The organism is Paenibacillus sp. FSL H7-689, from assembly GCF_000517905.1.
In the GTDB taxonomy this organism is placed as follows: domain Bacteria; phylum Bacillota; class Bacilli; order Paenibacillales; family Paenibacillaceae; genus Paenibacillus; species Paenibacillus amylolyticus.
This window is the reverse complement of sequence record NZ_ASPU01000014.1, coordinates 57,672-114,754: the sequence shown is the minus strand read 5'-3', so window position 1 is coordinate 114,754 and position 57,083 is coordinate 57,672. Positions and strand designations below refer to the sequence as shown.

Here is a 57,083-nt window from a genome sequence, read left to right as displayed (position 1 = left end):
AACTACACGATTCAAGCATCACAGCGTACACCTGCACTTATTATATATTTAATTGATATTAGCGCCTCCATGAATATGGTTCTGGAAAATCGTCGACGGATTGATGTCGTCTATGATGCCTTATCTCTCGCGATCCGCCAAATGGTGTTTCGGTCTACCAAGGGAAATCGTCTGACACCTCGCTATCGTATAGCCATATTGGCTTACAGCGATGATGTATATGACTTGTTGAACGGAATCAAAGGAATTGACGAGATCGCTGCCGTTGGTTCTTTGCCTGACCTGACACCGAGACGGTTTTCAGATTCTGCGAAGGCTTTCCTGCAGGCGGAAAAGATTCTACAGGCCGAAATTCCGAATATGCAGGATTGTCCTGCGCCACTTGTATGCCACATGACCGACGGGGTGGCTACAGGTGAAGATCCCGAGCCGATTGCCAAAAGAATCATGGGCATGAGTGTGCCGGACGGCAATGTGTTGGTCGAGAATATTTTTATATCGGATCATCTGCTGGAAGGGCCAATTGCTGAACCTCGAAGATGGAAGGGAATCTCTTCGGAAACGAATCTACAGGATGAGCATGGAGAGAAGCTGCGGAATATGTCATCCGTTCTGCCCGAAAGTTATCGGGAAATGCTTGTTGAAGCTGATTATTTGCTTGCACCCGGTGCACTCATGATGCTGCCAGGTACATGTGCAGAATTGGTATCAATCGGGTTCCAGATGTCCGCTGCTACGCCTGTGAGATAGGAGGGGAATCATGAGAGCGATGCGTTTGGCAACATTGTCTGCTGGAGATAAGGGGGGCCATGCTGAGCAACGGCATGGCAACTTTCGCTATGTGAGTGTACAGACCGGGGAACAGCCGCTAACTCGCTATCAAGGCACATTCAAGTGCAGATATGGTTATGGCAGAGCGGCTGAGACGGTACATCAGGGAGATACCGGACAGGACTTTGCTGCGGTACGTATGAAAGGGAATATCTGCAATTTTGTTTTGTGTGATGGCGTAGGCATGAGTTACCTGGGCGATTTTGCAGCGCGTTTTCTAGGGAATGCTCTGTTGGATTGGTTGGAAACGACGCAACACACAACGGTAGAGGGTGTTGAGCGTCTTCTCCATGATCTTACCCTTCCCGCATCGGAGCAATTGGAGAAATTACAGCCACTGGAAAGTTCCCCTTTGTTGCTGCGTGAAGTGTTGATGGAAAAGCGAAGTCGGGGCAGTCAGGCCATGTATGTGTGTGGGCGGATCGAGCTCACGGGAGGCGGCCGCAAAAGCCGGGTATGGCTTGCATGGCAAGGAGATTCCCGTATTCGCCTGTGGCGTAATGGTCAGGAACAGTCTGAATTATTTCAGACTCACTGCAAGACAAATGAGCGTTGGTCTACACTTGAAGGACCAGTTGGTGGTAAGCCGCACATCTGCGAGATGAAAGGGTCCGCAGGAGATTCACTGCGTCTTCAGTTATATACGGATGGACTGAACGATCTGGATGCCATTCAAGCCTATGTCCCGGATGAACACATTCAGGTATTGCTGGATGCGACACATACCGGCGGTCTTGAAGATGATGCCGCTTTCATTGAGCTGGAATGGTGAGTGCGGGATATCAAGTTGTGGATCTATCCGGATGAAGCTGTGACAGCGGCGAAGATCAACTGTGAAAAAACTTGTTGGTGTTGATTTAAAAGACACTCTTTTTGGGTAATCTTGTGAAGAATTGGCTTTCACGATGAGTATGAACGTACATTCTTACATAATTGCTAAAATGAAGGAGTGGAATGGATAATGACACAACATAACGGCAAGTCACGGTTCCAAGGTAAGGTTGCGATTATTACCGGAGCAGGCTCCGGAATTGGGAAGGCCACTGCGGTCAAGCTGGCTAAAGAGGGTGCACATGTTGCATTGTTTGATCTGGTGAATGATCGGATCTCGGAAACGGAAGCAGAGATTAATGCGCTGCACCCCGGTGCGGCAAGAGCATTTGATGTAGACATTTCCGACCCGGCACGTGTGGAAAAGGCTGTACTGGAAACCGTTGAGTTATTCGGCGGTTTGGATATTGTTTTTGCCAATGCGGGCATTAACGGTGTATCGGCACCCATTGAGGAAATTCAGGTTGAAGATTGGCAACAGATTATTACGACCAACCTGAATGGTACGTTTTTCACGATTAAATATGCATTGCCTCACGTGAAAAAACGGGGTGGCGGCAGTATTATCATTACGAGTTCCATCAACGGCAATCAACGCTTCTCAAGCTTTGGCATGTCGGCGTACAGCACGTCCAAGGCAGGACAGGTTGCTTTTGCGAAGATGGCTGCGCTTGAGCTGGCGAAGTTCAAGATACGTGTAAACGTGATCTGCCCAGGAGCGATTGCGACAAATATCGATCAAAGTACGGTCAAAACGGATGATCTACAGCAGATCATTATTCCGATGGAGTTCCCGGAAGGACAGCAACCACTTGCGGACGGGCCGGGTCAACCGGAACATGTTGCCGATCTGGTAAGTTTCCTCGCATCGTCCGAATCCAGACATATTACCGGAGCAGAGATCGTCATTGACGGTGCCGAGTCATTGCTCAGCTAAGTGAGTATTCTGGATACATTTCTACTTAGGTGTGTCTTAGGGTGTGTCTGCGATAGTCGTTCCTCTGGAACGGCTTTTTTTGTTATAATGCTAACATTCGAATAGAGATACTGAAGAGCAGTAGGGTACATTCATTAGGAGCGATTATATGCATATAGAGTTACCGATACAAGAGATTATTCCTGAGTTAAGACAGTTATTTCGGGATCAAGATACAGGTGTGTTAATTGCAGAGCCAGGAGCGGGAAAAACGACGGTTGTACCGCTGGCTTTGCTGGAGGAGCCGTGGGTTGCGGGACGGAAAATCATTATGCTGGAACCCCGAAGGCTGGCCGCGCGTTCAGCGGCATCGAGACTGGCGGCTACGCTAGGGGAAAAGGCGGGTCAGACTGTAGGATATCGTGTACGCATGGATACCCGGGTGAGTCAGGCGACACGCATTGAAGTTGTGACGGAAGGGGTATTGACCCGGATGTTGCAGCAGGATCAGGGTCTTGAGGACACGGCAATGATTATATTTGATGAATTCCATGAGCGTCACTTACACGGAGACTTGGGCTTGGCTCTGGCATTGGAATCGCGAGCGATGTTACGTCCAGATCTGAAATTGCTGGTGATGTCGGCGACCCTTGATCCTGTTCCCGTCTGTGTATTGCTTGGCGAAGGTACAAAATCAATTCACTGTCCCGGACGCACGTTTCCGGTGGAAACTCGATATGTACCGAGACCAACAGCCATGCCACTGGAACAATTCACCGCTCAGACGGTGACGAGGGCATTAGCCGAACAGGAGGGGGACGTGCTTGTTTTTCTTCCTGGCGCAAGAGAGATACACCGTACAGAGCGGGAGTTATTAAACGCTTCTCTTCCTGGACATGTGAAAGTTCATTCCCTGTATGGCAGTATGCCGGTGGAACAACAGGATGAGGCCATACGGCCGGCGGCTGAGGGGTCGCGCAAAGTTGTGCTGTCCACTTCCATTGCGGAATCCAGTCTCACACTTGCTGGAGTTAAGATTGTGGTGGATGCAGGGCTAAGTCGTGCATCGGCATTCTCGACGCGTACGGGCATGAGCCGACTTGTCACCCTGCCGGTGTCCAAGGCGTCAGCCGATCAACGGCGGGGTCGTGCAGGGCGAATTGCCCCGGGGGTGTGTTACCGGCTATGGAGCGAAGAGGTTCACGGGGGACTGCCTGAGGCAGCTCGCCCGGAGATCACCTCCGCGGATCTTGCGCCGCTGGCGCTGGAGCTTGCGGTCTGGGGTGTCCAGTCCCCAGCAGAGCTGCAATGGCTGGACACCCCGCCTGACGCCGCCTACGGCCAGGCACAGGCGCTGCTGCGCCAGCTGGGCGGCCTGGACGACGCAGGCCGCATCACGCCCTTCGGGCGGCGGATGAACACGCTTGGCGTGCATCCGCGATTGGCCAGCATGCTGCTCCGCGCGGCGGAGCTTGGGCTGGCCAGCTACGCCAGCATGCTGGCGGCACTGCTGCAAGAGCCTGCCGGCCTCCGCAGCAGTGGCAGTGCAGGCGCGGGCACGGACCTCCGCCCGCGCGTAGAGGCGCTGCTGACCGCGGACAGCAGCGGTATGCCGCAAGCGGCAGCGGCTGTCGCAGACGGCGCGGCCGTGCGGCGCATGCTCCAGGAGAGCCGCCAGCTGCGCTCGGCGCTCGGCCCGGCGGCCGATCCGGTAAGGCCGGATGAGGACAGCTGCGGATTGCTGCTGTCCTTCGCCTATCCGGACCGGATCGGGCAACGCCGGGAGGACGGCCGCTATCTGCTGAGCAGCGGCCGCGGCGTACGGCTCGCAGCGACAGAATCGCTGAGCCGTGCAGCGTATCTGGTCGCAGCCGAGGCAGACGACCAGGGCGCAGATGCGCGCATCCTGCTGGCTGCGCCGTTGCAGGAGCAGACATTGGTGCAGGTAGGTCAGCACTTGCTGCACGATGAAGTGCAAGTCGCCTGGGATTCCAATACCCGCAGCGTGCGCGCACATAAGAGACTTCGGATTGGAGCCCTTGTGATTAAAGAGAGCAGTATTGCACAGCCACCTGAAGATCAGGTGCTGGAAGCACTGTTAAACGGGATACGGATGGAAGGGCTGGATTGTCTGCCCTGGACAAAAACGTCCAAACAACTTGCGGACAGGCTACGGTTCCTGCATCTCCATCTACCTGAGTGGCCTGACCTGATCGAAGATGATCTGACCGAAGAGTTGGCAGAACATCTTACCCCTTATCTGACAGGCATGCGATCGGCAGCCGACCTGAAGAGATTGTCAATGCAGGATGTATTACTGGGTGGATTGAGCTGGGCGCAACGACAACAACTGGACGATGAAGCGCCGACGCATATACAGGTGCCCAGTGGCTCACGTATTCCTGTGGACTACAGTCGTCCAGAGGACCCGGCGCTGGCAGTAAGATTACAGGAGATGTTTGGACAACAGGAGACACCGCGTATAGCGGGTGGGCGAGTCCCGTTGACCATCCACTTGTTATCGCCAGCTCAGCGACCTGTACAGGTTACACGAGACTTGGCCAATTTCTGGCGAGAGACGTACTTTGACGTCAAAAAAGATCTGAAAGGTCGTTATCCGAAGCACTACTGGCCGGATAATCCACTTGAAGCGGTCGCCACAAATCGAGCCAAACCACGGGGCAAATAGATGAATTATTTCGTTTTTCAAATATCAACGATTTGGTTCCCAAAGGGCGCGTATCAGGGTTAGACTCTGCTGAACAACAGTCAGTTTTGTAGCTGATCGAATCATTCTCTGTCTTAAAGAATCACCCTTTAACCAGGACGTGTCTCCAAACTCGCTAACGTGCATCTTCTACTATCTTTTCGCCCCATGTTACGTCACTTTGCCTTTTCGTCCCATGCTGCGTCACTTTCCCTTGACGTGCCCCGACACGCCTGCCGAAAACTTCCGGCATGGGACGAGAATTCGGCAAAATCTGCTTCTTTAGAGGTTGAAGGCACACCCCAGAGCGTATCTTCAAACCTGCCGAAGCCAAAGCGTAACTGCACGTGCCTAGGGAGCTGAACATGGAGCAGAACCATGGAGCGGAGCGCTAACGAACTTGTGACGTCTTATTCAGCGATTTGAAGCGCCCACAGTAACCTAAGGAATCTGAAACACGCTATATTTGAATAACCAGCCATTTACAACGGGTTTGTCAGGTGATTTTGGTAAATAACGTGTCTCATGTTCCTTACAAAATATAAGGAGGGCCCGAAGGCTAAATAAGACGTCCTCGGTTCCTTAGAAAATTGTCTGGGACAATCCGCCAGGTCAGCCAGCCTAGACTTCAAGATGTTTTGGACCCCACGTCCTTCAACGTAGAGCATGCCTGACAACAACGTATCACATACCTGGGTTTGAAAGCACACCCTGATGAGGAGTATAAAGGAATGAACCTCAGCAATTTTTTACTATCAACACATAGTATATTGACTTGCAAACGTTTAAAAGAATCTTAGGCGGGTAATAACATAGCGAACCACTCAATAATATGAGGAGGGATTCACTATGCAGAAGAAAATCGTAGGTGTGTTTAATACAGAACGTGAAGCATCGCAGGCTATCGAGGGTTTGAAAGCACAAGGATTCACTTCAGATGAAATCTCCGTTGTTACACAAGATCGGGATGAACTGAAGGCAATTCGGGAAGAGACAGGTACCAAAGCCCCTGAGGGCGTGGCTGCTGGTGCAGCAACAGGTGGTGTCCTTGGTGGCGTAGCCGGTCTGCTCGCAGGTATCGGTGCACTAGCCATACCCGGCATAGGACCGATTCTGGCCGCAGGCCCTATCGCGGCAGCATTTACCGGTGCAGCTGTGGGTGCAGGAGCTGGCGGATTGGTGGGTGGACTTGTGGGTCTTGGTATTCCGGAAGAGGACGCTAAACAGTATGAGGAGTATGTACAGAATGGTAAAATCCTGCTGCTCGTAGATTCTACGGATCGGGACTCCGATGTGTACGATGTGTTCAGTGGCAACAGCCAGCTTAACCGAGACAGAGCCGAAGCAGCTCATCGCGGAGATGTGCCAGCCGAACGCCCGGATCTGGATATGGAAGAACGCAGATTGGAAGCTCAAAACAAGGCAGCGCGATTCGGTAACAATACATTCCTGTAATCTTGCCGCGAATATAATCGATATGAAATAAAACCCAATGACTTATTATCTGCAAAATGGAATGACATATATGATCCACCAGATGGTCATTAGCCGGTTTCCTTAAGGGAAGCCGGCTTTTGTCCCTGTGTTGCATATGGGTGGATGTCAATAATGTCGGATGGTGTTTTTACCCAGTCAACCAGGGAATAACAATACATATAACAGTACAGCCAAAGCGAGTCCAATCACCAGTAGCATCATGGTAAGAAACCGGATTAATCCGGTCGATGCCTGAAACGTCTGTTCATTGATTTGTGTACGTTTCCGATGATACGCTGCTGCCGAATACACAATGATGGATATGCCGCCAATCAGAGAAGTGATACCCGTAATAATCGCCGCAATATGTGCAAGCCGGTCATACGCCGACGAATTGAAGCCAAATCCGGCAGCAAGAAAGCCGATGCCCGCCATGGCAATACCGGTGCGTACCCAGGCCAGAAAAGTTCGCTCGTTAGCCAGATGTTGTTGGACATACTTGGAATCGGTAGTGGTTACGTCTTTGTCTGTTAAAGAAATGTGAATCAACCCCGTTCATTAAATATACGGCTTCATTGTACTTTGTTTTTATCGCAAAACCAAGAAAGGATGGCTGAATGTATGCCTCGCAAAGAACGAATTACAGAAATAGAGAGCTTAAGGGGAATTGCCTTTGGAGCGGTGGTTCTTCAGCATTCCATCGCACATTACTCATTAGTCCCGGAAACGAGACTGGAGGATGGCGTGTTACTGGCCATACTGCTGATGCTCTCCAAATTTGCAGTTCCTTTATTCATATTCATAACAGGTATGGTGCTGTTTTATAACACGGGAGACAAGCTGAATTACGGCAAGTTTATGAGAAAAAGAGTAAACGACGTGATCGTGCCTTATCTGATCTGGTCACTCATTTATTTTACACTTGCACCGCGGGGCTGGACCGGATTTGGATGGAATGACATCCCGGACCTAGGCCTGAAGTTGCTTACGGGCAAAACGACTTCACACTTTTGGTACATCATTATGTTGATTCAGTTTTATCTGTTATTTCCGCTCTTTTTGCGAGCCATTCGTTATGTATATAACCGATATGAGGCCAAGGGGCGCTTGATCGCATTATTGATTTCTGGTGTGGTGTATCTTGTACTTGCGGATCAATTAAGAAACATCGCCAAGTTCATGGAACGGCTGAATATCCCGGTGCTGACAGATGCTTTTACAACGTATGCAGACCGTAATTTCCTCTATTTCTTTATTTATTTTGTACTTGGTGCAGCAGCGGGGTTATCCGTCCAGCACTGGAATGAATGGATTCATCGATTGCGCTGGATATACTGGACAGTGTTTATTGTTCTGGGTCTGCGGTTTACTTATTTATTAATGCTGGAGTTTCAAAAGCCGGAGGGAATCAAAATTACGTTCTACACAGTCAGCTTGATCCGCCCTGATATGGCACTCTTTCTGATCGCTTCCATTATGGTCATGTACCAGTTGGCAGGAAAACTTCATAACCTCATGGCTACACGATTGCTGGGATGGATTGGTGGTGTATCGTATGGCGGTTATCTGATGCATATGTTGATGCTGCGGTATAGCTACATTCCGGATGAGTTGTTTTACGTTGCTATGGGTTGGAACCCTGTCGTCCGAATGATCATCACCTGGTTGTTGGCTCTTACATTATCCTGTGTAGTGACATGGCTTATCTCGCGTGTAAGCTGGGGCAAATGGATTGTGGGAGCCGTACCGAAATCTGTCCGCAATAAATGAAAACATCAACATATGAAAAATTCACAATAGATCACCACAGCCGCACAGAAGTGTACGGGAGTACGAGAGTATACGAACACAAGATACAGAGCACAGGTATTACAGCTTTTATAGCTTTTGCACAGACTTTCTTGTCATTAAAATTCGATCTCACGACACCCTGAGCCCTGAAATAAACAACTTTTGAATCAATTTCATAACTCACTAAAAATGAGTTTCTGTAACTGGATATAGACAAATTGAACCGTTTCGATCTATATCCAGCCTTGATTGAAGCAGCTAAAAGTATTATGAAATTGATTCTTTTGAATAAAAATTAAAATTTCATTACCTGAAAAATTCACAACAGAAAACCTTTTTCCGTGCTTCCCCCAGGTTAACGCGTATTCACACGATTTCTTGCTCGCCCTCCTTGAAGATGGATAAAAGGGAGGCAAAGCGGAGAAAGATGGCAGAACCCGAACATAAGTTTTATAATACTAGATATATAGGTTCTGACAGGAGGGGAATGAACGTGGCTTTTATGATTGCACAGCGGGCATTTATCAAGCTGTATCTGATTACGATGGTTGAACAGCACAGGGGGTATGGTTACGAGATGCTGGAGGCGATGAAGCAGGAATTCAAAGACTACGGTTATGTACCACCCCAGAGCGAGGTATATCGGGCACTGCATGAATTGGTACAGCAAGGTGTTTTTTATCGCACGAAGAAGCTGAAGGGCAATGATCCAAAGGTCGATTTTCAGGAAATCGTTTTATATCATTTTACGGATGATGGTGCGGAAAAAGCTGAGTTATACAAGAAACAGGTCAAAACGGATCTGGATCGTTGTCTCGGCATGTTACACAAGGCAGAAGAGGACAATTACGGTACGAAAGGAAGATGAGCATGAACAGACAGTTACAGTGGGGTGTACTCGGTACGTCAACCATTGCCAAAAATGCAGTCATTCCGGCGATCCAGCAGTCTGAACGTGGTGAGGTGTTGGCAATTGCCAGCCGCAGCAAAGAAAAGGCAGAAACCCTTGCCGAAGAACTCGGCATTGCCAGATCGTATGGCAGTTATGAAGAGCTCATCGCTGATCCGGACATTGAAGCCGTCTATATTCCTTTGCCTAACCATATGCACAAAGAATGGACCATCAAAGCGGCACAGGCTGGCAAACACGTGTTGTGTGAGAAACCGGCTGCCTTGAATGCAGATGAATCGGCAGAAATGATCGAGGTATGTCATCAGCATGGTGTTCTTTTTGCAGAAGCGATTATGTATCGATATCATCCCAAGCACAGACGTGTGCAAGAGATTATAGCTAGTGGAGAGATTGGCATCGTCAGAGCCATCCATGGTAACTTTACCTGTAATACCGCTGATGACAAGGAAAATGTAAGGTTCAAAAGAGAGATGGGCGGCGGATCATTATTCGATCTTGGCGTGTATCCGATCTCGGCAGCCCGGATGTATCTGGGACAGGAACCGGAAGCGGTGACAGTTCACGCTCTATTCTCGGACGAGCATGATGGCGTGGATATGATGGCGTCGGGACTGGTAGAATTTCCGAATTCGGTAGCTTTAACTTTTGACTGTGGCATGTGGGCTTCAGGTCGAGCGGAGATGGAGATTCTCGGGACGGAAGGGCGGATTGAACTACCAAAAGTGTTTGGCTGGGAGAACAGTGATATTCCACCTCAGATTATTGTGCACACCGATTCGGTCAGCCGTGAGGAACGTGTATCCGTGTCGAATTCCTATGTGCTTCAGGTGGAGACGTTTGCAACGGCTGTGCTTGAAGGAGAGGCCTTACCTTTCAGTCCGGAAAATACCATTCAAAACATGCGCGTTATTGATGCGTGCCTGGAATCGGCTCGAACTCGTCAACGTGTGAAATTGATCGGTTAGATTAGGTCAGGTCAGTTTAAACATAGTAGTAAATGCAGACTCCATCTTCAGGGATGAGAGTCTTTTTTCTGTCTTAAAATGTTACCATTATAATATTTTACAAATTCAACGTCTTTATTTGATATTTCTACCAAAATGATGTGATATAAATAGTCATGAGATGACTTGTTTACTATAATCTAGCAGAACATACAACTAGACCGTTACAGCTTACAGTTATGCATATCGTGACAACGTTCATCTACTTTGAGGGATCGGGAGGCCGGATTGATGAAAAAATTGATATCCACCGCATTACTGGCATTGTTGTTAACGTTTGTTTTCCTCACAGGTTCACAGTTCACTCCAGTCGCACAGCAGAAGGCATCTGCTGCAACATGTACCATCATCAATACGTTTACAGGTGTAGCAAATTATTTGAGTGCAAATGGAACGTTGCCATGTAACTTTATTACCAAATCACAGGCAACAGGACTTGGCTGGGTAGCGTCAAAAGGAAACTTGGCTGTAGTTGCTCCTGGGAAAAGCATCGGTGGGGATACATTTGGCAATCGGGAGGGTCTGCTGCCTTCGGCCAGCGGACGTACATGGCGCGAAGCGGATATTAACTATACTTCCGGCTTCCGTAATTCGGATCGGATTGTGTACTCCAATGATGGACTCATCTACAAAACGACAGATCACTATGCATCATTTACACGTTTGAAATAGAGGAAGGAGCAGCCATGAATACCGTGATTCTGGATGGAGAAGACTTTGCGAGTAGCGCTGAACTTCATCAACAAATAAAGGACAAGCTGAAGCTACCGGATTTTTATGGCGGTAATCTTGATGCATTGTGGGATTGTCTGACGGGTACGATTGAACTTCCACTTGAGCTAAAATGGACCAACTACAAAATCAGCGAAGAACGACTGGGGAATGAAGCAGTCCGGGTACGTGATTTGATGTTGGAGGTACAGGCTGAACAGTCTGGATTTCAATTGCGTGTTGAGAAGTAGTCAGCCAATAAAGGCAGTTCAAATACAATATGTCCAGCCGAGCAGACCACTTGTGGTCTGTTTTTTTTGTATTATAGGAGGTTGTTCAAAAAGGTTGTCCCAAAAGTCTTTGTGTTGATTACGAATCATCTGAAAGAAGAACGAGATTTTACTTTTTTTCCTTGCCGTTAAAATTATTTTCACGGAGGTATTGATTTCTGCATAACTTACGTTAAAATAAAATTAACATGAAAAATATTTTAACGTTGAGGAGTGAAAAGGGATGAGCGATAACACAGTAGTTGGCAAGCAAGGTATGGGTGAGTTAATACGAATCAGACCGTACATGCAATTTATGCTTAGTAAAGTTGTATCCAGATTTGGTGATTCGATTGACTCGATTGCCTACAGTTGGATGGTATACATTCTAACCGGTTCGAAAGTGCTGATGGGTACGTTGCTGGCGGTAAATTTTTTGCCCAATATCCTTCTGGGTCTGTTCGCCGGGGCTTTGGTTGATCGCATGTCTCCCAAAAAAGTGATTGTGATTACGAATACGGGTCGCGGGTTGTTGGTGGGTATTACAGCTCTGCTGTTTGGATTGGGCCAACTTGAAGTCTGGCATCTGTTTGTCATTACAATTCTGATTTCTTTGCTGGAATGTTTCACTACTCCTGCGGAAGTGTCCAGTGTCCCCCGATTGCTTCCCCAATCGATGCTGCTTTCGGGTAATGCGATGTCCTCTTCCGCAACCAGAGTGGCCGAACTCGCAGGACTTGCAGTGGCTGGTGCCCTTATTGCTACAATAGGCATTGCCTGGACGATCTTGATTGATGCGGGGTTGTTTGCGTTAAGTGCTTTAATGATGAGCCGAGTAGGCTACCCTGAAGTCTCAACATCTGCTAACAATGAAGATGAAACATTAACTGAAATGAATTCTCTTTCATCCGACAAAAGTAGTATATTCTCCGAAATGGCGGAAGCTTTTCATTTTCTCCGTAAACATGCCTTATTGTTAATTGTCTCCATCCTGTTTGCCTTCGTTAATTTCTGCCTGATGCCGTTTAATGTTCTTCGTACACCCTATGTCATTGAAACGTTGCATGCTGGCGCTGGGGGATTAAGTCTGCTTAGTGGGCTGATGGTGGGAGGTATGTTGCTCAGTGGTGTATGGTTGACACAAAGGGGAGCGAATTATCGTAAAAGTGTGCTGGTCATCAGCGGTATTGTCATGTTGGGTCTCAGTTATGCGATGACGGCACTACCCGCTTATATGACTTCCTTCCAACTGCCGGTTGCAGCGGCCTTTTGTCTACTGATGGGTATGGGGATTCCGCTGGCTACAACACCGCTGGCCACCTATCTTATGGAAGTGACCCCTTCGGAGATGCTGGGTAGAGTTTATGCCCTTCAGAGTATGCTCGTCTTGAGTGTTGCACCACTTGGCAGTCTGGTTTCGGGAGCACTTGCAGATTGGATGACCATGCCTGTTCTTTTTATCGTTTTCGGTATTATGCTTGCCATGTCAGCAGGTATGCTGTTATTTAGCAAAAGTTTTCGAAGTGCCCTGTGAAGATATTCAGAAGTGATCATTAGCCAATTTTCTGTATCAAGTCATTTCTCGCTCGTTTTGACCGAAGTCCTGACGCAACGGTATAATAGAGATATCGATGGACAACAGGTACCCCGGAAATGAGGATACAGGGATGGAGCACAAGGTTCTTTCAACAATTGAAGAAATTAAAATCTACTCCGATCCGTATCGGATACAGATTATGAATATGTTTAACAAGCAGGGCAGACCATCCACTGTTAAAGAGATCGCCGACCAGATGGGTGAGGTGCCAGCCAAAGTTCACTATCATGTAAAAAAGCTGGAGAAAATTGGTCTGCTGACCATCGTTTCCACACGTGAGATTAATGGGATTATCGCAAAATACTACGAACCATTCACCGGAGAGATCCATCTCCGTCACGAAGATGAAGACAAGGAAAACTCTCCATTGAAACAGGTGTTTCGGTCCGAGACGCTCAAATTATTAAATGAAATGTTCGAACAGAGTCGTCAGCGATTCATGCATCAGGCGGAAAACGAAGATCGGATGTTTCTCTCGGACATCACGCTGTATGCAACCCGTGAGGAAGTAGAGCAGCTGTATAAAAACATCATAAAACTCTGTGAACCCTATACTACAAAAGAGAATCGACAAGGGGAACATGAGGTCTTTCAGTTATTCTCTGCTCTCTCTAAACCTATAGTGAAAATACCTGCTTCTAAGACAGATGCAAAAGAGAAAAAGAAAGCTACGTCCAGTATGGGTAAAGCAACTCCGAAAACGTCTCGATCTGTGTCTAAGCGGCAGGAATCTGCATCATCTGGTAGTGAGTCGGAAGAATAAATGGATGGAATACATGGGTTTAGCGTTATCGCAGGAAGCAAGTAACGGCAAATGTGAGAGACTGCTATGGAGAAAACTAGAAAAAGCCGCCCAATGGCGGCTTTTTAATGCGTGATAAGGAAGGCTAATGGTGGAGCGGTCTATGGAATCAATCAATTTTGACGCTTAACGTTTCGGTTCATAACAAAGTTACATGTTCTCATCGTAGCCCTTCACATCACGTTTAGCTGCGGTTGCGGGGGAGTTGGATGTACCATATTCTTCGACCGCTTCCCAGGCATCTGCGTTGTCGAACTTGCCGGCCCGCTGCTGTCTTCCTTCTCCAGCACCACTCGGAGGCATGGTCATTACCTCTTCTTCAACGGGCCGATCGTTGCTGATCTCCCGGTTAGGCGTGTCGTCAATACAGTAAGCGGTATAAGGGATAGCCTCAAGTCGTTCGAAGGGAATATCTTCTCCGCACGTTACACAGGTTCCATATGTACCTTGCTCCATACGTTCCAATGCGTCGTTCACTTGATTGAATTCGTCTGTTAATGTATCGTCAATCGCCAGATCACGGCTACGTTCAAATGTTTCCGTACCGGCATCTGCCGGATGATTATCATAGGAGGACAGCTCACCGGTTGAATCTTTCAGCGACTCGACTGGAGCACCGTCTTCCATGCTGGATTCAAAATGACGCTGCAAGTTTTCACGTTGCTCCAAAAGGGCGTTTTTCAGTATTTGATGTTGATCTTTAGTTAATGTACTCATAAGGACATGCTCCTTTCCCGTTGTGGGGTGTAGTGTGTCTTTACCCGAATTGGAAGAAAAGCAATCATTTTGGTGAGGAATAGGGCTGTATCGTTTTATATCTGACGGATTATGTGTTATAAAAAATAGAGAGAGAAATTGCCGTGTGTTCTTCCCAAGAAATAGAACTACGGCTTGGCTTATAATGGAGGTTGTCAATATGGATGAACATATGAAACGAAGATTGGATAAACAAAGACAATTGTTCAAACAATTGGGTGTGCAGCTAGATGCGTTATCGATTCATGAAAAACAATTTAATTATAAACTTCGTGGTTATGATCCGGATGAGGTAGATGCTTATCTTGATCTGGTCATCAAAGATTACGAACGTTTCTATGCCAATATTGCAGATCTGATGGACAAATGGCAAGAACAGCAGTTAACGATCCGCGATCTCAAGTCGTCCGCGAAACCGGTGGAAGATCCAACCAAGATTGATCGCAAACAACTGGATGATATTGTGAAACAACTGGAATACAGTGTGCGACAGCTCAAGATCAGAGCACGTCCCGAAAAGGATCTGTTCTCTGAATAACGTCAGCATGTCCTGGATTATATTAAATAAAGGTGGTTAATCATGAGTACTCATTTTTCGGTCAGTGTGCATTGTTTGTTGTTATTGTCACTCAGCGCGCCTGAACGAATCACGTCTGCACATATTGCAGGTAGCGTGAATACCAACCCTGTCGTCGTTAGACGTATTCTGGGCGGGCTGAAAAAGGCAGGATTGGTGAACTCCTCTCCTGGAACAAGAGGTTTTTACTTAGCGAAGCCATCAAGTGAAATCACATTAGCCATGATCTATCAGGCTGCCAAGGACGAAGGTCCATTGTTCCCGATTCACGGCAATTGTAACCCGGATTGTGAAGTGGGCTTGCATATAGACAGCTTGCTGACCAATCTGTATCAGGTTGCCGAGGCGAAGGTGGAGCAGTTCTTTGCATCCATTACACTCGAAGATATGGAACGTTCATGTACTCAGATGCAAGCTGTTCCATCGCAGACAGAATAGATTGTAATAAGACGAAGGAAAGGTGGGTTGTTATATGAAAATTGTAGTAATCTCCGACACACATTTATCACGTAAATCACGGAAGTTACCGACTAGGCTCCTGGATGTATTGCCGAGTGCCGATCTCATTCTTCATGCCGGTGACTGGTCGGATTGGAGTGTGTACCCATTGCTTAGTGAGTATGCACCAGTTGAAGGGGTAGCGGGTAATACAGACCCGTCCGAAATCGCTGAAAAACTGGGATATTCCCGTATTGTTGAAGTGGAAGGGCTTCGTCTGGGGCTAGTGCACGGTCATCTGGGATCAAAGGGTACGGAGCAGAATGCAATTCATACGTTTGCAGGCCAGCATGTGGATGCTGTGATCTATGGACACTCACATATCCCGGTGATGCATACCGTGGACAACACGCTGGTATTTAATCCCGGGTCGCCTACGGATCGGCGTTTTCAGAAACAATACTCATTTGGCATCATGACAATAGAACAGGGGAAAATACAGGCTGAACACGTTTTCTTTGATCGGGATTAGAGAGATATGCGCTGGTTGCAAGTTGGACGAGTGCAAGAACCAGAACCAGCTACTGAAGTCTCGAATGGATAACGGACAGGGAACCTTTTCCTTAAATTTCATCTTATATATATGATTATTGTACAAGGCATCTTTGAGCAGATTTAAAATCTGTTCCAGGGATGTCTTTTTTGATTTTTGATCACATCATTCTCTTGGAAGTTATCTCTGAATGGGGAATGTGCTCTGTTCGTTATCTGTCATTCATCTGTTGGCGTTTTCCCCTATGGTGACGTTCAGTGGAGTGATACAATGCCTTTACGACATGAAATGAATACGTTTACATAAGGAGATGGATCATGATGAAACTGTCTGTATTCACGGTGGCTACCCCTGATCTGAATGCAGAAGAACTGGCATCGGCTGCGGCAGCAGCGGGAATTGATGGAATTGAGTGGAGATTCCGTGGAATTCCTGAAGATGCTATGTCTGAAGAGCCTTCTTACTGGAGAAATAATCGATGCTCCGTAGATCCGAGCCGCTGGGAGGAACAGGTTCCTGCTTTTCGTAAAGCAGCGATAGGGCAAGGAAGGAAATCCACCGCACTTGTACCGTATCTGAATTGTGGAGATCTGCCTGCCACCGAGCAGGCGTTTCAGGCTGCGGCTGGATTGGGAGCATCTATGATGCGTGTAGGTGTTCCTGGATATGATCGCAAGACCAGTTATCCTGAGTTGTATCGTAAAGCCGTTGATTACCTGAGTGAAGTACAGGATTTGGCCAAACAGTACAACATCAAGGCGATTGTAGAGACACATCACCAGACGATTGCACCGACGGCATCGCTGGCCTATCGGCTTGTGCAATCGCTCGACCCGCAGCATGTTGGTGTATTGTACGATCCAGGCAATATGGTACATGAAGGATATGAGAATCATCGAATGGGACTTGAGTTGCTGGGCCCTTATCTGGCTCATGTACATGTAAAAAATGCCGGGTGGTTTGAAGCAGAAGGGAAAGATTCGCAAAAGGCTAATGTGACTGAGAAGAGCAGCGGAGTGGCTCTGAATACAGCCTGGAAATGTCACTGGACGCCGCTGACTGAAGGTATGGTTGATTGGGTACAGATGGTGCGGGATCTTCGTGCCGTCGGGTATGACGGATACTACGGAATAGAGGATTTTAGTGGTGCCTTGGAATCCAAGGCGATGTTACAGCATTTTGCAGACGTTTTCGCCGAAATTGAGCGTCGTGTGGACGAGGAGGAGCAGTCATGAGTATCGTACGAGTAGCGGTGATTGGTATAGGAAACATGGGAGCAGCACATGCCAGAACGTTGGTGGCTGGAGAAGTACCCGGTGCAGAGCTGGTCGCCGTATGTGATGTAAGAAGAGAGATGGAGAGCTGGGTATCCAGTCACCTTCCAGCAACGGTCACCTATTGGCAGGATGCTGAGCAGATGATGGCTTCGGGTACGATTGATGCAGTCATTATTGCAACGCCGCATTATGATCATCCGGAACAAGCCATTCAGGCTTTCCAGCATGGCTTGCATGTCATGATCGAGAAGCCGGCCGGTGTATATACGAAACAGGTACGCAAGATGAATGAAGCGGCCGCAGCCAGCGGTAAAGTCTTTTCCATGATGTACAACCAGCGGACCAATCCACTCTATATTAAACTGAGAGACTTGATTGCTTCAGGGGAACTGGGAGAGGTACGGCGTACCAACTGGATTATTACGAACTGGTATCGATCCCAAAGTTACTATGATTCCGGCGGCTGGCGGGCAACATGGGCAGGTGAAGGGGGCGGTGTACTGATTAACCAGGACCCGCATCAACTGGATCTGTGGCAGTGGACCATTGGCATGATGCCGGTGCGAATGCGTGCTTTCTGTTCGTTTGGCAAGTATCGGAACATTGAAGTGGAAGATGATGTAACAGCTTATGTGGAGTATGAAAATGGAGCAACGGGTGTCTTCGTAACGACTACTGGAGAAGCACCGGGTACCAATCGATTCGAGGTCAACGGAGACCGGGGTAAAATCGTGATCGAAGATGGAAAACTTACGTTCTGGCGACTTCGGGAATCTGAGCCTGAATTCAATCAGCGGTTTACCGGAGGTTTTGGACAGCCAGAATGCTGGAAATGCGAGATTCCGATTACAGGTGTGGAAACGGGTCACCCGGGTCTGATTCGTAACTGGGTTGATGCGATTCGTACAGGCGTACCACTTATTGCTCCCGGTGAGGATGGTATACACGGATTGACGTTATCGAACGCTATGTTGCTGTCCACCTGGACGGATAACTGGGTGGATCTGCCGATCGATGAGGATCTGTTCTATGAGCATCTGCAGGAACGCATTGCTGGATCAACGACGAAGAAAGACAAGGCATTCAGTGGCAGTCAACCTGCTGATTTGAGTCAGACGTTTAAATGAAGACGATTTGTTATGTAAGACGAGTTCATTGTAATCAACATTTTATAAAAAGGATGGGATGACATGGCTAAAGACGGGATGTTTTATGCACCAAAAAGTGTTACAAAAGAGGTCGTATGTGGTCCGGGTGAGTTCACGATTGCTGCTGTTGCGCTGGATCATGGACACATCTACGGCATGGTTGGGGCATTGTTGGAGGCTGGAGCTACTCTCAAGTGGGTGTATGATCCGGACCCGGCGAAGGTAGAGGCATTTAGGAAGCAGTTCCCACAGGCTCAAGTTGCTGGATCTGAAGCCGAAGTGCTTGCAGATGATGAGGTGTTATTGGTGGCAAGTGCAGCGATCACTTCAGATCGTGCGCCGCTTGGCATGAGAGTTCTGGCCGCAGGCAAGGATTATTTTACAGACAAAGCCCCATTTACCACGCTGGAGCAATTAAAGCTTGCACGAGAAGAAGTGAAGCGGACAGGCAAGAAGTATATGGTGTATTACAGTGAACGACTGCATGTAGAAAGTGCGATCTATGCGGGGCAACTCATTGAACAGGGGGCAATCGGCAAAGTAGTGCAAGTTATGGGTACAGGCCCGCATCGCTTAAATGCCGGAGGAAGACCCGACTGGTTCTTCAAGCATGAGCAGTATGGCGGCATTCTCTGTGATATCGGGAGTCATCAGATCGAACAATTTCTGACGTTTGCTTCATGTACGGACGCTGAGGTAGGGTTCAGTCGTGTGCATAACTTCAATCACCCACAGTTCCCGGAACTGGAAGACTTCGGCGAAGCTTCTCTGATCGGGGACAACGGAGCGTCCGGTTACTTCCGAGTGGACTGGTTCACACCGGATGGTCTGGGCACATGGGGGGATGGGCGTACAGTTATTCTTGGAACGGACGGTTATATCGAGCTGCGGAAGTATATCGACATCGCAAGGGAACCTCAGGGGGATCAGGTGTACCTGGTCAATCATGAAGGGGAGTACCGCTACAATGTAAAAGGCAAGGTAGGTTACCCGTTCTTCGGCCAACTCATTCGCGATTGTCTGGATCGCACCGAGACAGCCATGACACAGGAACATGCATTCAAAGCCGCAGAACTCTGTCTGATTGCACAACATAAAGCGATGAGCGAGCGCGTGGTGTGGAGTAGCGGAGCGAAGTAAATGTTTTGTGTGGAGGATCGCAAGGGGAGAAAAGTTTGATCACTGAAGGTTATCGGCGATTCTTCTATTGTTGAGTGAGGAAAGAGCAGCCCAGGTGTTAAACTGTATCCAACGTGTTAGTTATGGCTAACATATAGGACAGTTCACTCGGGCTGCTTTTTTGAGTACTTTCGTGACTTCGCAGATGGATTATTATGGGTTATATTATATGTAGTTCGGATATTCGTTAAAAAGAGAGGTGTTTACGAAGTTCGTATATATGATGTTAGATGAAGTTCCTGCGAAATAAGAAAAAGGAGGAAATAAAATGCACTGGATTATTTTTGATGATTATTTAAGAGATTCTATTAGATCAAGTACTTATGTAAGATTTCTCAGATGGTATGTTTGGGTTGTTTTTTCTTTCATACTAATGTTGGTGATAGGTTCAATATTTATTTCTATATTTTATAGTTATGAATGGGTTCAATGGTTAGCATATTTATTTGGAAGCGGTGGTGGGTTTTATTTTGGTTATGAATTAAGAAAGGTTGTAAGATCTCATGTTGGAACTTATGAAGATGTTTATGATCATAACATTATAACATTGAGACAAATCCTCACTACAAGGAATGTTCATAGTAGTGATAAAATAGATCTTTTAGTTTCACAAATTGATGAGGTATTACCACAGCTTAAGTCTAGTGAGAAGATTTTAAAATCGATATACACTATATCCACTATACTACTCATTCCAATAATGACAATATTAATTAAGTGGTTATTAGACACATATTCATCAGATGGTGTATTTATTGTGCTCCAGCTCGTGGCTATTGCAGTAATGGTCTTTAGTTTAAATTTTATGATTCAACCCCTAGTGGAACAAGTAATGGATCTATCGTATAGGAGAATGAAAAATCTCAAACAAATGATGCTTGATGTTAAACTAATTGACTTTGTTAGCTGAACAAGGATGACAGGAACATCATCTAACATTACATTCCTGCATCGTCCCATACGCTCCTCGGTCGCCAGAAGAATATTGTGAAACTGATTCATGCGACACATTCAACCGGCTAAGTCTAACGACTTGGCACTTAGTGCCTTAAGCCGCTTGAACATCAGGAATGAGCGGACGTTATAGGAAATCCATGCGAAGTTAATTCAGGAGGGACTAAAGAAGATGAACAAGAAACTATTAGAGCAGTTTGAACATTTCAATAAATTTGTAAAATCAATTGATGATGTGACTTGGCAAAAGTCGATTGCTCCTGGAAAGTGGACGGTGAAGGAAGTCGTGACCCATCTATGGAATTGGGATACATATACTTTAAATACAATGCTCCCACACATAAAAGACCAAGTGAAACTCCCAGGATTCGTCGATCATGATACCCATAACTTAAAAGCAATAGAGAAGGCTAAAGAATTTACAGACAGAGAAAGTATGATTAAAACCTTTATTGAAACTCGAACCCATTTAGTCAACCAATTCCGTGAGGTAGATCATTCAGAAATTCACTTTTTTATAGGCAATGATAAACGACCTTATACCTATGAAAGATATCTAAAAATATTCGTACACCATGATGAACATCATAAGAAACAAATCGAAAACCTATTAGCGTGATTCAGAGAAGACATGGACATCCTATAACATCATATTCACGCTGCGGACATTCGTCCTGGGTCCGGCATACGCCGGACACTCGACATGCGTCGAGTCGTGAATACAGGAACGTTATACGACAGAACTAAATGAAAAATCTATATCAAACATCATCAATTGAGAGAAGGTCATTTGATTGAATAGCTATGATGAATATTTAAAAGATTCTCTTTATAAAATTAGTACACTTCTTAATGATAGTAATAGTCGACCTATACTTTTTGTTGGTGCAGGGATCTCAAGAAGGTATATAAATTCTCCTAACTGGATTGGCTTGCTTGAGTATCTTATTGAGGCAAATCCTAATAAAAAATATCCCATTGGATACTACACTCAAGAAAAGATGGATAACCTGCCACAGGTTGGTTCTCTAATTGTTAACGAATATTATGACTATGCTTGGCAAAAATACTCAGAAAGTGTTTTTCCGAGAGAATTATATGGTACGAATTATTCAAGAAGTATCTTTTTAAAATATAGAATTGCTGAACATTTAACATCATTAGTCAAAGGATTTTCTACAGTAGGACATCAATATTGTGATGAATTAGAAGCTTTAATGAAAATCACTCCACATGCAGTTATAACCACAAATTACGATTTACTAATGGAAGAAATTTTCCCTAAGCATAACCCTATTATTGGACAACAAGTCATTAGAGCCAGAGAGTCTACAAACTATGGACACTTACTAAAGATACATGGCTGTGTGACACAACCGTCTGAAATTGTAGTGTCGAGCGAAGATTACAGTATATTTATGGAGAAACAGAAATACTTAATTGCTAAGTTATTAACATACTTCATGGAGTACCCAATAATTTTTTTAGGCTATGCTCTTGCAGACGAAAATGTGAAATCTATTCTCTCCGATGTTTCTGAAATTATCAGATCTGATGATGATGAGCCGGTAAGTAATATCTGGTTTATAGAATGGCAAGAAAATAATATACTAAGCCATTCGAAACCATCAACTGATAAAGTTGTTGATTTAGGAAATGGAAAAACAATAAGAATAAATTATTTGGTTGTTAACTCATTTACAGAGATTTTTAGAAGCTTGCAACAAAATATAAACGAACCAGTAGATATAATTAGAGAGTTAGAAAACAACATTTATAATATTGTTAAAAGTAAAACAGTTACTAACTTGGCAGTTGATAGAATCGATTTTAGGACAATTACTGATATTAATAAACTTGCTAATCAACTAGGTTTTAAGGCCATTGAAGATATGAAAGATATTGAAAAAATAAATGTAGCAGGCTTAGGGAATTTAACTAACCCAGAGCAGTTGCTCTTGCAGTACCCGTATTCTTTAAATGATGTAGCGATTGAAATGGGCTTAGAAAGATGGCAGTATTTAGACCCAATTATAAAGAGAATTGAAGGAGAAACAGGATACAAGATCAAACAAGAAACTAATAGATATCATGTTGATAGAGAACAGGGACGCGGAAGGGCTGCAAACCATCGCTATTCACAAGAAGCTGTCGAACTTTTTACTAAGGTTTTACAAAATCAAAGCTATGAAATTTTCGATACTATGGGGAATAGGATAGCTATGGTGGACAAAGAAGTCCAAGAAGAGAAAATAGAATCTTAATGTGGAAAATACAACAGGGAGCGATCACGTCGTATAAAATATATTCAATATATTCACACTGTGGGCATAAGTCCTCGATCCGGCATTTGCCAGCCATCCAGATACGCTGGCTCGGCTGGCTCGTGAATAAAGAGACGTTATACGACAGAATCAAAAACAATAGAAAAGAGGATCATATGATCCTCTAAATGCTAGAGTTTTGCAATTCACAAAAGAGTTGTAGAGCATCTTTGAAACCTTGTATGTAGATACTTCTTTCTAAGATGGATTGAAGAGAAATTTGAGCATCTTCGTAAAGAAAAACCGTATGTTGAAGATCGGGCAAAGCATCACGAAGTGTTTTAAAGTATTGATCTGCCTCAGAAGAAAGCTGAGTGTATTCCGCATGACAATCCAAAAGCTCAGTATAGAGTAATTCTAGACGTATTCTTATAAGTGGTTCTGTTAGCGATTCTAATGTATTAACCATATCCTATTCCTCCTTTGATTAACTCTATAGAGTTATTATATAACCTCAAAAAGTTAATTGCAAGGTGAATATTTGACTTTGTAGAGTTAAAACTTCGCTTTTCATTGATGATTACTAATATGAAAGATAAGATAGAGCTATGGAGGGGAAAAGATGAACGTAATCAAGTGTAATATACGAGAACTCATGGCAGAACATCGAATAGATGATATAACCGAATTGATGGTGAGATCAGGTCTAAGTCGTAACTCAATTAACAAGTTATACAGGGAGACTAATATAGAGACAACCAAATTAGAGACACTTTTCAAGTTGTGTGATACTTTTAATTGTAAGTTGTCTGATTTGATCGAATATGTACCAGAAGGAAACAAATAGTGAGAGCCGTTTCGAGAAACAATTCATTCGTTTAACATGATATTTTGGAGTCTTGGTCTGCGGGGAAAGATTTAAAAAAAGTATTAGGCAGACAACCTTGGAGGTGGTATACCCCCTCCAGGTAGACAGTGAAGCCGACTTAGCTTATAACCCCATGAAGCTAAGTCTGACGGCTTTGGAACATCACCTTAAAGTTCTATTAGTAGATTCAAGAATATTTTAGAAAATCAAGTCTAATGCTAAGGAGAAGCAATTATGAAGAAAAGTCCAATGACGATTATCTCAAGTCTACATAATGATTCTAAGCAAATAATTAGTAACTATTTGAAACTTCATTCTGAAAGCTCTTATAAACAATACCTTTCTTCAATAGCTGATATATTTTCTTCTACTCAGAAGGAAAATGTGCGGGATCTTACATTTAATGACTATTCACTGATCTATCAAAAATATATTAACGATGAACAGAAAACAACCCAAGATTTATACAAAGAATCCTTCTTTAAATATTTATATGCAAATGATCTTATAGAGCCTGATGGATTTAATGAAATTTGGTTGAAAGATGACTTGATAAGGCATTTTCTAAAGAAGATGAGTGATGTAGAAGGTTCTTCTAAAGATAAAAAATTCTCTTATGAGAATAGCCTATCTTTCAGTGAAATTCTAAAAATTGATAAATTATTAGATCAAGAGTTTACTAAATTCGATACTCTTCGAATGGCATTTGTGTGGTATTTACTATTTGAAACAGAATGTTCAGTTAGAGAAATACTAATGCTCACTAGTGACGACTACAGAGATGGGGAAATAGTTACTTATAAAAATACAAGGTATGTAGTTCCAGATAGATATAAAAACGTATTTGAACATCTTTCTGAAAAGCAATATAACGGTTTTAAAAACCTAAACAGCATAGTTTCGAAGCTTGGAATCCTTGCCGGAGTATCGGATCTAAAGCCAATAAGGATAAAAAATGCTAGAAAAGTGAATATGATAAAGTGCAGTGGATGTAATCAAAATATTACAAACCTATCCACTAACTGGAGTTCGGTTAATAACCGTATTATTTGTGTTAAATGTGCTGACTCATTAAAAAAAAAGCATAATAATATAGTGGAAGAAGCCATAGAGAAGAATGAAATTGAATTGGTTAGTGAAGAAAGTCTTCGTGCCTCATCAGTCATGTTCACTTTTGATGAGTTAAGAAGTAAAGTCACTCATGTTATAGATTATTTAAAACTACATGAATTCCAAATGCAGATAGGGAAACTTGGAGAAGCATATGTATTTGAACATGAGCTCCAAAAACTTAAAGAAACACCTTATTTCACTTTAGTCGATGATAGTAAAGCTGCTGACCCAAATAATGGGTATGATATTCTTTCATATGATGATGACGGAAACATAATCTTCATAGAAGTCAAAACAACAATAAAAGAAGGTAGTGATTTTTATATATCACAACATGAAGTGAATACGGCTAGAGAATGTCAAACTAGGGGGGGGAAATATTTAATTTATAGAGTGGGCAATATATTGGGGGAGAAGGAGCATATAACTTTAGAAATTATAAATAACATTTTGGATACTGCTCTCTATGAATTGGAGCCTTATAACTATAAGGTAAGAAAGAAAAATAATATTGAGTGCTAATTCGGAAGAAGGGATTCCGTCGTATAACATAATATTCAAGCAGCGGCTCCTAACGGAGCCTTGGTCTGCTGGAAGGATTCCGATGAGGGATTTCAGCAGACAACCCCTTCGGGGTTCATGAATACAGGAACGTTATACGCAACCCTTTAAGTCAACCAATTAATAACAAATAATAAATATAGGTGAAAGAATACATTTACAAAGTAGCAGTTGAAAACCAGGATGAACGGAATATTAGAAGGTGTACCATATAACAATAAATTTCCACATCGTTAGTTATGCTCCTTGGTCATCAAGAGGAATACTAGAGAAGCGGATTCATAATAAAGTGCAAACTAAAGAATATTTCTATTATGCGAAAGAGAGGATCAAATGAATTATCATTTTGGTTTTTCATGGAAGGGTCTGATAATCTTTCTATTGCCAATGATACCAAATATATTTTATTTTTTAATTCCTGTGTCAGATATATCAGGAAACAATGCAAATAGCCATTTGATTTTAGATGTTTTGGAGCACGGAAGTCAGGCGATATTTTTCTTTCTTCTGATATTTGTTGTAACAAAACAAGCATCTGAAATGCGATGCCCGTATATAATTGGTATGGCAATAATGTTGATTTTTTATTATGGGCTATGGATATTGTATTTTACAGGCAACGCAAACTCGATTATTTTTTTGGGGATGGCCGTTCTCCCGGTAGTATATTTTATATTAGCTGAGATTTGGCTTCAAAATTATCTGGCTATTATACCAACAGTACTTTTTGGTATTGTGCATGTCATTAATACATATTTGACTATTGCGAATTAAAGGGAGGACAACAATCCTCTTAAATTTTGATTGTGCGTTCAGCATGTATTCTATATCAAGGATTAAGTCCCGAATGGTGAGGTTAGAAGTAAGCCATAGCTTAAGGCAGGGGTGTCCAACGTTTCATTAAAGAACATCTAAAATAGAATTATTTTTCGGCAATTTCATGAAGTGGAGAACATTCAGATAACATAATATTCACGTTGCGGCTCCTGTGGAGCCTTGGTCTGCTAGATGGATTTCGGAGAGGCATCCCAGCAACCCTCTGGGGTTCATTAATTCTGAAACGTTATCTGACATAAAACTATTACATTTTAGGAGCAAATAATGAATATCACTTTCTCGAAATGGGTTCAATATTATCGAAGAAATAATCAAAACCTCAAATATATTCATTGGGATGACAACTATAAATTAACAACTAATGAAAGAGAAATAATCATTAAGTCAATTCAACAGTTTCAATTAGGAGAAAACTCTGAAGGTAAACATCTAATTAAACGTGCGCAAGAATATGTACATCAGACGCAAGATCAGGATTACTATGAAGCGCTTATAGAATTCATTAAAGAAGAACAGAGGCACGCTAGAGATCTAGGCAGATTTATGAAGGTACAGGGAATCCCACTCCTTCGTAGACATTGGGTGGACAATGTATTTAGAAGATTACGTCAATATGCGAGTCTAGAACAATCAGTCATTGTTCTATTAACTGCTGAGATCATTGCTAAGTTGTACTATAAAGCTTTGCAAAAATCTACAAAGTCAAAAGTATTAATAGATTTATGTAATCAGATTTTAAGTGATGAGGAGAAACATGTTCAGTTTCAATCCGAAACACTTCATAATTTTGCTCAAAATAGAAACGTTCTCTTTAACAGAATAGTTTATATCCTTCGTAGAATCCTTTTTGAAGGAACGCTAATTATAGTGTGGTATCAACATAAGCCTGTATTTAAAGCTGGGGGATATAAACTCAAAAGTTATTACTATGAATGCCGTCATGAGTTTAACTTAACAAAGAAGATGATAGCTAATTCACAGTAGAGGTTTACGTCAGATAACATTATATCCAAGCTTTGGGTCCTGACGCTCCTTCGTTCAGCCCGAAGGGAATTGGTAGGGAAGTGGAATCAGGCGGACACATCCGCATCGACTAACCGCATCGCGGTCGCCCCTAACGTGAATTAAGTCGGTGGGGCGTCGTGGATACAGTAACGTTATAGGAAATCAGCGTATAAAAATACAAAATAAATTATTCAAACTCTGAATAGGAGTGGAATCATGCTGGAAGCGGTTATTTTCGATATGGATGGTACACTATTTCAAACAAACAAAATCTTAGAGTTATCGTTAGAAGAAACGTTTTCTGTCTTGAGGTCTCGTAATGAATGGTCGAGTGAAACTCCAACTCAAAAATATCGTGAAATTATGGGAGTTCCTCTACCAGTAGTTTGGGAAACGTTATTGCCGAACCATTCAAATGAAATCAGACGAATTGTAGACGAAATCTTCTTGGAGAAGTTAATTGCAAATATTAATTATGGCAAAGGTGCGCTTTATCCGCATGTCAAAGAAGTTTTTGATTTTTTAAAACAGGAAGGCTGCTTAATTTTTATTGCAAGTAATGGACTAATTGAATACCTCAATGCTATCGTTAACTGTTACAAGTTAAATAATTGGGTGACAGAAACCTTTAGCATCCAGCAAATAGAGACTCAGAATAAGGATGACTTAGTTAGATATATCCTTATGAAATATCACTTCAACAACGCTGCTGTAGTTGGCGACAGGATCTCTGATATCAATGCAGCAAAAAACAATGGATTGAAGGCTTTTGGTTGTCGATTTGACTTTGCCCAAGAATGTGAGCTTAAACAAGCGGATTATATTATTGATGATTTACTTGAATTGAAAAAATATATTTAACATCATGGGAAGTGGAATATTTGTGTAAGTGTTTTGGAAGAAGACGCTGACATCCTATAACATCATATTCAAGCAGCGGCTCTTCACGGAGCCTTGGTCTGCAAGGATTTCGGAGAGGAATTTCGGCAGAACCCCTTTTGGGGTTTATGAATACAGGAACGTTATGTCCCTAAGAGCTTTAAAACATAATGACACTTTTTGGAGGTTAATTGATGGGAGCATGGGGAACTGGAATTTTCGAGAACGATGATGTATTAGATTGGAAGGCAGATTTACTTGATTCTGATGACATCGAATTAATTGAAGAGACGATTGAAGAAGTATTAGAAGAAGATTATATTGAGTCAGATTTAGCTTCCAATGCTTTAGGCGCAATTGAGATCCTTGTAGCATTACAAGGTAATCCTGGGAAAGAAATATTGAATAATCAAAGTAATACAGAGGATCTATATGACTGGATCGATAAACATAAAGGTAAAGGAAAAAAACTCATTTCAAAAGCTAAACGAGCAGTTAAGAAAATTAAGAAGGATTCAGAACTAAAAGAGCTATGGGAAGAATCAGAAGAATACCCAATCTGGTTAAATACAATAAATGACTTAGAAAATCGATTGTAAAGAAATTGATAGCTTTTCGAGAAGAGGGAACTTCACATAACAAAATATTCAAGCTGTGGCTCCGTTCGGCAGACAACCCCTTTGGGGTTCATGAATAAAGGAACGTTAGCACAAATCAGGGGAATGCTTAATTAAATTATAAAGATTAGATAAACTATTAGTTAAGGACGGGGATTTCAATGAGTAGCTTGTTACTAACCTCTTGTGGTTTTTATACTGAAGATATTAAAAATCAATTTCTGGAGTTTATTGATGGAGATATTTCTAAATTAAAAGTCTCAATTATTACAACAGCATCCCCTAGAAAAGAAACTAATAGATATGCACAAAGAGCAATGCAAGAGTTTAAGGACATGGGATTTCAGCATATCAATTTTGTAGATATAGAATTTGATGACCCGCAAATTCTCTTACATAGAGATGTTATATATATCAATGGTGGAAATCCATTTACATTATTGTATTACGCGAAGAAAAGTGGTGCTGATGAAGTTATTAAATCACTGGCCGCACAGAATGTAATTATAGTTGGAGTAAGTGCAGGAACGTTATTACTGGGGCCAAATATTAACATTGTCGATTTCTTTACTCCACAGATGAATACAATGGATTTAACGGATTTTAAGGCATTAGGTGTAACCGACAAGCTTATTTTTCCTCACTATGATAGAGAGGACATATTTAAAGATAGTACTAATAAAACAATTGAAGAGAGAATAGTAGAATTTGAATGCAATAAGAACTGTAAGGTGACAAGGCTTAAAGATGAAGAATATATCTCAATCTTAATGAACCAAGCACATTGAAAGTCGTAAATTCATTGAAAGTAGCTCGAAGAAGCTCATATTTTAGGAGGAGTCTATATGATATTAGAAAAAGTTATAAATAGAATTGCAATACAAAGTGAATATAAGGATTTGGTTGATAAGTATGTGGATCATATCCTTAACGAATTTAAAGATAAGATTCATAGCATTTATATGTGTGGCTCGATTCCCAAAGGAACGGCTCAACCTTTTAAGTCAGATGCAGACTTTACTATTGTATGTGCAAATCCCCAAGATATTGATTACGAAAGATTGTCAAATATCAAAGACAGGCTGTTGGAAGAATATCCATTCGTCACTAAGATGGATACGATCATTTGCTCGATTGATGATGTATTAAGTAGACCGAATGATTGGGGTTTTTGGATTAAGATCATTTGTGTTTGCATACATGGGAAGGACATTGGTGAAAAAGTACCCCCGATCAACATTTCTTCAGAATTCATTTTAGACTTAAATACAGATACCAAGGAGGAAGTAGATCGTGTACATCGATCACTTTCTAATGTTAGTGATCACGCAATGAAAACTAGATATATTAAAGGTTACTCTAAGAGATTAATTCGTGCATTATACTCTTTGGTTTTAGAAGATACAGGGGTATGGGAAGATGAAATCATTAAGATGAAGAATGCCATATTAAACTATTGTGAGATTAACGCCGCTTTAGTTGAGTATCTATATGCTTGTTACTTGGATAGCGATGTATCTGTTGAAGAGTTTCTGGAAACCGCAGATGAAGTATATAGCTATTTTGAGAACGCCTTAAATAAAATGGCTGCTTCCAGAAATTCAGTTGGCTAACAACATATTGACGCTCGTAGTCACTCTGAGAAGCGAGTGACCACATCCAGCCCCCTAAGCACGTCGGGACGTAGTCAATATAAAGCGTTATCTGAAACTTGCAAGATTGAAAGGAGAAAACATGATACTTGGGTTGTATGAAGCACATTTACCAGTGAGTAACTTACATCAATCAATCGAATTTTATTCTAAATTAGGATTAGAGCTGGCCTGGAGAGATGAAGATACAGCGTTCTTCTGGATTGAAAAAGAAAAGAGTTGGGTCGGTCTATGGCAAGGCGAAGAGTATCTCACTTCTTATCATCCATCATTAAGGCATATAGCATTTCGAGTGAGTTATGAAGATCTTAAAGACAGTGTGAAATGGCTTCAAACTATTGAAATAGAGCCTGTCCCATTTGGAAAAAGAGATTCAATAAATCCATTTGTAAGGCCTAATCAGGGAAATACTTCAGTCTACTTCAATGATCCAGATGGAAATAGTTTAGAATTAATGTGTTTTGTAAGTGTCCCTGAAAACTTAAAGAATATATCCAATAAATTATCAATCGAAGAATGGGAAGACCTTTTGAAGAGATGAGTTAAAGAACTTACTATTGGGATGTTTCAAAAGAAGTGCCGGAATCAGATAACATAATATCCACACATCGAAGATTCGTCTTCGGTCCGGCAGTCTCGGACACACCTGGCATACGTCAGGCGTCATGTATACGGGAATGTTATCGGAAATATTCGTAAATACTTTATTTTTTGGGGGCATCTCAAGGATGAGTGAAAAAACAATAATTATTGAAGATTACAACAATGAATGGCCTGAAATGTTTTCTGATCTGAAATCCATCATAGAACAAAGACTCGGGGATCTAGTACTTAGAATTGAGCACGTTGGTAGTACCGCAGTACCTGGACTAGCGGCAAAACCTATTTTAGATATTGATGTAGTAATTGATTCTATGGACTTGCTTCCAGATGTAATTCAAGGATTAGAAAGTTTAGGTTACTATCATGAAGGGAATTTGGGTGTTGAGAACAGAGAAGCTTTTGCAAGAAAAGATGCAAATGTTCCTTATAGTATAGTAAAAATACAGAAACCTGAACATCATTTATATGTTTGTAATAAAGAGAGCAAAGAGTTATTAAGACATATATCCTTCAGAGATGCATTAATTAGCAATCCCGAATTTGTAGTCGAATATGCCAATCTAAAGAAAGAACTTGCTATTAGATATAGAGAAAACCGTCAGTCTTATACGGATGGGAAGACCGAATTTGTAAATAAAGTACTTAATGAATATGGAAAGAACTTGTAGGTTGCTCAATGGGACTAAAACATCCGATAGCAAATTAACCACGCTGCGGGGCTAACGCCCCTTGGTCTGTTAGAGATATTTCGCGGGAGTCTTATCAGACAGACAACTCCTACGATGCTAGGTCTTCGACCCAGTCGCTGGTGCCCTTTAAGCTCTCGGGTTTGTGAATAAAACAACGTTATCGAAAATCTCACAAAGGATATGAAAACGTGAATACTAAAGATTTTAGAAAGCTAATTAGGGTGTATTTTGCTCCAAAACTACATGAGGTTGGGTTTATGGGAACCGATCATCATTTTGTTAAGACAACTGATAATCACTTTATTTACACTCTGGTGATTCAGGCAGATAAATCCGGTGGATCTTGTGTTATGGAGATGGGGGTGCATCTAGATTTTCTCCCTAATTCTATTGGTGAATCTGAGTCTTCAAATGAAATCACGACTATTTTTGCATCAAGGAATGAGTTATTATTCTCAATTCAATGATTTTCCTAGGATGATTACATCAATTTCATTAGTTGAGATAATAGCTGGATCTAAGAAAATTGAAGATTTTGGAGCTCCACTTGATTTAAGGTTGGCTTTGTTAATTGCACGAACACATAAATTTCAAGGTAATAATAGGGATGCGAAAGAATATGCTCAATGGGGACTAAATAATATTGGGAAAGCAACAGGACTCATTAAGGACTTTGAGGGCATAAGTTGAGGGAGTTTCTAACATCATATCCGTGCTTCGGCGCCTAAAAGCTCCTCGGTCTGCGAGAAGCAATCGGCAGGGAAGAGAATCAGCGACACATCCGTACGACTAACCGCATCGCGGCCGCTCCGATTGGTCGCTTAAGTTGGTGGAAGGGTCGTGGATACAGTAACGATATGCGCCATTAAAGGAGATAATTTATGAAAGGTAAGATCCTCTTATTATTTTTTATTACGATAGTGTTTTCATCTTGTCAAAATAGTAGTCAATTGACTACCTTGAACAGCGAAACTAAATCAAAAGAAATAACTGAAGGTCGATCAGATGCTTCTAACAATGAAGTGTTATCCATGAGCATTGGGAACTATGAATTGAAAGGAGAATTTTATGATGAAATGCTTCGAAATCCTATAGATCATGATTATGAAGTGGAATTTAATGAGGCTCAAAATTCAAAAGAGATTATTACAACAATGGGATGGGGGGCGTTGGAAAGCAAATATACAGAGATTTGGGATAAAGAGTTGAATCAAATATATAAAAAGCTTTGTTCTAAGTTGGATAGAGAACCAAGAGAAGCACTAATCGAATCGCAGAAAGAATGGTTACAATATCACTTAAAGGAAACAAAATTTGTAGAGAAGGCATTTATTAATAATGGTTACCTTGGATCAAAAGGTTCGGTAAGCCTAGGCACGGTTATACGGGAGAGAATTAGGGAAAGAACAATGCAATTATTTGAATATCGATATTTGCTAGATGGTGAAGTTGAGTTTTTATACCAAAGTAAAAAATAAAGTTGGAATCTGGATCAAAGGTTTTTAGGTGATGCCTCGAAGCAGTAACGGCACATAACAATGTATTCAAGCTGCGGGGATACCACGCCTTGGTCGCCTGCGAAGTTTCGATGAAATGAATCCATACGACACTTTAATTTTACTTAAGATAAGAGCTATCTAAGGGGAATCAAAGTCAGGAATGGACATACGTTAGGTGAAACCGCGAAGTGCATTGAAAAAAAAGGAGTTAGATGCAAACATGGAATTAAAACTTGTCCGAGTAAATCCTGAAGATAAAAGTATACTAATCAATTTATATGAATTGTACGAGTATGACTTCAGTAAATATACAGGTCGAGATATAGATAGAAACGGAAAATTCGAAGTAAACATAAATTATTATTGGGAAGGCGACGAAAGATGGAATCCATTTTTTATAGAAGTAGCAGGTAAACTCGTTGGTTTTATAGTAGTCCTTTTTGAGAATATGGATACTGATCCAGATCCGACGCATGTGATATACGATTTTATGGTTTTACAGAAATACAGAAGATCGGGCATAGGTCGTAAAGCAGCAATAGAAGCATTTAAGATGTACAAAGCGAATTGGAAGATTTCGCAAATGGAGAGCAATCTTCCGGCAAGGACATTTTGGAGAAGTGTAATAGAAAGTTTTAAAGGAACTAACTACACTGAACACTATGCACAAGATAGAAAAAAATATATACAAGAATTTAGTACAAGAAATTAGAAAAAGAGGGTCATATAACCCTCTATATACTAGAATTCTGCAATTCACTAAATAGTTGTAGGGCATCTTTGAAACCTTGTATGTAGATACTTCTTTCTAGGATGGATTGGAGTGAGATTTGTGCGTCTTCGTAAAGAAAAACTGTATGTTGAAGTTGATCGGGCAAAGCATCACGAAGTGTTTTAAAATATTCATCTGTCTCAGCAGAAAGCTGAGTGTACTCTCTATGACACTCCAGAAGCTTAGTATAGAGCAAATCTAAACGTATTCTTATCAGTGGTTCTGTTAATGATTCTACAGTATTAATCATATTTAGTTCCTCCTTTAATTAACTCTATAAAGTTATTATATGACCTCTTAGAGTTAATTGCAAGGTGAATATTTGACTTTGTAGAGTTAAAACTTCGCTTTCTGTTGATGATTGCTAATATGAAAGATAAGATAGAATTACGGAGGGGAAAAGATGAACATAATCAAGTGTAATATACGAGAACTCATGGCAGAACATCGAATAGATGATATAACAGAATTGATGGCAAAATCGGGCTTAAGCCGGAATTCGATCAATAAACTCTATAGGGAAACAAATATAGAAACAACAAAGCTGGAAACCTTATTCAAGCTATGCGATACATTTAATTGTAAATTATCTGATTTGATCGAATACGTACCAGGAGAAAAATAAATAGTGAAGGTCCGGAGCCTTGGTCTGTGGATAGATTTTGAGAAGGAATTTCAGCAGCCCCCCCTTTGGGTTCAAGAATACAGAAACGTTATCCAATACTCCCAATCAAAACAACAAGCATAGGAGCAATATTATGACAATTATTTTCAAAAAAATAAAAGACATTGATACACAGGCAATTCAAGAACTGTTTCATTCGGTGGACTGGAAATCAGGAGATTTCCCAGAAGATCTTAGACAAGCAATAAACAACTCGCATACGGTTATTACTGCATGGGATGATAACAAATTAGTTGGTTTAATAAATGCATTGTCTGACGGCGTGATGACAGTATATTTTCATTACATGTTAGTACACAAAGAATATCAATCATTAGGAATTGGAAAGAGAATGATGGAACAAATGCTTAGTCGATATTCTAATGTCAAAACAAAAGTACTTATATCCTATGATAGTGCAGAAAAATTCTATGGAATATTTGGATTTAAGCCAGAAGAAGGAACTAAAGCCATGTTTATTTCAGATATGGTATAGCATTGAAGTAAAGATTCCGATCAGATGAGAATTGATTATAGATGGATTTGTTTTTGAGAAGGTCGCTATATAAAGCTTCAATTCGGATATGAAGGGATACCAGATGATAAGTTATAAACCATTTCAAACATTATTGATTGACAGGGAGATTAAGAAGCAGGATTTATTAAAAATCACGGGGATCTCATCGGCAACGATGGCAAAACTCAATACGAATGAGTATGTATCGTTAGAAGTAATTGATAAATTATGTACGGCATTGGGATGCCAGCCTGGAGATCTATTGGAGCATATAGCAGATCAATGATGGGATGATAACATCTGCTGTTAACCAAAATTGAGATTCCGTCGTATGACATAAAGCAACGGCTCCTAACGGAGCCTTGGTCTGCTAAATGGATTTCGAATTGATATTTTGGCAGACACCTCCGAGAGTTTGTTGAACTGCATAAAAAAAGGAAGGTGATTAGAAATCACTGCAATAAATTAAAGAGGAGAAGCTAATTATGTCTAGACCTTTAAGAATTCATATTATAGGTTCAACTGGTAGCGGAAAAACATACCTTGGTCAAGTTTTGTCAGAGAAGTTAAATATAAAAATTCACGAACTAGATACAGTCATGTGGAGCAGTAGAGTGGAGTTTTCAGGAAAGAACCCTCCAGATGTGAGAGATAAATTACTACATAAAATAATTGATAATGATAGTTGGATTGTAGAGGGAGTATATTATAAATGGCTTTCTGATAGCTTTTCAAGAGCAGATGTAATTTATTACCTAGATACTAATGTATTGATTCGACATTTTAGAATTATCATGAGATTTGTTAAACAAAGAATAGGCGCCGAAAGATCTATATACAAGCAAACATTAAAAGGACTAATTGAAATGCTTATCTGGAATCATAAATTTAATAATACAAATCGGAAAGAGATCTGTAGCTTCTTGTCCCCTTATAAAGACAAAGTGATAATCTTAAAAACCAACAGGCAAATGATTAGTTTGCTCAATGAAGGCAGTGAAATACCATAACTCAGCATTCACACACCCAGCATACGCTGGGTCTTATATACAGAAAAGTATGTGAAATCGACGAAATTATTTAACGAGGGTGAACAATGAAGATAATAAGAGATAGGGAAGAACTTGAAGGAACTGGTTATATTGAAGTTTTACCCGGGAAGTACCTTGGACAATGTTGGAATGAAAACTCAATTTACTTTGATGAAGAAGTATTCGGCTATATAGAGAAATCAATAGAAAATATATTTTCTGGATATGATCATAATGCATTTAACGAAGTACATCGAAAAACGTGGGAGGTGATCCTTGAGGATTTGAAAACGTTTGCTAATCTCCTTGATGAGAAAGTAACAATGGAATTAATAAATGAACATGTGTATTTCTTCTTTGGCAGTTCTAAAGATGAGTTTCAACAAGATTTTCTCAATAGTGTTCAGAGACTTCGTGAATTAATTATAGAGTTTGTTGTATGGATTAAAAAGCAATTAACAACTCAAGATTATGTTTCAGTTCTAGGGATTTAGCTATTTCATTCGAGGAAGAGTGGTTATTTAAACCAACATAGGAGGAATTGGAATGAAGTTTATCGTTTCTGCAAGTGTAATCGTTCTCAATGAACATAATGAGATTTTACTCATGAAAGGTCGAAGAGGTTGGGAAATGCCTCAAGGTTGTGTTGAAGAAGGAGAGACTATTAGGCAGGCAGCAGTTCGAGAAGTGAAAGAGGAAACAGGGATTGACATTGAATTAATTAAATTTTGTGGTTTGTATCAGAACATAACTCGCGGCGTATGCAACAATATATTTACTGGAAAACCGATTGGTGGAGCTTTAACTACCAGTGATGAAAGTGAAGAGGTGGGCTACTTTACTTTAGAAGAAGCTCGACAAATGATAACATGGGGAAATTTCTATGACAGAATTCATAATGCATTAGATGAGAAAAGTCATCCTTTTTTGATTGAATTTTCAGAATAAGGACATCCATCAGATCCTAGTTTTCTAATCCAAATACAGATATGAGAGTAGTTTAATATAAGGAGCAGCCCGAGAACAAAGGTTGCTTCTTTTTTTGCTTTTACACTTCGCAAATGGAACATTGTGGGTTATATTGGATATGATTTGGTTCTATAGTAGAGAAATGGAGAGGTGGTCAACTTTGGATGAAAATGTACGCTTTCCAATAGGACACTTTGAGCCAAGTCTTAAATTCTCTAATGAGGACCGAATCCACATCATTGGTCGAATTCTCGGAATTACGAAAACCTTAAGAGAGATTACACAACATCTCAATGATGATCAACTTTGTATTCCTTATCGTGATGGCGGTTGGACGATTACACAGATTGTGCACCACCTTGCGGACAATGACATGAACGCTTATATCAGATTTAAGAGAGCGTTAACTGAAGAGGAACCGATGGCAAGCTCATATCGAGAGGATTTATGGGCATCATTACTTGATTACAGGAATACGCCCATCGAAGATTCAATTTTGCTGATGGAGATACTGCACAAGCGATTTCTCACTCTGTTGTATGGTTTACATCCCGATCAGTTTAGACGAAAACTCCGAACAGAAGTGTTAAGTACAATTTCATTGGATATTGCTCTACAAAGATTTGTATGGCACGGGCAGCATCATATTGCTCAAATTAAATCTTGTATAACATTACAAGGGCGGTAGGGTCTTATACATTTCAAGTGTGGGGGTAACATATGGGGAATGGAAGGATTCTGGGCATTGCATATAATGTAATTCCAGTGAAAAATTTAGAAGTGTCAGCCGCCTGGTTTGTAAAACATTTTGGATTTAACATTCGCCACCAACGCGAAGGATATTTGAGTTTATTTAGGGGTGATCGCCCAATTTTGGACTTGATTCAAAGCGACAATGAAACCCGAGCGACATTTGAAGTGCATCAGAAAAAGAGATGGGTCATTACATTTTTCAGCGATGACATTGGTTCTTTACATGACTACTTAACATCAGAGAATGTGAAAGTAGGGGCTATTAGTGATGAGGGACAGTATGGGAAGTTTTTTGTGTTAGAAGATCTGGACGGTAACTTATTTGATGTGTGGGAACACCATGACTGTGAATTGAATTTCTAATGAGGAGCCTTAGTCAGCAGCTATCAATTACATAGGATCTGTATGTAAACGGATTCAGAAATAGGTGAGTAACTACATTTGATATATAAAGTCAAATAGAAGTGAATCTAGATTAGGGGGATACGGATGTTGATTGAAGATGAAAAAGTATACCCTGATTGCGCAGTTGAAATTAGAATAGTAGACGTTGGCGGTTTAACAAAACCACAGCTTATACAGAAACTGGACCAACACTCTATTTTATTGAATAAATATGGAGAACAGTTGTTATATGATGATAGATTTATAGTTTCCAGTACAAAGCTAAGCTTGCAAACGGTTGAGTTGACCGTCAGACAACTTGGATTTTGGGATGGTGTTTCGACTTTTCAGCTCTTTCGAAGAGCAAATGATCTTGGGCTAGAATGTTGTCCGGTTGAGTTAGGACCTTATCTAAGAACGCAATATTTGGATCAGCCTGAGATATGTTCTACCAATATTTCAGAGGGTAACAAAGCTCCGTCCGGCTCCATTACGATAGCATCTGCAGCCCTTACCGAGGATAATGAATTTCCAAAAGGTTTTTATCTCAGACGAATAAACGATAAGTTATGGTTACGAGGATATCTTGCCGACCATTTGCATGTTTGGAGTCCTCATGATCGCTTTATCTTCTGTAGGGCTCAGCTTTCTATTGTATGAAGATCAGAAAGGTATTTTTGAAAACAAAGGAGTGAAAGAACAATGGATATCAAAAACAAAAGCGGAGATGTGCTTGGAAAAATTCAAATTGAATCCTTACGTAACGATAATGCGATTGACCGAATCGTCATTGACTTAAAGCCTGGTGAGGGGAAGGCAATATACACCGCAGATGTTATAGAGAACCAATTCACGCAACAGACCAATTATGCACCCATTCCATGGGAAGACGGTTTGGAACGATTGCAACGGCAATACTCTCCATGGCAGCCGAAATTTCCGATTGATTCAGATATAGATGCCATTCATGTATTTTATGGATTTGATAATTTAACTCCGCAAGAAATTGATGAAATGATTGAAGAAAGTAACAGGTCAGGCAGAAATGTAGTGATACGCGACTTGAAGCCCAATAAGAAGGTTGTGGGCATCAGCATCACATATCAAGAATACGGTGGTTATAAACTTAATATTTTCGGGACAACGAAAAGCCGGATCGCATTGCCTGATCATGGTGGTACTACGGTTAAACAAACAGCTATTCGTGGCGCCGAAGCATTTTATATTTTCGATAACGAAACTTCCCAATTGATATGGATCGAAGAGGATGTGCATGGGAAGGCGTTACAATACGAGATCATTGGCGGAAACATGTCAGAAGATTTTGTGAGGAAGATTGCGAAGTCAATGAACGGATAAATTTTATATTAATCTGAGTGAGGTGCAACAATGAGTTATAAAGCTATTCTCATAGACCAATTAAACGCCTGTTATCATGACAAGAGCTGGTTTATACCGCTTCATGATATTTTGACAGACCTCAATGCGGCGGAGGCCGCTTATGTAAAGAATGAGGGGGAGCATTCCATTTGGGCGATTGTCAATCATCTTATTTTCTGGAATGAGAAGTGGCTTGAGAGATATATTGCCGAACAGGTCAACGGGCAGAATTCAGTGAATAATGAGGATACATTCGACATTGATCTGTCTAACTTGAATGATGTGGAGTGGGGCAAGACATTACATAGACTAAAAACCGTCTTTAGTGATTGGAACAGGGCACTCGAAGATAGTGAAGAACATAAATTGACCCGTGAAATCCCTGCCTATTTCAACGCGCCATGGTGGGGAGTTGTATCAAATCTATGTATTCATAACGCCTATCATATTGGCCAGATCATGCTGCTCAAAAAATCAATGAAACACACGTAGTACACGCTATATTACATTTATGAAATTATACTTAAGCAAAGGAAGATGACTATCATGGAAAAAGGCAAAATTATATTTTTGAACGGTGTAACCAGCTCTGGTAAAACTTCAATTGTAGAGGCGATGCAATCATACGATGATCCGTTTTTCTATGTTGTGGCTAATGATTTATTTGAAAATACGATTGGTGATAAACATCTACAGACGGATTACTGGAAGTATCTGAGTGAAGCGATTGTAATGATGTATCATACGGCAAAAGTATTTTCAGACCATGGCAAGCATGTTCTGATCGATGGCATACTTGTGGAAAGACCAGAGCTCGCGCCGCATTATGAACAAGTCAAACAGATTTTTGAAGGGTCTCCACTGGATATTGTGGAACTGTACTGTCCTCTCGATATCTGTCGTCAGCGGAACATTGAACGTGGTGATCGAAGAGAAGAGCAATCGGATGAGCAGCATCAAATCATGGCTAAAAACATCAACTATAGCTACTCCATTGATACCAGTATGAACACACCGGAAGAATGTGCGGAGAAGATTATTGCAGCACTGTTCAAGAACCATCATGAACCATTGAAAAATATGTAAAAATTATATTACGAAGCTGTAGCGGAATCGATATCTAGTAATAACTTTGTCTGCTTTGGTCTGGAGGATTAAATGAGGATTTCAATGGAGTTACAAACAAGAAAAAGTATAGTTAATGATTTAAATTCAATGGGGATAAGGGAGGGTATGACGATAATCGTTCATTCCTCCTTCAAAGCAATAGGTAAGGTTATAGGCGGCCCGGTAAGTGTTATTTTAGCTCTGGAAGAAGCCGTTGGAACCAATGGAACCATTGTCATGCCCACTCAAACAGAACATCTTTGTGAACCTTCAGAGCATGACGCGAACCTGTCTTCAGAGGAAATTGAGTTTATCAAAGACAACATGCCTATTTATTATCCTGATTTAACACCAACCTCGTATATGGGCATCATTCCTGAGGTGTTTCGGAGGCAAGATGGTGTGTTTCGAAGCTCACATCCGCACATGTCTTTTGCTGCCTGGGGGAAAGAGGCCAAACGGATAATGGAAGATCACAACTTGCATTATGCATTAAATGAGAAATCTCCGTTAGGAAAAATCTATGATTTGAGTGGATACATTCTGTTACTTGGTGCGCCTACAAATAGTAACACCTCCTTGCACCTGGCCGAATATAAACAGCAGAATTCATTTGTTAAGCCAAAAGTCTGGGGAGTAAAAATGCTGGTGGATGGATTTGAGCAATGGACTACATACGATGATATTAACAATGAATCAGATGATTTTGAATTAATTTTTAATGAGTTTAAGATCCAGACTAACGCTGTTACCGAAGGAATGGTAGGGGAATCTGTGAGTTATCTGATACCCCAAAGAGAGATGATTGATTATGCTTTGGGATGGATGAATCGTAACCGAAGAGAACATATTGAGCAGTGAATCATTTCAAAAAAGATAGAAGGGGGAAATGTAATCATGACTAAAGAGATTGAACATTTGCTTCAAACTTTTGAAGAATGGGCGTTGTTTGTCAAGACGATGAATCATCTTGAAGAGAAGACCTGGAATTCCAGCATGGAAGAAGGGAAATGGACGATAAAATCAATCGTCACTCATATCATGTTATGGGACCGATATTTTTACAAGGAAGCGATTGAGAAGATTGCTCTGAAGCAGCCAGTTACGTTGAAACATATGAATTTTGAAGAGTTTAATCGCAAAGCTATTGAATTTGGTAACCGCACAGAGACGTCCGAAATCGTAAACAAGGCTATCACGTACCGCCATAAAATTATGAATGACATTCGAGGATTATCGGAGGAACAGCTTCATCAGACGTATTTGGACGCAGAGGGGAACGTATTTTATATTCCCCAATACCTTGAAGATTTTATATGGCATGACCAGCATCATATGGAACCGTTGAAGAAATATCTTGCCAACCTTGAAGCGTAAAGGATTTAGCAGGCAGGGGGTGACACGGAACACAACATGTTGCTTGCTTTGAATATAATATGTATCCCAAACCAGGGAGGGATTGTAGTGAGTAGTCATACGATTGAATTAACTCAGGAAAATCTGATCGGTTCATTTACCAATGAGGTAACCCCCATTTTGAGCGTGAAATCTGGTGATTCCATTCGTTTTCAGACGCTGGATGCGGGCTGGGGAACAGGTGTGAGTTATGTGGAACGCATGAAACCTTTTGATCGTCAAGGTGAAAAAGATGGAGGTCATGCCTTAATCGGTCCGATCTATATCGATGAGGCGAAGCAAGGACAGACGTTGGAGATTATTTTCAATGAGATCGTACCCGGGAGTTACGGGTTTACTTCCGCTGGCGGATATCCGAACTGGCAGAACCAGAAGTTACATCTAACAGAGGTTGAAGAACTGTCGCTGAACTGGACACTTGATCGCCGAACGATGAGTGGAAGCTGTGAAATAAAAGGAAAGTCCTTCACTGTATCTCTCTCGCCGTTTATGGGTGTAGTGGGCATGCCGCCAGAGTCAGGTGGAATTCATACGACTTGGCCGCCTCGCTATTGTGGAGGGAACATCGACTGCAAGGAACTGGTGCAGGGAAGTAAATTATATTTACCTATCCCCGTAGACGGGGGTTATCTCGCGATTGGTGATGGTCATGCACGGCAGGGAGACGGTGAAGTCAGCTGTCAGGCCATTGAATGTCCGATGAAAGTGGTGGATGTCACGCTTAATGTGATTGATGATATGATTTTGACCAATCCTCGTGCACATACGCCATCCGGCTGGATTACCTTCGGTTTTCATGAAGATCTGAATGAGGCTACGGTTGAAGCATTAGATGGGATGCTCAATCTGATGGGTGAGTTGTACGGACTAGAACGAGTGGAAGCGATTGCACTTGGAAGCGCGGTAATTGACCTGCGTATCACCCAAATTGTGAATGGCGTTAAGGGTGTACATGCTGTCCTTCCGCATGACGCTTTTAAGTGACTTAAGGACTGTTATACGTCGTATTAGTTGAACTCGGGGGTCGATAAAATGAAAGGCAGACCACAGATCGTTTTAGATATCGCAGGGGTTTTGTTAAGTAATATGTCGTTGACGTGCTGGAAAGATATGAGTGAGGAAACCAACCTATCGGCAGAATCTTTGAAAGTACATTTTGCAGGAATCAAACGAAAGCTCTGGACAGGAATGATGAGGGAAGAAGAGTTCTGTCAATCGTTGAAGGAGATGTATCCTGAATTATCAATAAGCCGAGCGAAGGACATCTTATACAATTCGATTGTTCCCTTACCAGCCGCTCAATACCTTGAGCGATGGAGTGAGTTCGCAGATCTCCATCTACTCAGCAATCATTGTAAGGAATGGATTGAGCCGAATCTGAGCCGTTTATTCTCATTTACCAAAAGTGTAACCATCTCTAATCAAGTGGGTTTATGCAAACCTGAGATTGAGATATACCAACGGGTCAAAACCCTCCTGGCAGCTGGAGAAGAGGTTCTATTTATAGATGATCAAGAGAAAAATTTACATTCTGCTAAACTACTTGGTTGGAGGACTTTACTGGCTGACGAAGAAGGAGATTGGGTTAATGAAGTTGAGTCATTGCTAATTTAGAATGTAATCCAGAAACCAATAAGTTCCGGATATTACATGCTGAACTCGTCAGTCAATGAAAGGAATAATAGAACAGCATGCATAACTGGCACACCGTGCATAACCGCTAAACTCCAAATTGCTTTAGATGATGATCTAAATGCTTGTATATGCCTTTACCCCATTGCTCGGCTGTTAATTTTCCGAAGAAGGGATGGGGGTGGCGGGAGAATTTTTCTGAAGCACCTTGTTGAAAGATATTAATCTGCTGCTCAAGCTTTTCTTTTTCTTCTATAAACTGTCGTTGATCATCAATAATGATTGTCGGGATCGTAGACATATTATGGGGCAAGGGCTTGTCATTATAAAACATTGGTTTTGCGAACCGTCCTATAAGTCTCCCAAGTAATCCTCTAGGTGGAAAAGCATTTCCTAAGGGGATATCATGAAATGCTGAACAGTGAGCCAGCATTTGAGAGACCTGCATCGTGCCCCATTCAGGGATGGATTTTTCACTAAGTTGAGCCATGCGCTCTGTAATTTCAGCAGCATTGATCGTATCAAATATACTTTTCACAAGAACACCTCAGTCCTCTAGGATATAAAATTTGAACTTAAACTATCATCATTCTCTTATTGAAAGGTTTATCCTCTTACTATCAAGAATAATAAGATATGGTAAGTTTAGTCAATGTATTATTGGAAAACCACAACTGAAATCGGAGGATGCGAACTTGGAAAATAAGGAAACGTTTAATCTCGTAGCAGATGAATATGAACGATATAGACCCGTCTATCCGAGTGAAATGTTTGATGATATTTTTACATATCTGAATCTTAATAAAGAGGATTCCATTCTTGAGATTGGCTGCGGAACGGGGCAGGCCACTGGCGGATTGGTGAGCAAGGACTATACAAACATCACGTGTATTGAATTAGGCAGCAACTTGGCACAGTTCACCGCAGACAAATTCAAGTCCTATCCATCGATTCAAATAATCAACACTTCCTTTGAGGACTGGAATAACGAAGGAAAGCGATTTCAATTGATTATGTCAGGAACGGCCTTTCACTTCATTGATCCGGAAGTTGGTTACCACCGGGCTTGGGAATTGCTAGAGAATACAGGCGGCATTGGACTTTTCTGGATGATTCGCACTATCCTTCGCCAGATGAAGTTATCCAGGAGCGTAAAGAAATAACAGAAAAATCCGGCTTGTTCACGGATATTGAGGTTAAGGAGTATAACTGGATACAGACTTGCTCCAGCGAAGAATATGTCGCTTTATTAAATACCAATTCCAAACATCAGCAGCTTTCTATTGATGTTCGGCGTTCACTTCTAGAGCGAATCAAACTTTCCATTGATGCTGCAGGTGGAACGATAGAGAAACAACATAAGGTTGCTCTTTTTCTAGGGAAGAAAAAGGTCTAAGGATATATGTTTTTATTTTTCCACAGAAGAACAGGAGAGAATATATGAGTGATCCACGTTCAACATACAGTATCCAAACGGCAGTGTTAAGTTTACAAGAGGAATTAGAGAGGTTAAAGATGCAGGCGATAATGGGGTGGTCCAAAGAATTCCGAAATCTAGAATGGTATGGTTTGAAAAATGGAATGCGTGTATTGGAGGTCGGAAGCGGACCAGGTTACATTACAGAGCAATTATTGAACAGTCTGCCAGACAGCGAGCTTACCTCGCTTGAGATTGATCGTTCATTGCAAGCACAAGCCAAAGAACGGCTGAAAGATATTCCTTCCACGCGATTGCAATTTGTAGAGTCTTCCATCTACCAGATGGATCTGCCTGATGATTCTTTTGATTTTGTCGTGGCAAGACTGATCTTTCTTCACTTGAACAATCCTGACGAAGCTGCACAAGAGATATATCGTGTACTGAAGCCTGGCGGCCGTCTTGCCATTATTGATGTGGATGACGGCGTTTTTGGAGCAGTGAATCCTGATGTTCCTGCTTTGCATACGGTATTAATGAAAATTTCGGACTATGTAGCACAACACGGTGGTAATCGCTTAATTGGCAGAAGTCTGCCGCGTCTCCTTTCTGAGAGCGGATACATCGATGTTGACATTGATTCTGTCCTTCAACATAGTGATCTGTTAGGCATAGAAGGGTTTAAGCACCAGTTTAATCTTAATCGTTTTGTACATTTTGCTGAAAAAGGTGTGATCAGTTCGGAGGAATTTGCTCAGCTGCAACAAGCTTCTGAAGCGATAAATCATTCGCCGGAAGCTTATGCCATGATGAATTTCATTACAGCTTGCGGCACGAAGCCATTGACATAGCTGGGTTGAAACTAATTAGGGACGGAGGGTGGGGATGAATATCGTTCATTCTTTTCAGGAATTAGTAGTTCGAGGGGATCATCAGGGTATGATTGAGTTACTGAAAAACTATGAACAATCCAGACCATTATCTGTTAATGAACAGGGCTGGGTCTACTGGAACGTTTCAGATGGTTATGCCGTGTTAAGGGAGCCGGAACCGCTTTATGCCAATCACCGGAAATTCTTCAAATGGGGAAAAGAAAATCTCGCCCCGGAGCAGTTACACTGGATCGTTTCGGATTCGACACAAGCGTTGTCGTTATCTCTGGGGAACTACTTTGATCATTGGATGGATTGGTACCAATATGCTTGCGATTATGCCCCGAAGTTGGATACCAACCGAGGTGTTCGATTCGAGAGCCATCGGGCTTTGGGTGGTTCGCTTTGGGTTTTGGAGAGATACAGTGAAATGGACAGTGTGCTTGAAAATATGAACCAGCTTATACAAGAAGATGAGACATGGTCCAATATTCTTTTTGCCCGAATTACATACAACAAACAGCGTCTGGCCTATCTGCATCATGTTGGGGAGGTTAGAGAAGTAAATCTGCTTCTGGATGAAACGCTGAATTTGATAAACAAGATCGACTGGTCAGCATTAGATCAAATAAAAAATCAGGAAGTTGTAGGTAGCTGGAGACAATTGAATTCATCCAGTAACTCACAGAGAGATGTTCACATCGCGATGAACAATCTGGCATGTATTTTGACAGATATTGAAAAGGTAGAGGAAAGTGTGGGGTTATTCAGACGGCTACAGGACAATGGATATGCTTTGAATGGGTATGCTTTTTCTAAATATGTCTGTTCGGTCTGGAAGTCAGAGGGGCTTGAAGCTGTTAGGGAAGTGTTAGGTGCCAATAAATCTTTTAAAATCGCTGAACTGATTAAACATAGCCCTATGCTTTCAGAGATCAAAGATTAGGTTGAGTTTGTCTAAAAGAGGACTGAACTTCAAGGACTAAGAAAGAAGGAATGCATGAAGTGAACCATGACATCTTGTTAAACAGATTTCCGAATGTGAACATTGTTAAACTAACAGGTGGTTATACCAATACGACCCTTTTACTTGAGGGAACTGATCCGCAGATGATTGCTAAAATCTATCATGTAGAAAATACAGATGCAAGGACAGAAATAAGCGCGCTAAGGTTGTTAAATCATTCTGGCGTGACTCCGCGAGTGCATGATTGCTTTGAAAAAGAAAACTGGCTGTTTGTTATGATGGATTATGTTCCAGGAATAAACGCACAGAGGCTGCTGGATCAAGATGGACGTGACCAAGGCAGGAAAATTTATGAGCAACTTGGTATATATCTCGCCAGAGACGTGCACACAATCAAACGAGGTGACTGCGAAGCAGAGCTGCCAGTCATAACGAAGTCCGCTAATGATGTGGAGGAACTTGAGTTTGTACCCTCCGGAATCAAAAGCATGGTAAAAGAAGTGTTGGACATTTCCGATCATGGGGAGCAAACTCTGATTCACGGAGATTACGGACCACATAATGTCATGTTATCCAACGATTCAATGTTCATTTTGGACTGGGAGTGGGCAGGATGGGGCAATCCGTTGTTTGATATCGCATGGGTGGTCTGGTTTGTGCATCTTCATTACCCTCACATGGCAAAGGATCTGTCAGAAGTCTTCTTAAATGCATATACAGAACGTACAAATATTGATGTAACAAATGATCTAATTCGGGCATATTCCACATCCAAAGTAATACAGATCATGCACCGAATCAAGAATGCTCATCCAGATGTACATAGGGAATGGCTCCGCAGATTAGAATGGACACTGCAAGCGAGCTTTAACAAGTCTTAATCGTGAAATTTCGTTGAAACGCTGAGATATACGTGAGAGGAGTGATGTGATATGAGAAACAATACGAATCCGAGTAGAAGAAATGAAGTTGCAAGAGGTGTTTTTGTCTAGCGCAGAGGACCCAAGGAAGTCTTCAGTGGGATTCCTCTGTGTAATTTTCACTAGGAGGAGTTTCAATTTATGATTCAATTAAAAAGTGTGTCGGTGGATAATTGGTATGCTTGCACCCAACTGGATGTAACTGAAGAGCAGAGAAAAAGTTTTCCCGCGCCAGTTGTATATTGGATTGCTGAATCCAAGGTCGTGACCGATTTTCGACCCATGGCCATCTATTATGATTCGGATCTGGTTGGTTTTGCTGTGTACTCAGATAAGCCCGATCATGAGGATAACTACTGGCTTCTTGCTCTAATGATAGATACAAAATATCAGGGCAGAGGTTATGGAAGAGAAGCGCTTAGGAAGTTGATTGATCTAATGAAAGAATCGCTGAATTGCAAACGCATCATGATTGGACACAGGCCGGAAAATGGTATCGCCGGAAATCTGTATGAATCACTTGGTTTTCACAGCGTAAGTGAAGGGCTGATTGATGGCGAAGTCGTTCGGCTTCTAAGATGCAAGTAGTGCCCAAACACACGCGATGTGGATTGTAAAGGAGGTAACTTGTCTTTGAAGCGTGTACACATTATTTTCTCATTACTCTTTATCATGTTAGGAATTATGATTATTACAATTTCGAAAATGATTGAAGAGGTGATTCCCAAGCTAGGGTATGCAGCATTCCAGTCAGCAGCAGCTGGCAGTTATGATTCGAGTGCTTATCAAGTGGATTTTGTACTGAATTATTGGATAGGCGCGATATGCATTTTAGGTGGAGTTATCTGTTTAATTAGTACAATGAATGTTGTCAGAAACTACATTCGTGAAATGAATATAAGAAACAGAGCGTTTGATGAAACTCATAATTATGACGACACAAGAGAACTGAAATAGGTTATGATATGACATAAAAAAAGAAGGGGCGGATACACATGATTACATTCCAATACTTTGAACCGGAAGATTTTGATCAACTGATCGAATGGAGTGGGGATGAAGCATTTTTGCTCCAGTGGGCAGGCCCTCAGTTCCATTATCCACTTTCCAGAGAGCAGCTATCGGATTATTTGCATGGTGCCAATGATAAGAACACTTCAAATAAGTTCATTTATAAAGTGATGGATGAATCAACTCAGGAGATTGTGGGTCATATTGCTCTTGGCGGTATCGATCGATATAATCGTTCAGGGCGTATCGGTAAGGTGCTACTTGGCGAGCCGTATCAGGGTAAAGGTTATGGGAAGCAAATGATCGATGAGGCACTTCGAATTGGATTTGAAGAGGAGAAGTTACACCGGATCAGTCTGGGCGTATTTGATTTTAATGTCTCAGCCATCCGATGTTATGAAAAAGCGGGCTTTGTACAAGAGGGACTTATTCGTGATGCGAGAAGATATGAAGATACATTCTGGAATCTAATCGAAATGAGCATATTAGAAAACGAATGGAAAAAATGAATTCTCAAAAGCGATCATCATACTTGAGAGTCATCTTTCTTGAGAAACACCTCGATGAACGGATGTAATAACTACGTGAACGGAAATTTAGATGGGGATGTCCTCCAGTCATCAGAATGACAGGCGGACATCCCCTTAATTGCTTCCTTCCTGATTTATTTCAATGATCCCCGTATCAATAAATTCCTTCACAGGCACACTGTCGCTAGCGAGTAACAGGGTCTCCATCATTTTGGCACCCCAGACTCCTTCATTCTGCGAAATAACGGCAGACAATTGACCGTTGAGCAACCCGTTTTCACTAGTCGGGCTATCACCGAACGCGATTAAATGCCGGTTAAGACCTTTTGCTTTCCAGATCAGGGTAGAGGCAGAGACAGAAACAAAATCGAGCCCGATAATTGCATTGAAGTGAGGGTGAGCCTGAATCATGTTCTCCATATCGGACATGGCTTGATCTTCATTCCCTTGATGATAACGAACTTCCAAGATCTCGATGTCTGTTTCACTGCGGATGTAATCAATGAATCCATTAAGCCGCTGCTGCAAACCTTGCATCTCCTCCAAACCATTCTCGACAAGAATCATGCCTTGATTATGCAGGAGTCGTGTAGTCGTCATCGCGAACTGCTGGCCAGTGCGATAGTTATCGGCGCCCACATAAGCGATTCGATGACTGGATGGGACATCTGACTCAAATGTAATGACAGGAATACCTGCAGCTTGGGCTGCATCAATAACGGGTGTAAGTGCAGCAGCATCCACAGGAGATATAGCTATCCCGTCCACATGCTGTTTGATCATATTCTCCATGATACGGATCTGTTGTTCGGTATTGGCTTCATCAGGTGCATTTACAATTAACGTGATATTGTGTTTCCCTGCATACTCCGTTGCATCCTTCGTGATCATCTCATAGGTTGGATACGTCATTGGATAGATAATACCGAAAGTTTTGCTCGCTGTAGATTTCTCTACAGGTGAAGTTGCAGGAAGTGTTGCAGCCATCTGCTGTGGGCGAATGTGTGCCGAACCGGATGAAATGATCATCGGAAACAGCAGTATTAGTGTAAGTAAAAGTGCAAATCTGGCTTTATTCATACAGTGGCTCTTTTCTCATATCTGATGATCTGGCCTGCGATTCCTCGGTTCCTTGAGTGCGGTATTCTCTTGGCGTAAAACCTGTTGTTTTCTTGAATATATTAGAAAAATAGTGAGAGTCATTGTAACCAACTTTGTAAGCAATCTCAAAGGTTTTGTTGTTGGTTGTTTTCAGCAGCTCCTTGGCTTTGCCGATTCGAATCTGGGTTAGATACTCCGTTATCGTTTGACCAGTTTCCTGACTAAAAATCTTGCTTAGATGACTTGGACTGATTCTGACGTGTGCAGAAATCATCTTCAACGAGACCTGTTCGTTATTGTATTCACGGGATACATAGGCTTTCACCTGATCAATGACATCACTGTATTTACCGGAGCAGGCTGCTCTTCTCTGCCATAACAAGTTAAGCAGGGAGCACAGATATTGGGTGCAATCCTCCCAGCACGTAATCTTCCGAATCGTCTGTTGTAGGGAAGTAATGTTCTCATCCGAATGGTCACTCATGCGGAACAACTGATTCGCGAGCCGAAACGACTCCAGCGTAAGATCATTCAACAGATAGAAGCCATACGAGGAGGACTTCCAGTCGAAGGATTGTAATGGAGCGGCAAACTCCTCCACAAAATGGTCACGCTGATTGGGGCTGCCGATTTTGAGAAATTCAAGAAACGAATTCCTGTCGAGAAAAAGAGTCGTTTGCTCATCCAGGTTATTTTCACGTAGAGAAGCTCTGTTCTGAAGGGTGAGCCGGGTAATATATTTATCCTCCTCCGCTTCCAGATACGAGACATGAATTCCTTGCAGCCGCTCCTGTTGACTGCCAATGCCCAGAATAATATTACATTTGAACGTATGCTCAAGTTCCATACGAACCCGCCCGCGAAGCTGCTCCAGATATACGGATATGCTGTCATCGGAGTGATACTTGAGCAGAAGCACCAACTCGGTCCGGCTTCGAATATAAGGAAGAAGTTCGACGTGGGGATCACGAGTTTCCTCCAGTATGGGAAGCAGTTTCTTCATCAGCGATTCCGGGTCCCGGGAGTCATCTGTTAATCGAACGTCGATAATGACAATTGTATAATACCGGGCCGAGAGTGGAAGTGAGAGTAGTTTGGCTGATTCAATCGCATCGGTTGTACCGATGAGTCCTCCGCACAGATCGGCCAGCAGTTTTTCTTTGGTGATCGTTCGGTTTGTCATGCGTTGATGTTCTTCATCCATTTGTTTGCTGACCTTATGAAGCATTTGGATTAGCTCTGCTGCACTAATGGGCTTTAGACAGTACTCGGTCACACCAAGTCGGATAGCCTCCTGGGCATAACTGAATTCATCATGACCGCTCATGATAATGATTTTGATATCAGGTTGTTGAGTGCGAACGATGGAGGTCAGTTCCAATCCGTTCATAAATGGCATTTTGATATCCGTAATCAGAATATCCGGAGCCCATTCATGAATTAAAGGTAACGCAAGCTCGCCGTCGGGTGCATCCCCGCAATAGTGAAAACCTTCCTTTTCCCAATCGATGCAGCTCCGTATATTCTCCCGAATTCCAATTTCGTCATCCACAATCATCACCTTTTTCAACGGTTAACCTCCTTGCTTTTGGGGATACGAATCATAAATGTGCTGCCTTCCATATAGGTACTTTCCATTTCAACGCCATAAGCTGGTCCAAAATAGAGTCGAATCCGGTGATGTACATTGAGCAGACCAAATCCGCCTTCCTGCTCGTCATCTTGGGGTGAACGGGAACCGGCCGGCTTCTCCAGCTCTTCACGTAATTGTGCCAATCGATCCGCAGACATGCCAATTCCGTTGTCCTGTACGGTGAGAATGATGCTATTGTCCTCTACATATCCGTGTATGGATATCAGCCCTTGACCGCGTTTGTTCTTGATCCCATGGTAGAGCGCGTTTTCAATCAGGGGCTGCAGCGTCATCTTCAAAATGGGATAATCCTGAAGCTCACGATCAACGCTGATCTCGTAGGTGAGAATATCGTGGTACCTCATCTGTTGAATAACCAAGTAACTCCGCGCATGTTCAAGCTCGGTTTGAATGGATACCCAGTCGAATCCTTTGTTCAGACTCAAACGAAAGAACTTCGAGAGGGCCTGCACAAGTTTGATTACATTTTCTTTTTTCTCTGCTTCAGCCATCCATAGGATGGATTCCAACGTGTTATACAGGAAATGAGGGTTGATTTGAGCTTGCAACGTACGTAGTTCAGCTATTTTCACCTGTTCATTCTCTCGAATGCTCTTTTCGATTAGCATTTTGAGCTTATCCAGCATCACATTGAAACTTTTGCCCAGATCAGCAATTTCGTCTGAGCCATGTGGTGTGACTTTGGCTTCCAAGTAACCGTTTGCAGCTTTACGCATCTTGTTCATCAGAATTCGGATGGGAAGAATCAGTCGGTTATTCAGGAAAAAATATAACGATATCGCAAAGAAAGCACTTAACAAAACCGTAATGATGATCAATTGGCGAATGCTATTGGCCTCTGCAATGATTTCCTGATAAGGAGCTACCCCGATCATTTTCCATCCGGTCTGTTTTGAGGTGCTGTATACAACAAACTGGGGTTTGGATCCTGCAGACAGGATAAAGCTGTCGTGCTGTAGATGTAAAGGGACCGATCGGATCTGATCCATCATGGTTATGGATGCCGGGGTGACATCCGGCCTGAAGAGTGTATTTCCGTATTGATCACTAATATAGAAAAAACCGGAATCCTTAATGGGGGTATTCGTCAAAAAATCATCAATGAATGAATCATTCAAATCAATCACTATGAACCCGATGACCTCATGCGTAATTCGCTCTTTGACCGTGGTTATAATTGAAAGCGCATTCTGTTTAGGGTAAGCAAACCCATCCAGCCTGTTATATTCGGCATAGGCTGCAGAATGAGGGATGCGCAGAATGGCATCCGGATACTGTATCAGATACTTGAAGTACGGGTTACGCAGCGGATTTCGTTCCAGCTTGAACACGCCTTTTCGTTCACTTATGCCTTTTCCATAGAAATTCACGAATGAGATATTAAGTACCTTGTCATACTTGTAGGTTTCCCGATAAAGATTGTATGTCTGAAGGATGGCTTTGGCTTCCGGGTAGGACTCCGATTGAGAATACAAGTATTGAAGCACTTGCGGGTTCTTGCCCAGTTCGAGTAGCCGTTCCGTATCCTCAAACAAGATGTCAATGTTCCTAGCAAGCTGGTCGGCAACCAGCTGTGTCGAGGCCTTGTTATGATTGGATACGACCGTATAGGATTTGTGGTAAGAAATCAATCCAACCACGATCAGTGGTACTGAACTGAGGATGATAAACATGCTGAGTAATTTAAGCCTGAGGCTTGAAGCAATCCATTGAATGAGTTTCAACGTTTTCCACTCCATCTGAAGGGATCAAAAATGTATCATTAGTATAACATGATTTTCTAATATGTAAGAGAATCGCTAAATACTACACAATTAAACAAAGAAATTACACTTTTTAAACTTCATTCTTTGAAATTACTAAATTATTACATAAATAAAGTATGAGACTCCATATAAGCTTGGAATGAAAGCGTTCTATAATGTGGTCACACCACAAGGTGAAACGAAAAAAGGGAGGATCACAACATGCGAACCAAAAAAAAGTGGGGACTTGCCATAACATTGGCTATGGTGATGCTGGTCAGCACGGCATGTAGCAGTACCAATGGAGGAGCAGGCTCCGATAATGAAACTTCAACGAGTGGGAATGGCAGTACACCTGCCAGCGCCAAAACAATTACGCTTGGTTTTTCGCAGGTTGGTGCGGAGAGTGGCTGGCGTTCGGCGAATACCAAGTCGATTCAGGATTCAGCCAAAGAAGCGGGTTATGATTTGAAATTCTCCGATGCGCAGCAGAAGCAGGAAAATCAAATTAAAGCTTTGCGATCCTTCATACAACAGAAGGTGACGGTGATTGCTTTTTCCCCTGTTGTAGAATCCGGTTGGGATACCGTATTGAAGGAAGCGAAGGATGCAGGAATTCCCGTGATTTTGACGGACCGTGCTGTGGATTCGCCGGATAAAACCCTCTACAAAACCTTTATTGGTTCCGACTTTGTAGAAGAAGGACGCAAAGCAGGTCAGTGGCTTAGTGACCAATACAAGGACACACAAGACGAAATCAACATTGTTGAGCTGCAGGGTACAACAGGCTCCGCACCAGCGAATGACCGTCAAGAGGGCTTTATGGAATTGATTGCTTCCAATTCGAAGCTTAAAGTGATTGCTTCACAATCGGGTGACTTTACACGTGCCAAAGGCAAAGAAGTCATGCAAGCTTTCCTCAAAGCACATAAAAAAATAGATGTTCTCTATGCACATAATGACGATATGGCACTTGGGGCAATCCAGGCCATTGAAGCGGCAGGATTGAAACCAGGCGTAGATATTACCATTATCTCTGTGGATGCCGTGAAGGATGGTATGCAGGCTGCTGCTGATGGCAAAATCAACTTTATCGTTGAATGTAATCCGTTGTTAGGACCTCAATTAATGGAAGCGGTTCAATCGGTAGTGGACGGGAAAGACATCGAACCCCGAATCGTTACGGATGAGACGACCTTCACATCGGAGCAAGCCAAAGAAGCATTGCCAACACGTGAATATTAAAGCAGATTCGTATAACACCGAAAAGTCATTTTTCGACCAGGCTGTCGCTAAATGACTTTTTTCCATAACAAAGGAGAGGGTTATATGGCCGAGCAAGCACCCATTTTGCAAATGACAGGCATCACCAAACAATTTCCCGGGGTTAAAGCGCTATCCAGCGTCAGCTTTCGCTTGTTTCCGGGCGAGATTCATGCCTTGATGGGTGAGAATGGAGCGGGGAAGTCGACGCTTATTAAAGTTCTGACTGGCGTTTATTCCATTGATGAAGGAACGGTAACCATGGATAACCGGCATCTTTCGATCTCCGGTCCGCTTGAAGCGCAAAAGGCGGGAATCAGTACCGTTTATCAAGAGGTCAATCTTTGTCCGAACTTAACGGTCGCTGAGAATATTTTCATCGGGCGGGAGCCGATGCGATTTGGCAAAATCAATTGGAAGCAAATGAACAAAGATGCGGAGAACATTCTGCGAGACAGATTACATCTGTCCATAGACGTTAAGGCTCCTTTACAGACTTACTCGGTCGCGATGCAACAACTGATTGCAATTGCAAGAGCACTCAGCATCTCGGCAAAAGTGCTCATATTGGATGAACCCACATCCAGTCTGGACAAAAACGAGGTTCAGCAACTGTTTCGTATTATGCACAAATTAAAGAGTGAAGGTCTCGCAATTCTTTTTGTTACTCATTTTCTTGATCAGGTATACGAAATGTCGGATCGTCTAACGGTGCTCCGTAACGGGGAATTGGAAGGAGAGTACATAGCCGCAGAACTTCCACGCATGGAACTGGTTCTCAAGATGATCGGCAAGGAACTCGAGGTGCTTGAGGAGCTTCCGAAGGAAGCGGATGCTGCCCAGGCGGAGTCGGGAGAACTGTTAATTACCGCTAAGGCACTTGGACGCAAAGGAGCAATTGAGCCATTTGATCTGGACATTCGCAAAGGAGAAGTCGTGGGCTTGGCTGGGTTATTGGGGTCTGGTCGTACCGAGATCGCTCGCCTTTTCTTTGGTGCAGATCGTTCAGATGTAGGCAAGCTGCTCGTTGTAGATACAGGAAGTACGGTCAAGTCGCCGCGTCATGCAATTGATCAGAATATTGCTTTTTGCTCCGAGAACCGTAAAACCGAAGGCATAATCGATGATTTGACCATTCGGGAGAACATTATTCTGGCTTTACAAGCGACACGAGGCTGGTCCAAACCCATCTCACGCAAGAAACAGGATGAGATCGCCGAAAAGTACATCAACCTGTTAAATATCCATCCGAAAAACCCGGAGCATTTAATTAAAAATCTGAGCGGCGGTAATCAGCAAAAGGTGTTGCTTGCACGGTGGTTGCTGATGAACCCCGATCTGTTGATTCTCGATGAACCTACGCGTGGAATTGATATCGGTGCCAAGACTGAAATACAGAAGCTGGTGCTCTCTCTGTCGAAGCAGGGCATGGCCGTGCTGTTCATTTCGTCCGAGCTGGAAGAAGTGATTCGTGTCAGCCACCGGATTGCCGTAATCCGGGACCGCAAAAAAGTGCAAGAACTTAGCGGGGATCAGATCCATCAACAGCAAATCATGAAAGCAATGGCAGGAGGTTAAAGAGATGGCGGGCAAGATGCGTAAACATCATTTGTTTTGGCCGTTATGTATGCTTGGTTTACTTTTAATCTTTAATTTGCTGT

69 protein-coding genes (2 of these 69 cut by a window edge) are annotated in these 57,083 nt (G+C 42.2%); 61 read left to right on the top strand and 8 right to left on the bottom strand.

Going from position 1 to position 57,083, the window contains the following annotated elements:
• The 5 genes from C170_RS10330 to C170_RS10310 all read left to right on the top strand — a co-directional run.
• Positions 1-750, top strand: partial view of a vWA domain-containing protein gene (locus tag C170_RS10330; RefSeq protein WP_017689069.1) — the 3' portion only. 3 nt of this gene lie to the left of the window's left edge; the window shows 750 of its 753 coding nt (coding positions 4-753); its start codon lies beyond the left edge, outside the window; the stop codon is at positions 748-750.
• Between the two features lie 10 nt (positions 751-760).
• On the top strand, positions 761-1,603 hold the full coding sequence (locus tag C170_RS10325) for a protein phosphatase 2C domain-containing protein (RefSeq protein WP_036609194.1): 843 nt from the start codon (positions 761-763) through the stop codon (positions 1,601-1,603).
• Positions 1,604-1,792: 189 nt separating this feature from the next.
• Positions 1,793-2,599, top strand: coding sequence for an SDR family oxidoreductase (locus C170_RS10320; protein WP_017689067.1), 807 nt, complete (start codon positions 1,793-1,795; stop codon positions 2,597-2,599).
• A gap of 148 nt (positions 2,600-2,747) precedes the next feature.
• Positions 2,748-5,267, top strand: a complete 2,520-nt coding sequence (hrpB, locus tag C170_RS10315) for an ATP-dependent helicase HrpB (protein ID WP_036609192.1) — start codon at positions 2,748-2,750, stop codon at positions 5,265-5,267.
• 867 nt (positions 5,268-6,134) lie between these two features.
• On the top strand, positions 6,135-6,740 hold the full coding sequence (locus C170_RS10310) for a general stress protein (protein ID WP_017689064.1): 606 nt from the start codon (positions 6,135-6,137) through the stop codon (positions 6,738-6,740).
• Between the two features lie 177 nt (positions 6,741-6,917).
• On the opposite strand, the gene C170_RS10305 is transcribed toward C170_RS10310, so the two are convergent.
• Positions 6,918-7,310, bottom strand: coding sequence for a YidH family protein (locus C170_RS10305; protein ID WP_235200748.1), 393 nt, complete (start codon positions 7,308-7,310; stop codon positions 6,918-6,920).
• A gap of 72 nt (positions 7,311-7,382) precedes the next feature.
• Between C170_RS10305 and C170_RS10300 the strand changes: the two genes are divergently transcribed.
• From C170_RS10300 to C170_RS10270, 7 genes are all read left to right on the top strand, one after another.
• Positions 7,383-8,531: an acyltransferase gene (locus C170_RS10300; protein ID WP_036609190.1), complete on the top strand. Its 1,149-nt coding sequence runs from the start codon at positions 7,383-7,385 to the stop codon at positions 8,529-8,531.
• Between the two features lie 514 nt (positions 8,532-9,045).
• A complete protein-coding gene (locus C170_RS10295) occupies positions 9,046-9,420 on the top strand; it encodes a helix-turn-helix transcriptional regulator (protein WP_036609188.1) in 375 nt (124 codons plus the stop codon).
• A 2-nt stretch (positions 9,421-9,422) separates the two neighbouring features.
• Positions 9,423-10,430 (top strand): Gfo/Idh/MocA family protein, encoded by a 1,008-nt coding sequence (locus C170_RS10290; RefSeq protein WP_036609186.1) that lies wholly within the window; start codon positions 9,423-9,425, stop codon positions 10,428-10,430.
• Between the two features lie 270 nt (positions 10,431-10,700).
• Positions 10,701-11,141 (top strand): ribonuclease, encoded by a 441-nt coding sequence (locus tag C170_RS10285; protein WP_036609184.1) that lies wholly within the window; start codon positions 10,701-10,703, stop codon positions 11,139-11,141.
• Positions 11,142-11,155: 14 nt separating this feature from the next.
• On the top strand, positions 11,156-11,431 hold the full coding sequence (locus tag C170_RS10280; RefSeq protein ID WP_036609182.1) for a barstar family protein: 276 nt from the start codon (positions 11,156-11,158) through the stop codon (positions 11,429-11,431).
• A 262-nt stretch (positions 11,432-11,693) separates the two neighbouring features.
• Positions 11,694-12,983, top strand: a complete 1,290-nt coding sequence (locus C170_RS10275) for an MFS transporter (protein WP_036609180.1) — start codon at positions 11,694-11,696, stop codon at positions 12,981-12,983.
• 133 nt (positions 12,984-13,116) lie between these two features.
• Positions 13,117-13,809: an ArsR/SmtB family transcription factor gene (locus tag C170_RS10270; protein WP_036609178.1), complete on the top strand. Its 693-nt coding sequence runs from the start codon at positions 13,117-13,119 to the stop codon at positions 13,807-13,809.
• Between the two features lie 189 nt (positions 13,810-13,998).
• On the opposite strand, the gene C170_RS10265 is transcribed toward C170_RS10270, so the two are convergent.
• Complete coding sequence (locus tag C170_RS10265; RefSeq protein ID WP_036609176.1) at positions 13,999-14,565, bottom strand: TraR/DksA C4-type zinc finger protein; 567 nt, start codon at positions 14,563-14,565, stop codon at positions 13,999-14,001.
• Positions 14,566-14,764: 199 nt separating this feature from the next.
• Here C170_RS10265 and C170_RS10260 point away from each other — a divergent pair, with 199 nt between their 5' ends.
• The 9 genes from C170_RS10260 (at position 14,765) to C170_RS10220 (ending at position 22,994) form a co-directional block, all read left to right on the top strand.
• Positions 14,765-15,142 carry a DivIVA domain-containing protein gene (locus tag C170_RS10260; protein ID WP_017689054.1) on the top strand — a complete coding sequence of 126 codons (378 nt, stop codon included), beginning with the start codon at positions 14,765-14,767 and terminating at the stop codon, positions 15,140-15,142.
• A 42-nt stretch (positions 15,143-15,184) separates the two neighbouring features.
• Entirely contained in the window at positions 15,185-15,619 is a 435-nt protein-coding gene (locus C170_RS10255) for an Rrf2 family transcriptional regulator (protein WP_017689053.1), read from the top strand.
• Positions 15,620-15,653: 34 nt separating this feature from the next.
• Positions 15,654-16,151: a metallophosphoesterase family protein gene (locus C170_RS10250; protein ID WP_036609174.1), complete on the top strand. Its 498-nt coding sequence runs from the start codon at positions 15,654-15,656 to the stop codon at positions 16,149-16,151.
• A 341-nt stretch (positions 16,152-16,492) separates the two neighbouring features.
• The gene (locus C170_RS10245) at positions 16,493-17,407 is read left to right on the top strand and encodes a sugar phosphate isomerase/epimerase family protein (protein ID WP_036609425.1); all 915 of its coding nucleotides are present in this window, start codon (positions 16,493-16,495) and stop codon (positions 17,405-17,407) included.
• Entirely contained in the window at positions 17,404-18,576 is a 1,173-nt protein-coding gene (locus C170_RS10240) for a Gfo/Idh/MocA family protein (RefSeq protein WP_036609172.1), read from the top strand. The genes C170_RS10245 and C170_RS10240 overlap by 4 nt, the downstream gene beginning before the upstream one ends.
• Positions 18,577-18,639: 63 nt before the next feature.
• Positions 18,640-19,737, top strand: coding sequence for a Gfo/Idh/MocA family protein (locus tag C170_RS10235; RefSeq protein WP_036609170.1), 1,098 nt, complete (start codon positions 18,640-18,642; stop codon positions 19,735-19,737).
• Positions 19,738-20,044: 307 nt separating this feature from the next.
• Entirely contained in the window at positions 20,045-20,686 is a 642-nt protein-coding gene (locus C170_RS10230; RefSeq protein WP_036609167.1) for a hypothetical protein, read from the top strand.
• 216 nt (positions 20,687-20,902) lie between these two features.
• Positions 20,903-21,349 (top strand): DinB family protein, encoded by a 447-nt coding sequence (locus tag C170_RS10225; protein ID WP_051447118.1) that lies wholly within the window; start codon positions 20,903-20,905, stop codon positions 21,347-21,349.
• A gap of 175 nt (positions 21,350-21,524) precedes the next feature.
• A complete protein-coding gene (locus tag C170_RS10220) occupies positions 21,525-22,994 on the top strand; it encodes an SIR2 family protein (RefSeq protein ID WP_051447117.1) in 1,470 nt (489 codons plus the stop codon).
• A 184-nt stretch (positions 22,995-23,178) separates the two neighbouring features.
• On the opposite strand, the gene C170_RS10210 is transcribed toward C170_RS10220, so the two are convergent.
• On the bottom strand, positions 23,179-23,463 hold the full coding sequence (locus C170_RS10210; protein ID WP_036609163.1) for a hypothetical protein: 285 nt from the start codon (positions 23,461-23,463) through the stop codon (positions 23,179-23,181).
• Positions 23,464-23,616: 153 nt separating this feature from the next.
• Between C170_RS10210 and C170_RS10205 the strand changes: the two genes are divergently transcribed.
• The 14 genes from C170_RS10205 to C170_RS10140 all read left to right on the top strand — a co-directional run bounded on the left by C170_RS10205 (position 23,617) and on the right by C170_RS10140 (position 34,029).
• The gene (locus C170_RS10205) at positions 23,617-23,841 is read left to right on the top strand and encodes a helix-turn-helix domain-containing protein (protein ID WP_036609161.1); all 225 of its coding nucleotides are present in this window, start codon (positions 23,617-23,619) and stop codon (positions 23,839-23,841) included.
• Between the two features lie 255 nt (positions 23,842-24,096).
• Complete coding sequence (locus tag C170_RS10200) at positions 24,097-25,497, top strand: DUF3883 domain-containing protein (protein WP_036609159.1); 1,401 nt, start codon at positions 24,097-24,099, stop codon at positions 25,495-25,497.
• Positions 25,498-25,869: 372 nt separating this feature from the next.
• Complete coding sequence (locus C170_RS10195; protein WP_036609157.1) at positions 25,870-26,310, top strand: hypothetical protein; 441 nt, start codon at positions 25,870-25,872, stop codon at positions 26,308-26,310.
• A 327-nt stretch (positions 26,311-26,637) separates the two neighbouring features.
• Complete coding sequence (locus C170_RS10190; RefSeq protein ID WP_051447116.1) at positions 26,638-27,357, top strand: ferritin-like domain-containing protein; 720 nt, start codon at positions 26,638-26,640, stop codon at positions 27,355-27,357.
• Between the two features lie 237 nt (positions 27,358-27,594).
• Positions 27,595-28,239, top strand: coding sequence for an HAD hydrolase-like protein (locus C170_RS10185; RefSeq protein WP_036609155.1), 645 nt, complete (start codon positions 27,595-27,597; stop codon positions 28,237-28,239).
• Between the two features lie 212 nt (positions 28,240-28,451).
• Entirely contained in the window at positions 28,452-28,856 is a 405-nt protein-coding gene (locus tag C170_RS10180; RefSeq protein ID WP_036609153.1) for a DUF4259 domain-containing protein, read from the top strand.
• Between the two features lie 179 nt (positions 28,857-29,035).
• On the top strand, positions 29,036-29,662 hold the full coding sequence (locus C170_RS10175; protein WP_036609152.1) for a Type 1 glutamine amidotransferase-like domain-containing protein: 627 nt from the start codon (positions 29,036-29,038) through the stop codon (positions 29,660-29,662).
• 57 nt (positions 29,663-29,719) lie between these two features.
• Entirely contained in the window at positions 29,720-30,487 is a 768-nt protein-coding gene (locus C170_RS10170; protein ID WP_036609151.1) for a nucleotidyltransferase domain-containing protein, read from the top strand.
• A gap of 121 nt (positions 30,488-30,608) precedes the next feature.
• The gene (locus tag C170_RS10165; protein ID WP_036609150.1) at positions 30,609-31,067 is read left to right on the top strand and encodes a VOC family protein; all 459 of its coding nucleotides are present in this window, start codon (positions 30,609-30,611) and stop codon (positions 31,065-31,067) included.
• Between the two features lie 187 nt (positions 31,068-31,254).
• Complete coding sequence (locus C170_RS10160; RefSeq protein WP_036609148.1) at positions 31,255-31,797, top strand: GrpB family protein; 543 nt, start codon at positions 31,255-31,257, stop codon at positions 31,795-31,797.
• 209 nt (positions 31,798-32,006) lie between these two features.
• Positions 32,007-32,285, top strand: a complete 279-nt coding sequence (locus tag C170_RS10155) for a DUF4304 domain-containing protein (protein ID WP_036609146.1) — start codon at positions 32,007-32,009, stop codon at positions 32,283-32,285.
• Positions 32,286-32,295: 10 nt separating this feature from the next.
• Complete coding sequence (locus tag C170_RS10150; RefSeq protein WP_036609144.1) at positions 32,296-32,508, top strand: hypothetical protein; 213 nt, start codon at positions 32,296-32,298, stop codon at positions 32,506-32,508.
• Positions 32,509-32,699: 191 nt separating this feature from the next.
• Positions 32,700-33,296, top strand: coding sequence for a lysozyme inhibitor LprI family protein (locus tag C170_RS10145; RefSeq protein WP_036609142.1), 597 nt, complete (start codon positions 32,700-32,702; stop codon positions 33,294-33,296).
• A gap of 241 nt (positions 33,297-33,537) precedes the next feature.
• The gene (locus tag C170_RS10140) at positions 33,538-34,029 is read left to right on the top strand and encodes a GNAT family N-acetyltransferase (protein ID WP_036609140.1); all 492 of its coding nucleotides are present in this window, start codon (positions 33,538-33,540) and stop codon (positions 34,027-34,029) included.
• Between the two features lie 22 nt (positions 34,030-34,051).
• Here the strand turns inward: C170_RS10140 and C170_RS10135 are convergent, their stop codons facing one another.
• A complete protein-coding gene (locus tag C170_RS10135; protein ID WP_036609138.1) occupies positions 34,052-34,339 on the bottom strand; it encodes a hypothetical protein in 288 nt (95 codons plus the stop codon).
• A 153-nt stretch (positions 34,340-34,492) separates the two neighbouring features.
• Here C170_RS10135 and C170_RS10130 point away from each other — a divergent pair, with 153 nt between their 5' ends.
• From C170_RS10130 to C170_RS10055, 16 genes are all read left to right on the top strand, one after another.
• Positions 34,493-34,714 (top strand): helix-turn-helix domain-containing protein, encoded by a 222-nt coding sequence (locus tag C170_RS10130; RefSeq protein WP_179086413.1) that lies wholly within the window; start codon positions 34,493-34,495, stop codon positions 34,712-34,714.
• Between the two features lie 133 nt (positions 34,715-34,847).
• Complete coding sequence (locus C170_RS10125; protein WP_036609136.1) at positions 34,848-35,249, top strand: GNAT family N-acetyltransferase; 402 nt, start codon at positions 34,848-34,850, stop codon at positions 35,247-35,249.
• A gap of 103 nt (positions 35,250-35,352) precedes the next feature.
• The gene (locus tag C170_RS10120) at positions 35,353-35,556 is read left to right on the top strand and encodes a helix-turn-helix domain-containing protein (protein ID WP_036609134.1); all 204 of its coding nucleotides are present in this window, start codon (positions 35,353-35,355) and stop codon (positions 35,554-35,556) included.
• Between the two features lie 199 nt (positions 35,557-35,755).
• A complete protein-coding gene (locus tag C170_RS10115; RefSeq protein ID WP_036609132.1) occupies positions 35,756-36,280 on the top strand; it encodes a hypothetical protein in 525 nt (174 codons plus the stop codon).
• A gap of 86 nt (positions 36,281-36,366) precedes the next feature.
• Complete coding sequence (locus C170_RS10110) at positions 36,367-36,795, top strand: hypothetical protein (protein WP_036609130.1); 429 nt, start codon at positions 36,367-36,369, stop codon at positions 36,793-36,795.
• 52 nt (positions 36,796-36,847) lie between these two features.
• On the top strand, positions 36,848-37,249 hold the full coding sequence (locus tag C170_RS10105; protein WP_036609128.1) for an NUDIX hydrolase: 402 nt from the start codon (positions 36,848-36,850) through the stop codon (positions 37,247-37,249).
• 181 nt (positions 37,250-37,430) lie between these two features.
• A complete protein-coding gene (locus tag C170_RS10100) occupies positions 37,431-37,958 on the top strand; it encodes a YfiT family bacillithiol transferase (RefSeq protein WP_235200747.1) in 528 nt (175 codons plus the stop codon).
• A gap of 32 nt (positions 37,959-37,990) precedes the next feature.
• A complete protein-coding gene (locus C170_RS10095; protein WP_036609126.1) occupies positions 37,991-38,386 on the top strand; it encodes a VOC family protein in 396 nt (131 codons plus the stop codon).
• Positions 38,387-38,512: 126 nt separating this feature from the next.
• A complete protein-coding gene (locus C170_RS10090) occupies positions 38,513-39,067 on the top strand; it encodes a hypothetical protein (RefSeq protein ID WP_036609124.1) in 555 nt (184 codons plus the stop codon).
• Between the two features lie 42 nt (positions 39,068-39,109).
• On the top strand, positions 39,110-39,766 hold the full coding sequence (locus C170_RS31005) for a DUF4367 domain-containing protein (protein ID WP_036609122.1): 657 nt from the start codon (positions 39,110-39,112) through the stop codon (positions 39,764-39,766).
• Positions 39,767-39,796: 30 nt separating this feature from the next.
• A complete protein-coding gene (locus C170_RS10080; protein ID WP_036609120.1) occupies positions 39,797-40,279 on the top strand; it encodes a DinB family protein in 483 nt (160 codons plus the stop codon).
• Positions 40,280-40,333: 54 nt separating this feature from the next.
• The gene (locus tag C170_RS10075) at positions 40,334-40,873 is read left to right on the top strand and encodes a phosphotransferase-like protein (RefSeq protein ID WP_036609118.1); all 540 of its coding nucleotides are present in this window, start codon (positions 40,334-40,336) and stop codon (positions 40,871-40,873) included.
• 84 nt (positions 40,874-40,957) lie between these two features.
• Complete coding sequence (locus tag C170_RS10070) at positions 40,958-41,755, top strand: aminoglycoside N(3)-acetyltransferase (RefSeq protein ID WP_162158966.1); 798 nt, start codon at positions 40,958-40,960, stop codon at positions 41,753-41,755.
• 36 nt (positions 41,756-41,791) lie between these two features.
• Positions 41,792-42,271 carry a DinB family protein gene (locus C170_RS10065; protein WP_051447114.1) on the top strand — a complete coding sequence of 160 codons (480 nt, stop codon included), beginning with the start codon at positions 41,792-41,794 and terminating at the stop codon, positions 42,269-42,271.
• Between the two features lie 87 nt (positions 42,272-42,358).
• Positions 42,359-43,294: an acetamidase/formamidase family protein gene (locus C170_RS10060; RefSeq protein WP_036609114.1), complete on the top strand. Its 936-nt coding sequence runs from the start codon at positions 42,359-42,361 to the stop codon at positions 43,292-43,294.
• A 48-nt stretch (positions 43,295-43,342) separates the two neighbouring features.
• Positions 43,343-43,924: an HAD-IA family hydrolase gene (locus C170_RS10055; RefSeq protein ID WP_036609112.1), complete on the top strand. Its 582-nt coding sequence runs from the start codon at positions 43,343-43,345 to the stop codon at positions 43,922-43,924.
• Between the two features lie 106 nt (positions 43,925-44,030).
• Here the strand turns inward: C170_RS10055 and C170_RS10050 are convergent, their stop codons facing one another.
• Complete coding sequence (locus C170_RS10050) at positions 44,031-44,480, bottom strand: DUF1569 domain-containing protein (protein ID WP_036609111.1); 450 nt, start codon at positions 44,478-44,480, stop codon at positions 44,031-44,033.
• A 157-nt stretch (positions 44,481-44,637) separates the two neighbouring features.
• On the opposite strand from C170_RS10050, the gene C170_RS10045 reads away from it, so the two are divergent.
• The 7 genes from C170_RS10045 (at position 44,638) to C170_RS10010 (ending at position 49,638) form a co-directional block, all read left to right on the top strand.
• Positions 44,638-45,105, top strand: coding sequence for an rRNA adenine N-6-methyltransferase family protein (locus C170_RS10045; protein WP_051447113.1), 468 nt, complete (start codon positions 44,638-44,640; stop codon positions 45,103-45,105).
• Positions 45,106-45,382: 277 nt separating this feature from the next.
• Positions 45,383-46,210, top strand: coding sequence for a methyltransferase domain-containing protein (locus C170_RS10035; protein WP_036609108.1), 828 nt, complete (start codon positions 45,383-45,385; stop codon positions 46,208-46,210).
• A gap of 34 nt (positions 46,211-46,244) precedes the next feature.
• A complete protein-coding gene (locus C170_RS10030; protein WP_036609106.1) occupies positions 46,245-47,177 on the top strand; it encodes a hypothetical protein in 933 nt (310 codons plus the stop codon).
• Positions 47,178-47,236: 59 nt separating this feature from the next.
• Entirely contained in the window at positions 47,237-48,079 is an 843-nt protein-coding gene (locus C170_RS10025; protein WP_162158965.1) for a phosphotransferase family protein, read from the top strand.
• Between the two features lie 180 nt (positions 48,080-48,259).
• On the top strand, positions 48,260-48,706 hold the full coding sequence (locus C170_RS10020) for a GNAT family N-acetyltransferase (protein WP_076318577.1): 447 nt from the start codon (positions 48,260-48,262) through the stop codon (positions 48,704-48,706).
• A 45-nt stretch (positions 48,707-48,751) separates the two neighbouring features.
• Positions 48,752-49,075, top strand: a complete 324-nt coding sequence (locus tag C170_RS10015; protein WP_036609102.1) for a hypothetical protein — start codon at positions 48,752-48,754, stop codon at positions 49,073-49,075.
• Positions 49,076-49,113: 38 nt separating this feature from the next.
• Positions 49,114-49,638 (top strand): GNAT family N-acetyltransferase, encoded by a 525-nt coding sequence (locus C170_RS10010; protein WP_036609100.1) that lies wholly within the window; start codon positions 49,114-49,116, stop codon positions 49,636-49,638.
• Between the two features lie 135 nt (positions 49,639-49,773).
• On the opposite strand, the gene C170_RS10005 is transcribed toward C170_RS10010, so the two are convergent.
• Genes C170_RS10005 through C170_RS09995 form a run of 3 tightly spaced genes read right to left on the bottom strand, consistent with a single transcriptional unit; the run spans position 49,774 to position 54,138 of the window.
• Complete coding sequence (locus C170_RS10005; RefSeq protein ID WP_036609098.1) at positions 49,774-50,739, bottom strand: sugar ABC transporter substrate-binding protein; 966 nt, start codon at positions 50,737-50,739, stop codon at positions 49,774-49,776.
• A complete protein-coding gene (locus C170_RS10000) occupies positions 50,732-52,321 on the bottom strand; it encodes a response regulator (protein WP_235200752.1) in 1,590 nt (529 codons plus the stop codon). Before C170_RS10000 ends, C170_RS10005 begins: the two co-directional genes overlap by 8 nt.
• A 5-nt stretch (positions 52,322-52,326) precedes the next feature.
• Entirely contained in the window at positions 52,327-54,138 is a 1,812-nt protein-coding gene (locus C170_RS09995; RefSeq protein WP_036609096.1) for a cache domain-containing sensor histidine kinase, read from the bottom strand.
• A 243-nt stretch (positions 54,139-54,381) separates the two neighbouring features.
• Here C170_RS09995 and C170_RS09990 point away from each other — a divergent pair, with 243 nt between their 5' ends.
• The 3 genes from C170_RS09990 to C170_RS09980 form a co-directional block, all read left to right on the top strand.
• Positions 54,382-55,404 (top strand): ABC transporter substrate-binding protein, encoded by a 1,023-nt coding sequence (locus C170_RS09990; RefSeq protein ID WP_017689009.1) that lies wholly within the window; start codon positions 54,382-54,384, stop codon positions 55,402-55,404.
• 84 nt (positions 55,405-55,488) lie between these two features.
• Positions 55,489-57,000, top strand: coding sequence for a sugar ABC transporter ATP-binding protein (locus C170_RS09985; RefSeq protein ID WP_036609094.1), 1,512 nt, complete (start codon positions 55,489-55,491; stop codon positions 56,998-57,000).
• Positions 57,001-57,004: 4 nt separating this feature from the next.
• Positions 57,005-57,083 carry the 5' end (the start) of an ABC transporter permease gene (locus C170_RS09980; RefSeq protein ID WP_081745908.1) on the top strand. It continues 965 nt past the right edge of the window, so the window shows 79 of its 1,044 coding nt (coding positions 1-79); its start codon is at positions 57,005-57,007; its stop codon lies beyond the right edge, outside the window.

What these genes read in the sequence shown, in the direction of transcription:
- C170_RS10240 (WP_036609172.1), top strand. Translation starts at nt 17,404, where the DNA reads ATGAGTATCGTACGAGTAGCGGTGATTGGTATAGGAAACATGGGAGCA.
- C170_RS10255 (WP_017689053.1), top strand. Translation starts at nt 15,185, where the DNA reads ATGAGTACTCATTTTTCGGTCAGTGTGCATTGTTTGTTGTTATTGTCA.
- C170_RS10065 (WP_051447114.1), top strand. Translation starts at nt 41,792, where the DNA reads ATGACTAAAGAGATTGAACATTTGCTTCAAACTTTTGAAGAATGGGCG.
- C170_RS10300 (WP_036609190.1), top strand. Translation starts at nt 7,383, where the DNA reads ATGCCTCGCAAAGAACGAATTACAGAAATAGAGAGCTTAAGGGGAATT.
- C170_RS10175 (WP_036609152.1), top strand. Translation starts at nt 29,036, where the DNA reads ATGAGTAGCTTGTTACTAACCTCTTGTGGTTTTTATACTGAAGATATT.
- C170_RS10320 (WP_017689067.1), top strand. Translation starts at nt 1,793, where the DNA reads ATGACACAACATAACGGCAAGTCACGGTTCCAAGGTAAGGTTGCGATT.
- C170_RS10270 (WP_036609178.1), top strand. Translation starts at nt 13,117, where the DNA reads ATGGAGCACAAGGTTCTTTCAACAATTGAAGAAATTAAAATCTACTCC.
- C170_RS10225 (WP_051447118.1), top strand. Translation starts at nt 20,903, where the DNA reads ATGAACAAGAAACTATTAGAGCAGTTTGAACATTTCAATAAATTTGTA.
- C170_RS10195 (WP_036609157.1), top strand. Translation starts at nt 25,870, where the DNA reads ATGAATTATCATTTTGGTTTTTCATGGAAGGGTCTGATAATCTTTCTA.
- C170_RS10185 (WP_036609155.1), top strand. Translation starts at nt 27,595, where the DNA reads ATGCTGGAAGCGGTTATTTTCGATATGGATGGTACACTATTTCAAACA.
- C170_RS10280 (WP_036609182.1), top strand. Translation starts at nt 11,156, where the DNA reads ATGAATACCGTGATTCTGGATGGAGAAGACTTTGCGAGTAGCGCTGAA.
- C170_RS10135 (WP_036609138.1), bottom strand. Translation starts at nt 34,339, where the DNA reads ATGATTAATACTGTAGAATCATTAACAGAACCACTGATAAGAATACGT.
- C170_RS09990 (WP_017689009.1), top strand. Translation starts at nt 54,382, where the DNA reads ATGCGAACCAAAAAAAAGTGGGGACTTGCCATAACATTGGCTATGGTG.
- C170_RS10310 (WP_017689064.1), top strand. Translation starts at nt 6,135, where the DNA reads ATGCAGAAGAAAATCGTAGGTGTGTTTAATACAGAACGTGAAGCATCG.
- C170_RS10170 (WP_036609151.1), top strand. Translation starts at nt 29,720, where the DNA reads ATGATATTAGAAAAAGTTATAAATAGAATTGCAATACAAAGTGAATAT.
- C170_RS10055 (WP_036609112.1), top strand. Translation starts at nt 43,343, where the DNA reads ATGAAAGGCAGACCACAGATCGTTTTAGATATCGCAGGGGTTTTGTTA.
- C170_RS10035 (WP_036609108.1), top strand. Translation starts at nt 45,383, where the DNA reads ATGAGTGATCCACGTTCAACATACAGTATCCAAACGGCAGTGTTAAGT.
- C170_RS10290 (WP_036609186.1), top strand. Translation starts at nt 9,423, where the DNA reads ATGAACAGACAGTTACAGTGGGGTGTACTCGGTACGTCAACCATTGCC.
- C170_RS10150 (WP_036609144.1), top strand. Translation starts at nt 32,296, where the DNA reads ATGATTACATCAATTTCATTAGTTGAGATAATAGCTGGATCTAAGAAA.
- C170_RS10140 (WP_036609140.1), top strand. Translation starts at nt 33,538, where the DNA reads ATGGAATTAAAACTTGTCCGAGTAAATCCTGAAGATAAAAGTATACTA.
- C170_RS10020 (WP_076318577.1), top strand. Translation starts at nt 48,260, where the DNA reads ATGATTCAATTAAAAAGTGTGTCGGTGGATAATTGGTATGCTTGCACC.
- C170_RS10160 (WP_036609148.1), top strand. Translation starts at nt 31,255, where the DNA reads ATGAGTGAAAAAACAATAATTATTGAAGATTACAACAATGAATGGCCT.
- C170_RS10145 (WP_036609142.1), top strand. Translation starts at nt 32,700, where the DNA reads ATGAAAGGTAAGATCCTCTTATTATTTTTTATTACGATAGTGTTTTCA.
- C170_RS10130 (WP_179086413.1), top strand. Translation starts at nt 34,493, where the DNA reads ATGAACATAATCAAGTGTAATATACGAGAACTCATGGCAGAACATCGA.
- C170_RS09985 (WP_036609094.1), top strand. Translation starts at nt 55,489, where the DNA reads ATGGCCGAGCAAGCACCCATTTTGCAAATGACAGGCATCACCAAACAA.
- C170_RS10235 (WP_036609170.1), top strand. Translation starts at nt 18,640, where the DNA reads ATGGCTAAAGACGGGATGTTTTATGCACCAAAAAGTGTTACAAAAGAG.
- hrpB (WP_036609192.1), top strand. Translation starts at nt 2,748, where the DNA reads ATGCATATAGAGTTACCGATACAAGAGATTATTCCTGAGTTAAGACAG.
- C170_RS10260 (WP_017689054.1), top strand. Translation starts at nt 14,765, where the DNA reads ATGGATGAACATATGAAACGAAGATTGGATAAACAAAGACAATTGTTC.
- C170_RS10110 (WP_036609130.1), top strand. Translation starts at nt 36,367, where the DNA reads ATGAAGATAATAAGAGATAGGGAAGAACTTGAAGGAACTGGTTATATT.
- C170_RS10180 (WP_036609153.1), top strand. Translation starts at nt 28,452, where the DNA reads ATGGGAGCATGGGGAACTGGAATTTTCGAGAACGATGATGTATTAGAT.
- C170_RS10205 (WP_036609161.1), top strand. Translation starts at nt 23,617, where the DNA reads ATGAACGTAATCAAGTGTAATATACGAGAACTCATGGCAGAACATCGA.
- C170_RS10325 (WP_036609194.1), top strand. Translation starts at nt 761, where the DNA reads ATGAGAGCGATGCGTTTGGCAACATTGTCTGCTGGAGATAAGGGGGGC.
- C170_RS10265 (WP_036609176.1), bottom strand. Translation starts at nt 14,565, where the DNA reads ATGAGTACATTAACTAAAGATCAACATCAAATACTGAAAAACGCCCTT.
- C170_RS10120 (WP_036609134.1), top strand. Translation starts at nt 35,353, where the DNA reads ATGATAAGTTATAAACCATTTCAAACATTATTGATTGACAGGGAGATT.
- C170_RS10285 (WP_036609184.1), top strand. Translation starts at nt 10,701, where the DNA reads ATGAAAAAATTGATATCCACCGCATTACTGGCATTGTTGTTAACGTTT.
- C170_RS31005 (WP_036609122.1), top strand. Translation starts at nt 39,110, where the DNA reads ATGGATATCAAAAACAAAAGCGGAGATGTGCTTGGAAAAATTCAAATT.
- C170_RS10095 (WP_036609126.1), top strand. Translation starts at nt 37,991, where the DNA reads ATGGGGAATGGAAGGATTCTGGGCATTGCATATAATGTAATTCCAGTG.
- C170_RS10070 (WP_162158966.1), top strand. Translation starts at nt 40,958, where the DNA reads ATGGAGTTACAAACAAGAAAAAGTATAGTTAATGATTTAAATTCAATG.
- C170_RS10030 (WP_036609106.1), top strand. Translation starts at nt 46,245, where the DNA reads ATGAATATCGTTCATTCTTTTCAGGAATTAGTAGTTCGAGGGGATCAT.
- C170_RS10005 (WP_036609098.1), bottom strand. Translation starts at nt 50,739, where the DNA reads ATGAATAAAGCCAGATTTGCACTTTTACTTACACTAATACTGCTGTTT.
- C170_RS10230 (WP_036609167.1), top strand. Translation starts at nt 20,045, where the DNA reads ATGCACTGGATTATTTTTGATGATTATTTAAGAGATTCTATTAGATCA.
- C170_RS10250 (WP_036609174.1), top strand. Translation starts at nt 15,654, where the DNA reads ATGAAAATTGTAGTAATCTCCGACACACATTTATCACGTAAATCACGG.
- C170_RS10190 (WP_051447116.1), top strand. Translation starts at nt 26,638, where the DNA reads ATGAATATCACTTTCTCGAAATGGGTTCAATATTATCGAAGAAATAAT.
- C170_RS10115 (WP_036609132.1), top strand. Translation starts at nt 35,756, where the DNA reads ATGTCTAGACCTTTAAGAATTCATATTATAGGTTCAACTGGTAGCGGA.
- C170_RS10125 (WP_036609136.1), top strand. Translation starts at nt 34,848, where the DNA reads ATGACAATTATTTTCAAAAAAATAAAAGACATTGATACACAGGCAATT.
- C170_RS10200 (WP_036609159.1), top strand. Translation starts at nt 24,097, where the DNA reads ATGAAGAAAAGTCCAATGACGATTATCTCAAGTCTACATAATGATTCT.
- C170_RS10090 (WP_036609124.1), top strand. Translation starts at nt 38,513, where the DNA reads ATGTTGATTGAAGATGAAAAAGTATACCCTGATTGCGCAGTTGAAATT.
- C170_RS10245 (WP_036609425.1), top strand. Translation starts at nt 16,493, where the DNA reads ATGAAACTGTCTGTATTCACGGTGGCTACCCCTGATCTGAATGCAGAA.
- C170_RS10080 (WP_036609120.1), top strand. Translation starts at nt 39,797, where the DNA reads ATGAGTTATAAAGCTATTCTCATAGACCAATTAAACGCCTGTTATCAT.
- C170_RS10010 (WP_036609100.1), top strand. Translation starts at nt 49,114, where the DNA reads ATGATTACATTCCAATACTTTGAACCGGAAGATTTTGATCAACTGATC.
- C170_RS10105 (WP_036609128.1), top strand. Translation starts at nt 36,848, where the DNA reads ATGAAGTTTATCGTTTCTGCAAGTGTAATCGTTCTCAATGAACATAAT.
- C170_RS10075 (WP_036609118.1), top strand. Translation starts at nt 40,334, where the DNA reads ATGGAAAAAGGCAAAATTATATTTTTGAACGGTGTAACCAGCTCTGGT.
- C170_RS10210 (WP_036609163.1), bottom strand. Translation starts at nt 23,463, where the DNA reads ATGGTTAATACATTAGAATCGCTAACAGAACCACTTATAAGAATACGT.
- C170_RS10275 (WP_036609180.1), top strand. Translation starts at nt 11,694, where the DNA reads ATGAGCGATAACACAGTAGTTGGCAAGCAAGGTATGGGTGAGTTAATA.
- C170_RS10165 (WP_036609150.1), top strand. Translation starts at nt 30,609, where the DNA reads ATGATACTTGGGTTGTATGAAGCACATTTACCAGTGAGTAACTTACAT.